The sequence below is a fragment of the Holdemania sp. 1001302B_160321_E10 genome (assembly GCF_015552275.1).
Taxonomy (GTDB): Bacteria; Bacillota_I; Bacilli_A; order Erysipelotrichales; family Erysipelotrichaceae; genus Holdemania.
In genome coordinates this window covers 1-50,832 of record NZ_JADNEM010000025.1, presented here as the reverse complement: position 1 = coordinate 50,832, position 50,832 = coordinate 1, and the positions used below count along the sequence as shown (strand labels likewise).

Genomic DNA, 50,832 nt, shown 5'->3' with positions numbered 1-50,832 from the left:
AAACAGGCTGCATCAGATCGAATCCATTAAGCCGATGATGACGAAAGAACGCATTGAATTTTGGCTTATGAAATATAAAAATGGATCCGTTACAGATCCAAAATGGCAAGAAGATATTGTGAATATGCTTATCCGAGAAATCCAGGTCAATGTCCACGAAGATGGCAAATTTGATATCAAGGTAGCCTACAACCTTCAGGCTACCAACATTGACACAAAACAAAAACCGCTATTCAGCGGTTCGGATAACTTTACTATGGTGGAGCTGATCGGGCTCGAACCGACTACCTCTACACTGCCAGTGTAGCGCTCTCCCAGGTGAGCTACAACCCCATTGCTTATAAATATTAACAAATTGACAAAAAGATTTCAAGCCCTAATCTTAAAAAGGTTGCATTCAGCGCTTGATTTATTTCTTTTTCCGCCTGCTTTCCAACGATTTTATAAACTCTCGTGTCCCACCTTCATCCCTCAAAATGATGTTCCTTCTTAAACAGCTCCGCCCGCAGAACAGGCGCCTGTTCTGCACGCCTCTCTTGCCGCGCTGAACTCACAGCGCCAGCCAAGAGACAGTACAGATCAGAAACGTCCGATTTTCTTCTGCTCGCCTGCTGTTTTCCGGCAATCTTCACAATTTCGCGGCTGCGGATTGCCCGGTGCATTTCTCGTTCACCAGCCGCGCGGCCTCAGGAAATGCTTTTCCATATATTCCGCAAACCCGTCCTCATCGTTTGTTTTTTCCGTTATCTCATCCGCAATCGCCTTGGTATCCGCGCCGCCGTTAGCCATACATACGCCCCAGCCGCTGCATTCCAGCATTTCGTTATCATTGCTCATATCTCCAAATGCGATCACTTTGCTTAACGGTAACTGATTCATTTCGCAATAATGTTCCAGCGCTACCGCTTTGGAAACCCGCTGATCAGTAAATTCCAGCATTGTCGTCTGCGTCTTAAACGCCTTGAAGTGCGATGAAGGATGCTTACCGACATAGTCGACGACCTCCGCCATCAGTTCCTCCGGCATCCGAAACATGATCTTCGCATTTTCTTCCGCATAAAACTCGGAAATATCGTCCACAACGATCAGATCCGTACGGTTTTTCTTCGACGATCGCTCCGTCGCTTCATCGACCCGCAGACACATCATTTTATCTTTGACATACATAAATGGGTTTAAATCAAACGGAGCCATCAATTCCAGAATCTCTTTGATCCATTCCCTTTTCAATTTGTAATAATCATGCCGTTTCTGGTGAACTCCATCCCACAATTCAGAACCATTCATTCCGATCAACACTTCAAAATCGAAATCAAATCCCCAGTCCCGCGCCTGCTTATGCAGCTGCTGATCAATGGATCGTCCCGATGCAATGCCAAAATAAATGCCATGGGCATGCAGCCGATTGATGACGTCCTTTGCATGTTCTGTTAAAATTCGATCAGAAGTAATTAACGTGCTGTCGATATCGCAAATTACCAGACGAAAGTCTTCTATCATTGTAGTACTCCCCCTGCTCCCTGATTTCCTATTTTCTAAAAACAGCTTCTTTAACATTCTAGCAGAATTTCAGAAAAAGTGTGAAGGAAAGACCGGATTCAAAACGAATTCCAATCAACCTTTCTGAAAAACATTATTTTTGTTTCAAAACAGGATGATTTTCAAGCAATCCGCTTATCCAGCCTGCTTTGCTTCACGCGATAGCCCCAATCTTTACTCATTCTGATTCAGTCCGCGCAGGCTCATGATTTAACTCATGAACCTTTCGCTGGCTTGCCGGTCATTTTCATGTTGAGTTCCTTGCGAATTAACGCCTCCGCCAGAACCATCACGTCAATCTGCTTTTGCAGCCGGCGAAAAGTTGCGGAAGCTTCTTCGTGCTTCACCTGCGCCGCACGGCATTTATGAAGGATGGAACCGATTGGAGCCAATGCTTTTTCAAGCTCTTCCCAACTCAATACCACAGATGGACAGGTTATGGCAGTTAATTCTGAGGAGGTCTGCCTCGGCTGATCTGGTTGTTCCTTCTGTTGTTCCTGTTGAAGCAGCAGCTTGGCAATCCGCAGCGCCGCTATTCGATTTTCCAATAAACTGTACTGCGCGCTGCCCCTGGCAAATTGGGGCTGGATTTTCTCACACCGCCGCAGGATCGAATTGATCTCATTCAGCGCACTTTCCAGTGTTTTTTCTCCCATCTTATTTTAACCTCTTTTCCCCTTCCAGTGCGATCAGATCCGCGGGATCATAACGATGACTGCCGGCTTTGCTTTTCTTCCATTTCCAGCAGCAAATGGCTTCATTCAAGCTGCAGCCCGGATTCTCGGCGAAGAAGGCGCGGATATAGGTATTGTATTCGAACTGCGGATCAATCGGAGTTTGCTTTGTTTTTTTCTCAACAAGAATCTGGGCATAAGCTTGAATCGCGTCGCCATACGTTTTGCCCGCATTACTTTTCAGCCATTTCTGAAACGCGACGTTAAACGAAAATGACGGACCGATCTTCGCTTTGAAAAAAGCCCGGTGTTTTTCGGAACAGACAAACGGAGATTCGATTGACATTTCTTCCCTCAGTGTGCCGGCGGTCTTCGGCTTGATTTTCCTCACCTTCATGATCTCAACAGGTTTGCCTTCTAAAAAACAGGCAATTCTCTCCGTCAGTTCTGATTTTCCGCCCGCCGCTGGCAATCCCGATGCCCGGCAAAAACGGACTAATTCTTCTTTCAGATAATAATGATTCCTAAACGTCGCCGCGTCCAGCGATCGATTTAAAACAGGTCTTTCCATGCTTGTTCCCTCCTTTCCTGAAATACGGATATCGTATATTCAAACAGGCATCCGGAATGCTGTTCATCAACGTTATCCGAATGCCTGTTTGCGGCGTCAGCCTGATTTCTTTTTTAATAAGCGGTAAATCATGATTAATAAAACAATTTCTACAATGTCGAAGATATACTTCAAAAAAAATTGAACAACAATATTGACCGTCACCATAAACTCTGCCATCTGGATTATGCCCCAACTTTCTTTAGCGTCATGCTTTATCCTCATTATAGCGAACAAAAACAAGACCGGCAAGTGATTTCACGCTGACCCTGCCTGCTTGGAAAAAACGATTATTCCAATTTCTCACGATGGGCTGTGATCATGGTGTAACTGTGCGCATTGATTGTAATCCGGCAATCTCCCGTCAACACATACCAGTTTTTCCCCCTGCGCTGAATCACAGCCTGCGGCGACGCGATCAACTTGCGGCACCAGGCGACGACATCTTCCTCACTGATTTGCAAGTTTCTGCGGATCCGCTCGACGCCCATCACCGTCGTATGCAGCTGATCCAGATTTTGCAGAAGTAAGTTTTCCTGCTCCATAACTGCGGTTTGCTCCATTACGATATTCCCCACACTCTGCTTCATTGAGCCTTTCTTTCCACGCCTGCCCGCTTAAGCCTGAACGATCTGAAAAATATAAAATTTAAGATAAGAGGTCTCCTCCATCGTCCAGAGAATCGGGTGATCATGATTCTGCTGGGTAACAGAAACCTGCTTCAGCGTCACGCCGGCTTCCTGCGCCGCTTCCCGCAGCATCTTTTCAAAATTGTCGATTTCCATGAACCGCGAACAGCTGCAGGTGATCAGATAGCCGCCGTTTTGAAGCAGCTTCATCGCCTGATAATTGATCCGTTTATATCCGGCATACGCCTGATGGATCGTTTTCCGGGACTTGGTGAACGCCGGCGGATCCAGCACGATGATATCGTATTGCCCAATTTTACATTGATCCAGATATTCAAAAACGTCGGCTTTCACAAATTGAATCCGGTCTTCCAGATGATTCAGTTTAGCATTCGCCCGGCCCTGATCCAACGCCGTCTGGGAGACGTCGACCGCGACGACGCTTTGAGCCTTGCCATAGGCCGCGTTTAAGGCAAATCCGCCGGTATGGCTGAAACAGTCCAGCACCCGCTGATCATGCGCCATCTGCCGCAGCAGCATCCGATTTGACTTTTGATCCAGGAAGTAGCCGGTCTTCTGTCCGTTTTCAATATCCACATTTAATTTCAGGCCGTTTTCCTGGATCACCGTCGTCGTCGGCAGTGACACGCCGCCCCAGAAACCCTTTTCCATCGGTAAGCCTTCCTTGCTTCGAACCTGAATATCATTGCGTTCATAGATTCCCTGAATCGTCTGGCCCTCCTGACGCAGCGTCTCCAACAACAAGTCGTAGATCATCGGTTTAATCTTTTCCATACCGTAAGCGCTGATCTGCGTAACGAGTATGTCGTTATACCGATCCACCGTCAAACCCGGCAGCTGATCTGCCTCGCCGAAAATCAGGCGGCAGTTGGTAAGATTCGCCGCTTCCACCGTTTTTCGGAAAGCATAAGCAAACTGGATCCGCTGTCTGAAAAAATCCCGGTCGATCACTGCCTGCGGATTTTTCGTCAGAATCCGCACGACGATATGACTGGTTTCCGAGTAAAAACCAGTTCCCAGATAGCGGCCGCCTTCCGTTGCAATATCCACCGGCGCTCCGTTTTCCGGATGTCCCTCAATTCTGATCAGGTTATTGCGGTACATCCACATCTGTCCTTTATCCAGCCATTTTTCGCCCTCTTGCGAAATGATTACTTTTGCGTAATTTCGATCCATCATTCAACCTCGTCTTCTTCTCTTTCTGCCTTAGTATAGCATAAATTCAGCCGCTCTTTGGGATAAGTTGATGTTTCTTCGCCATTGGGAACTGATTAATGCGCTATTCCGCGCTCTTTGGCTATGGTTCAATTTTCATCAGTTCCGATTGATTCGCGGCTGCCTTTTGATCGCTGGAAAAACGTTTCAAATGCCAGGAAAAGCGCAAAATAAAAAATTGGAGAACCAGCCTCTTTCATTTCGGTTTCCCGTATGAATCAAGGTCAGCTCTCCAACTTGATTTTCGAATGGTGCGCCCAACAGGACTCGAACCTGCAACCTTTTGAATCGGAATCAAATGCGCTATCCAATTGCGCCATGGGCACGTAACGTTATTATTTTACAATGGGAAGCGCATTTCGTCAAGCGTTTAATCGGACGCTGAGACTGATTTCCCGCAGTTTTCCGATTTTCCAGCTTCCCCTTGCCCCTTTCATTCGCAGCGCTTGTCCCCACCGCATTCTTCTTAAAAGCAATCCCCGTTCAGAAACGGCAGGCATTTCAACAAAAGCTGCCTTCGTTTCTTTCCTTACGCTTATCCCCTTCAGCAGTTTTGCTTGTCAGCGCTCTCGCTTCGTTTTATGATAGACTTAAAGAAAACAAAAACCCGTTGCCGATCAGTCAGGAGGGACATGTTTATGAACGAATCGCCGATCAAAGAACAATATACGAGCTCAAAGTCACTCATTAATGATCTGATCCGGCTTACCCGCAGCGATCAGTATATCTTCCGCGGCGTCAGCCGGCGGATTGAATTAAATCCTTCGATCTGCCGCAAATACGACCGGGAAACACAGACCCTCGTCAATCTAAAAGATCAGGAATTCGCACTGCTTCATGCTTTCCGTCAGCAGGCCTCCAACCTGTTATCCGGCACGATGGAAACGCTCGATTATGTTGCCTGTGCCCAGCATTACGGCATCCCGACCCGGCTGATCGACTGGACCTGTAATCCCTTTACCGCGCTATACTTTGCGCTGGCGGAAAATAAGCAGCCCGACAACGGGGAGTATGAATTATTCGTGCTGCCGCTCAGGGAACAAATTATCATTCATCGCTGTTATTCGCCGATGAAGGAAGCAGATCCGGAGTTTATTGAGGAATATGCCGCATTCCTGAAGCTGCTTCGTGATAAAGCCCGGTTTCTTTCTTTAGTTCAGAAACGAAACGCCGCGTTAAACGCACTGAAGATCGCCGCTGACGATCCTCATCCCCAAGGCTTGATCATCTATAACGGCAGCTTTAGCAATGCCCGGCTGATCGCCCAGGCCGGGTTGTTCTCCATCCCCTCTTCCATTGAAGGTGATGAAGCCGCAGAAGAAATTCGCCGCCGCGCCCGCTGCATTTCGATCCAGCTGTCGGATAAAGAACGCCGGGAAACGCTTGGTTTCCTGGACAACATGGGTTATAACAAACAGCGGCTGTTCCCCGATCTTCAGAATCTCTGTGATTCCATCGTTACTCAGGCCTTGCAAAAGCAGGCTGGAATTGAGTGAAACTTTCCGTTTCCATAAAAAATACCAGGGTCTCCTTCCTGGATAAGGAAGAAGATCCTGGTATTTTTCTATTTGTGGATAATTTCAGGCTGTGGATTCCCTCACTCTTTCCGGCTCAAAGCAATGATCCCGATCATTGTTAACAAGATGCCGGAATCCTGACTCATTCTTTCCTATAATTCATCCTCGCCGGTTTCCGTATAAGCCTCCATCGCTTCCGGATCAAACAAGCCGACCTGCTGCCGGCCGATCTCGATCAGGCCTTCGCTCAGTTTGGCATCGCCTTGAAACATCCGGCGCGAAATCAGTTCCATCAACATTCCCAGATTTAAGCCATAATACAATTTCAGACCTGGCTTCTCAGCCACGGCTTCCATCGCCACGTTAAACGGCGTACCGCTGAACAGATCGGTCAGAATGATGATTTGATCCTGCTTTTCCAGTCTTTCCAACGCTGCACTCAGCCGCTTTTTCAAATCTTCCTTATCTGATTCTGCCGGAAAGTCAAGCGCTTCATAAGCCGGCTGAGAACCCATGATCAATTCCAGCGCCGAGGTGATGCCGGTCGCGAAATGACCATGTCCCATCACAATAATTCCTGTGCTCATTTTTTTCTCCCGGTTTATTCTTCAGGCAGATGCGCCAGCTCTTCTTTAAACGGATTTACATTCGTATCAATGTTGGTATCCTTCGCCCCCTTGGCGGCGACAAACTGGAAAGGAACTGTCAGCATGATCGGCGCCAGATATTTGTTTGCTTTGACGCTGAATACCAGATCCCGCTTATCCGACGGGGCCTCCTTGACCGTGATCAGATGCACGCGGTCGGTGTATTTGCGAAACGCTTCCCGGAACTGTAAACAACGGTTCCACTCTGCTTCATCCGACCCCAGCATCAGGATGGTCTGTTTCGGTGTGATCGCCATCGTCGGTCCATGCGAATATTCCTCAATTTCATAGCCGATCGTCGGCAGCCGCAGCATTTCGCCGATCTTCAGCATGCCCTCTAAAGCTGAACCATAGTCGATGCCATAGCCCAGCACGTAGATTCGGTCGCTGTTGACAATCGTCGTCGCGTTGCGGTCATACCAGGCTTCACTCTCTGTTATCACCTGATCAAACTGATTGACAAACGTTTCGGTTTCCGCCAGCGCCTGACTGATTTTCTGAGCGGTCAGCGTGCCGCGAACCTCGGCGGCGGCCAGTGCCCACAGATACAGCTGCAGCAGTGTAACCGTATATCCGCGGGTTTCCGGCGGCGTTTCTTCCTTGCCGCATAACAGATGGATGACATGATCGACATGCCGGGTGATCTCGCTGTCAAGGTTCTCCGTCAACGCCACGGTCGGATAGCCTTCGCGGCGGGCCTTGTCCATGACCTCAATCGTTGAAATCGAAGTCCCGGACTGGCTGATGCCGACAAACAGAATTTCTTCTTTTTTCAGCATGCCGCTCCAATCGGCTTGTTCATAATGGGCGAACACCGTCGGATAATGACCCTGCGCCTCCAGTTTGCACAGATGCTTAAATTCATAGGCGGCAATCTGCGAAGCGTTGTAGGAGGTCCCGGAACCGAAAAACAGCACTTTTTTGATCGGCAGCTGCGCAAACAACTGACGGAAGGGCTCCACAAACTCCGCGCGGTGCGCAAAGGCAGCTCTTAACGCCCGCGGCTGATCTTTCATATAACCTAATACCGTTGGTTTTTCCATAGTTTCTTCCCAGTTCCTTTCTACAGTTTACGAACGATTTCCGCCAGATCCTCCGGCACATCATCCGGCACCATCTGAACCAGCAGCTTAACGCCGTGATCCGCCAGCCGTTTGAAGTTGTCAATATCGGCGTCGGAGAGATACAACGTCTTTTTCACATGTTGATAACCCGGCTTGCCGGACAAATTGCCAACGGTGATCTGTTTGATCGCATAACCGTCCTCCACCATCTTTAACAACGGTTCCGGCCCCGCCGCCAGCAGCATTACCCGGCTGCCTTTGTCAAGATTGCGCTTCAGCTTGTCGGAAGCCGTCAGCGCGTCCAGAATCGACAGCTTCACTTTCGCCGGACAGCCGAATTTCAGCGCTGTCTTGCGCATTTCGTCCTTTGCGATTTTATCGTCGATCACGACGATTTTTTCCACGCTGTGATGCGGTACCCAGTAGCCGCAGACCTGCCCATGGATCAGCCGGTCGTCAATTCTTACTTCAACAATCGCCATGCAGTTTCCTCCTTATGCCAAAATGCCGAACACGCCGCAGATAAACGCCACGACGACGATGATCAGGATCAGCTTCATGATGCTGATTTTCTTTTTCAGCAGCCGGTAGATCAACAGCGTTGCGCCTAACGAAAGCAGCTGCGGACAGATTTCGTCGAGATATTGCTGAACGACAACTTCGCTGCCGGAGATCGTGAAGGCAATCGGGCATTCCAGACCAATCCAGGCGGCGATCATACAGCCGATCGCAGCGACGCCGACAATTCCGGCGCAATAGGTGAACAGCTGCATCTTGCCGGATTGCTGCAGGTTCTCAAGCAGCTTGCTGCCGTTGTTGTAGCCGATCTTCAGGCAGTAATACCGGGTCAGAAAGTTCGGAATGTTGAAGGCCAGAAGCAGAATGATCGGGCCGAGAATACTGCCCTGACTGGCGAAGCTGACGCCTAATGAACAGGCGATGACTTTGAAAATTCCCCAGAAGAATGTATCGCCGATCCCGGACAACGGTCCCATCAGGGAAACCTTGACGGCGTTGATCGATTCGACATCGAAGTTCTCGTTATCATGCGCCAGCTCTTCCATCGCGACCGCGATGCCCATGACAAACGGCGAAGGGGCAACCGTCATATTGAAAGCAGCGATATGACGATGAAGCGCGGCCTTGTAGCCTTCCGGATCATCCTTCCAGATCCGCTTCAAGCTCGGCATCATCGCGTACAGGAAGCCCAAGCCTTCCATGCGTTCGTAGTTGAAGGAGCCTAACAGCGTAAAGGAACGCCAGTAGATTTGATTGAATTCTTTTTTGGACAGCTTGCGCGGATTGTCCTGCATCGACGTTGTCATTTACAATTCCTCCTCTTCCGGTTCAGATGCTGAACTGAGCTGATCCCGTTTCAGCAGGTAGATAATCCAGGCCAGCGCGACGGAAACCGCGGCCACGCCGATCATCGACATGCCTAACCAGGCGGTCAGCGCGAAGCCGATAATCAGATAAGGAATCAGGTCCTGTTCCAATAACAGGTTCATCAACAAGGCGAAGCCCAGCGCCGGCAGAACTTTGGCAACCGCATTCAGACCGTTGGTCATCCAGGCCGGCAGATTGTTGACGATCACGTTGATCGCTTCATTGCCGAAGTATAAGGCCACGAATGTCAGACTAAGATAGATCAGGAAGGTCAGGATTCCGCATAACCAGTGAATCCAGATGATCTGCTTATCCTTGCCGCCCTCGTCGATCAGTTTATCGACGGTGTGCATCGGTCCGGAATACGCCGTATCCACCAACGTTTGTAAAAATTGCATCAGAATGGAAACTGGAACGCCGAAGGCCATCGCGACTTCGATGCCCGAGCCGGTTGACAGCGCAACTGCGGTGCCGATCGTCCCGCCGGTGCCGATGCTCAAACCGGCCGTCGGACCGATTGAAGCCGTCCCCATCCAGATCAGTTCCAGCTGAGCGCCGATGATCAGCCCTTCCTTCACATTCCCTAAAATCAAACCGACCAGAAAACCGGTGACCACCGGTTCGCGGAGTTTGCATTCTCCCAGCCATCCGCCTTCCAAAACGGACAAGGCTGCGACAACGCCGATCAAAGCAGCTTGCAATGCAGACATAATGATTTTTCCTCCTCCTTACAAGACTGTTGTAACTATACCAGTTTATTCATCTGGTATAGTTACTATACCACTTAATTATTTTATACACCTTCTATCCTCGGATTGCAATAAAAAAAGTGTGAAATTCACACTATTTCTTTGTTACATATTTAAACGACGTATATTCCGGCATATAATAGGCTTTCGTAAACTCAACTAAACGATGCTGTTCGTCAAATCCGAAATATTGGTAAGCGAAGACCTGCTTTTTCGGATCCGCCTCCATCACCTGCCGATAGGCGGCCGGGATTTCCTGGACTTCCATATCCGAGATGATGGTCTTGGGCATATGCCCCTGCAGCTCCATATAGGTATATAAGGAACCTTCTCCGAAGTTAAACCGCTCCGGCTGCTTAAACAGCGAGACGGGAAAGTAACAGATCTGCAGGGCATAGGGCTGATTGTCGATCCGGGAAAGCCGGATCAATTCATACAGCTGCGGACTGTCGGGAAAGTAATCACGGGTTGCTCCCTGGTTTTCAATTTGCTTAAACGACAGCACCGTCCGGGTGGACTGGAAACCGCTCTGCACCAGATTGCGGCTTAAGCTGACGTTTTCATTATCACCGAACGTTACTTTTTTTTCATTTTTTGGCAGCCGGCTGACAAAGGTGCCTTTGCCCTGGATCGAGACCAGCGTTCCTTCTTCCACCAGTTTTTTGATCGCGCTGCGCACCGTCAGGCGGTTGATTCCGTATTGCTGCGCCATCTGCCGTTCCGACATGATTTTCTCGCCCACGCGGTATTCGCCGGTGCGGATTTTCTCCAGAATGTTTTCCATCAGCTGCACATAGACTGCTTTTTCCATACTCATACCGTCGTCACGCTCCTGAACTTGAAAAAGCTGGGAATTGCGACAATCTGAAAATATTCCAGTGGTTTCATCGAATCCAGATAAGTCAGACCGGTGCTCATCAGAATCTCGGCGTCGTCTTCCACCTGCAGCAGCTGCGCTTCTTCCTCGCTGGCATGCACGATCCGGATTTCCTCTTCATTCCGGCAAATATCATAGCCGAATTGTTCGCGCAGGACACGGTACAGCGACCGGTTTTCCAGCGGCAGCGTTTCGATTCCGCGAACTTTTTCATATTCGATATAGACCTGTTCGACGGACCGCGGTTTGCCTTCCACGATCCGCAATTTTCGATAGCTGAAGATCCGGGTGGCGATCGGGATCTGAAGCTGTTCGCTGATCAGCTTATTTGCTTCGATCACCGACTGATCCAGAATCGGATAGACGTAATGAAAACCTCGGGCTTCCAAAGCCTGAGTAATTGATTCAAATTGATCCAGCTGGCGTGTGACATAGACTTCATCATTCATAATTTCACCGTTTTCCTAGTGGTTTAGTATAGTATACCACTTCTGAAAAATAAGCTCAAGCCGGCACCCTTCCCTCTTTGAGAACTGTGTTTCGCCGAAAAAACGCCGGTTTTAGAATTGTAGGGATAAAAATAAAAAACCGGGCGCATGCGCTCGGCTGTTCGACTTTTGGTGGAGCTGCGGGGAGTCGAACCCCGGTCCAGGAATAGTCCCCATTCAGACATCTACAGTTTATTCCGTTTGCTTATAAAACAGATATGTTAACGGACAAAACGATCTGAGTTTGTCTGTTGATTGTCGGGAAATCCGTCCAGACGCCGAATCTCCTTATCCTTCATTTCTGATACTGTCCGGCAACCTGAAGAAAGAATCACCGGCAGCAGCTGCAATCTCTATGCCGAGATATTAAGCAGCGAAAGCAACCTGACGGTTTCCACCAAACAGATTAGCTAAAAAAGATTTTCCAGTTATTTTTTGTTGGCTGTTAGGCAGCCGCCCCACTGCAGTCTGAATCCAACTTAGACCTGTCGAAACCATGACAACCCCAGTTGTTATGCTATAACAGTATATAGCATAAACCGCATTCCGTCAAATTATTCGCCATTGTTGGAAATTCGGTAGCCGCTCTGACGGTCAACCCGGTATTTCAGCGGCTGTCTGTCCAGATACCGCTGCAAATTTTCCAGTGCCATCGCGATCACCGTGTCGTAGGTGCTCTGTTGGTTGTAGTTACCTGAGACATGCGGCGTCAGAATCACGCGGTCATAACCCCATAACGGATTATTCATCGGCAGCGGCTCCGGATCCACGACGTCCAGAACCAGCCCGCCGAAGTGTCCCTGATCCAGCAGCGCGCACAACGCCGGCGTATCCACCGTAACGCCTCGGCCAACGTTGACGAGAACACAATCCCGACGCGTCAGCGCCAGCCGCCGCTGATCGAAGAAGTGCCGGGTTTCCGGCGTGCTTGGCAGACACAGCGCGACGATATCTGCTTGCGGCAGTTCTTCCTCGATCTGATCCATCAGCACAAGCCGGTCAACATAATCCGGACAACCGCCCGGGGTTCGCTTCACGCCCGTTACAGTACAGCCTAACGCCTTCATCCGCCAGCCAAATTCCCGGCCGATGTCGCCCAAACCGACGATCAGCACTGACGATCCTTTCAGCGAACGAACCTTTCCTTCATTTTTCCACACCCGCAGCTTCTGATTTTCCCGGTAGAGATTTAATTTTTTATAGATCGACAGCACTCCTGCCAGCATGTGCTCCGCAATCGCCGGTCCGTAAGCACCGGTCGAATTGGTCAGCAGGACATCCTGGGCCAATCCTTCTTCCTTTACATATTGCTCAGCGCCGGCGCTTTCCAGATGCAGCCAGCGCAGCGCCTTCGCCTGAGTCAGCCAGCGGTTGGGAAGATTTCCGATCACAACTTCAGCTTCCGCAAGCCGCGCTTCATCCAGCTCGTTGCGTTCGCAGAAATCAATCTCCGCCTGCGGACAAGCCGCCTGAATTGTCTCTTGCAGCGAAGCCTCGGTCGGAATGATCCAGCAAACTTTTACTTTTTCCATTGCCCAAACCTTCTTTCTGGCTTCATTGTACCTGAGCGGTTGACGCACGTCAATCATCCAGCTCGCCGATGCCGTGCTTTTCCGCATTCAGTCCCAAGACAAGCGCCGCCCTGCCGCAAACCCGCAAACGATCCGGACAGCTTCTTCTTTAATGTTTCTCTGCCGCTTCCATGCCGGTTGATTCAATCGCGCAGCGGGCGATATTGCACGTATGATCCGCCATTCGCTCCAGGTTGCCCAGAATATCGCAGAACACGGAACCCGCGACAGCCGAACTGCACTCCTGGCGGCTCATCCGGTCGAAGTGATTCTGCCGGGCCTTGTATTCCAGCAAGTCCATGTAATTCTCATCTTCCAGCAGCGCGGAATACAGCGTGTAATCCTGCGATTCATAAACTCTTACGGACTGGGCGAGCATGTGATCAAACAAGTCGAACATTTGCAGCACCTCGTCCTTCGCACCGGCGGAGAACGAAGACTGATCTTCGCTGACCATTTCGAAGAACTCGACGAGATTCACGGTCAGATCGCCGATCCGTTCCAGATTTTTGATCACCTGCAGATTGAGATTCAGGTCCGCCATTTCCTTATCCGACAGATTTTCCTTGGAGATCTGCATCAGATACTGCGTGATCTTCGCATCGAAACTGTTGATCAGTGCCTCCGACTGCAGGATCATCTCGCGGTCCTCCTCGTCGGTGCCCTTGACGAAATAACTTTTTGCTTCCTGCACCGTCTTGCTTACGACGTCGACCATTTTAAAGATCGACTTGTGGACAAGCTCCAGCGCCGAGGCCGGCAGCTCGTGAATAATCTTCTCGTCCAGATCGTCGATTTTGATATCCAGCCGCTCCGGTTCCTGCCCCGGAATCAGTTTCTTGACCAGCTGACACATCTGCTTTAAAAATGGGAAAAACAGGATCGTTGCCCCGACGTTAAACAGGATATGCGCAAAAGCGATCTGCATCATCGGCGCGATGTTCAGCATCGCCGACAGCTTTTGGATCAGCAGGATGTACGGCTGAAGCAGAAGCATGCCGATCAGGGTGCCGATCACATTGAACAACGTATGTAAGCCTGCCGTCCGTTTGGCCGCCAGACTGCCGCCGATCGCCGCGAAGACGCCGGTGATGGTCGTGCCGATATTGGAGCCGAACACAAACGGCAGCGCTGCCGACATCGACATCGCCCCCGCTTCCACTAACTTCTGCACCACGCCGATGGTCGCCGCCGAGCCCTGAATCAGCGCGGTCAGCACGGTGCCTGCCAACAATGCCAGAAGCGGCTGCCGGCCCATCATTTCCGCAAAGGCGATGAATTCCGGCATGTCCTTAAGCATCGACAAAGAATCGCCCATAATCCGCAACCCATAAAACAACAAGCCGAAGCCCATCACAATCTCGCCAACCGTGCGGCTCTTTTTCCGCTTGGCAAACGAAATCACCACGCCGCCCGCAAACACGAAGAACAAGGCGAACTGTTCAACCTTCAGGCCGATCAGAAACGCCGTCACCGTCGTACCGATGTTGGCGCCCATGACGATCCCCGCCGCCTGTTCCAGCCGCATTAATCCGGCCCGCACCAACCCGATTGTAATCGCCGTCGTCGCTGAGCTGGACTGGATCATAATCGTGACCAGGGCCCCGATCACAATCGCCATCAGCGGTTTCGACGTATATTTATCAATGTAATCCCGCAGCTTATCCCCGGCTAAGCTCTTTAAACCGTCCCCCATAAATTTGATGCCGAATAAGAACAGCCCGAAGCCGCCTAAAATCATATCCCACTGAATATCCTGTAACGTCATCCTTCCACTCCTCTCAAAGGTAAAGATACCAAGAAAAAAAGAAAATGACTGTTAAGTTTCTGTTAATTTTCCGTTAATCTGCCTTCATTCGCTGCTTTTTTACGATTTCCGTCAGAATGACTGCCTTTTTCAGGAATCGGCTTCCTGATCCGGTCTTTGAAATCCGACCGGCTGAACCGCGCCGCGCTTAGTTTTCCTCGCGCCGCCGGCTTCATTCACAGAAATCATCAATCTCTCCCACTTCTTTCAGAATTCTTAAAACGCGGGCAGGGATAGAATGTTGCGGCGCAAGCTATGCTATAATAAGACCAAGTCCTCATAGGACGGCAGAGGAGGAATATACGCATGATGTGGATTATTTTACTGGTCGTGCTCGCGGTGCTGGTCATCTGGTTTATCGCAGCCTACAACGGGTTTGTATCGTTAAAAAATAAAGTTGAGGAAGCGTTCTCCACGATGGACGTGTATCTGGTTAAGCGTTACGACCTGATCCCGAACTTAGTCGAAACGGTCAAGGGTTATGCAGCGCATGAAAAGGAAACACTGGAAAAAGTCGTATCCGCCCGCAGTCTGGCCATGAACGCGCATTCGATGGACGAGAAGATCGCTCAGGAACAGAATCTGTCCGGCTTGTTGGGCCGACTGATGGCGATCTCGGAAAGTTATCCGGATTTAAAAGCGAATGCCAACTTCATTGACCTGCAGCGTCAGCTGAAAGACATGGAAGGGGAAATCGCCAACGCCCGCAAGTATTACAACGGCGTGGTCAAGGCTTTCAACACCCGTACGGAAACGATTCCGAGCAATCTGGTCGCGATGATCTTCGGCTTCAAAAAAATGCCGCTGTTTGTCGTTAAGGATGAAGCGCAGCGCGAAAACGTCAAAGTTTCTTTCTGAATATCGCTTCCCGCGATATTTTTTAAACCTTGGCGCGATGCCGGAACCCAGTTGGGAATGCCGGCATTCGGACAGTAAGGAGTGGAATTTATGAAAAAACGAATTTTATTCAGCGTTCTGACGCTGTTTCTGCTTTTCCTCGGGCTGCAGCCGATTCACGCTCAGGAAGGCTTCACGATCGACCATTACGACATTCAGATTGAGGTCAGCGAAGATGGGGTGTATACCGTTACGGAAACGCTCGACGTTCAGTTTCAGCAGCGCCTGCACGGCTTAAATCTGACGCTGCCCAAACGTTACCGCAATGTATCATGGCGGATTGGCGATACCGTGATAAACCGCAGCTACGTCTTTCCGATCGACCACATCGAAGTGCTCTCAGGTCATGAAGCCAAGCTCAGCGATGAGGATGATTACTACAACCTCCGCCTGGGCAGCGCCGATACCTACGCCCAATCTGAAGAAACCTATCAGATCCGCTATCAGGTGCATACCCGCGATTTGAGATTGGGCGACATCCAGAGTTTTTACTGGAATCTGATTTCTGTTCACTGGGATACAACGATTGAGAAGGTCACCTTCCGGGTCACGATGCCAAAAAGCTTCGATGCCAGCCAGCTGTACTTCTATTCTGATCTGCCGCAGGATCAATTCCGCTTTGAGCAGGAAGGGACGACCTTCAGCGGCGAAACCTTATCCGCGCTGGCTCCGTTTGAGGGGATCACGGTTAAGCTGGACTTGCCTGATCAGTATTTCATCTATCCGAAACAAGCTGATTATTCCCTGCCCCTCGCCATTCTCGGCGGTTTTATCACGCTGCTCAGCATTTTCTGTCTGATGCGGTGGGGTCGTGATGAAACGTTGATCATTCCGGTCGAATTTACCGCGCCGGAGGGGATCTCCAGCACCGAGGTCGGTATGATTCTAAACGGTTCCGTGCAAAACCGGGAAGTCTTGTCGCTGATTCTGGACTGGGCGAATCGCGGCTACCTGACGATTGAGGATCAAACGAAGACCTTGAAGCTGAATAAGCTGCAAGCTTTGCCGGAGAATACGCCGGTCGCGGAGCTGCGGTTGTTCAACGCGCTGTTTAAGAACCGCGACAGCGTGACGACAAAGCAGCTGGAAGAAAAGTTTTACACCCATCTCAATCAGGCGATTCAGGATTATTCCGCTTATTACCGGCTGCCGGAAAAGCGGTTGTTCACCAAGCTCTCTTCAACCTTACAGGTAATTTTAACCTTGTTAGCGCCGCTGCCGATTGCGATTCTGGCGGCCTTGCAGTTCTATGCCGTTGAATTCAGCTTCGCGGCAATCGTATTCCTGATCATTCCGTATTTCGTGATGATCATCGTCATCATCATGGGCTGCAGTCTGCAGCAGCGTTGGCACAGTGCCGGCGGCGGCTTTCGATTCGGTATGCTTCTCGGTATGGTCCTGCTTACGGGTCTGTGGGCGCTGTTATTGGCGATTGCCTTTCTGACAGCACGCCAGAGCTGGCTCTGCCCGGTTTTCTTAAGCATCTGCACGCTGATCAGCGCTCTCTGCGCGGTTTTCATGAAGAAGCGGACCGAGCGGGGACAGCGGTTAACCGGGAAAGTCTTAGGTCTGCGGAACTTCATTCTGTACGCGGAAAAGGACCGTCTGGCCATGTTGGTAAAAGATGATCCAACTTACTTCTACTCGATTCTGCCCTATGCCTACGCGCTGGGCTTATCGGATATCTGGGCGGAACATTTCCGGGGTCTGACCTTGGAACCGCCAACCTGGTACTATGGCCCGGATGGCTGGACAACGTGGTATATGATCAGCCGGCTGGACCGCAATATGAATTCGTTCCAGCGAGCCATGACCTCCGCACCGGTTTCCTCAAGCTCGGGTCCGCATGGCGGCAGCTTCGGCGGAGGCGGGGGCGGCGGTTTTACCGGCGGCGGCTTCGGCGGCACCTCTGGCAGCGGCTGGTAAGCAGCTCAATCCGCATCCTGATTTCAATATCCGCCAATCGCAATGAACACGAAAGCTGCAGGTTATTAGAACTTGCGGCTTTTCTTCTGCCGATCATTCAGCCAAGCAGCGCCTATTTCTTTAAGAGCCGAGCTTCGTTCCGCCAGCATTGCCGTTTTATTGTGCGTAGTACTTTCATTTTGTTCTTTGTTTCAGGCTGATGTACTGTCATTCGCTCAAAAATAAAGGCTTTTCTACTTTCGTTACTATACAAAAAAAACACGGCTTACCACCGTGCTTTCATCGCTTTTTCCATCTCCCGCTTCGCATCCTTCAGCTTCGCGTCCTCACGCTTGTCGTATAACGCTTTACCCTTGGCCAGCGCGATCTCCATCTTGGCCCGGCCGTTTTTTAGATACAGCTTAACCGGAACGACGGTATACCCCTTCAGCTTGACCTTCTGCTGGAGCTTGACGATTTCCAGCTTGTGCAGCAATAGCTTCCGTTGGCGGGTTTCGTCATGATTGAACTGGTTGCCATGATCATAGGCTGCGATGTGCATCTCCTTGATCCAGGCTTCACCGCTGATGAAGCTGACGTAGGCATCCTTGAACTGCGCCTTGCCCTGACGTATCGATTTAATTTCAGTTCCAGTCAGGACCAGTCCGGCTTCAAAGCGCTCCTCCAACGAATAGTCATGGGACGCCTTGCGGTTGACGGCAATGATTTTTTCACCGCTCATCGTGATTCCTCCTTATGCTTGGGTGGGTTTCGGTTTCCGCCGGCGGGTGCGCCGACGTTTGCTTTTGACCGGAGCCGGTTCCGCAGGCCGGTTCGGTTCCTTACGGGGACCGGCTTTTTTCTTCGCTGCGGGAATAGGCTCGCGTTTTTCCCTGCGCGGCCGGACGAGATCGAAGTCAATCTCCTGATGGAGCTTGCTGGCGCCGGTTACTTTAATCTTGACGCGCTGCCCCAGCCGGTATATCTTCTTTGTCCGCTCACCCTTCAGGCTCAGCGTATCCGGATCGTAATGATAGTAATCGTCCGTCAGCTTCTGTACGTGAACCAGACCTTCGACAGTATTTTCCAGTTCGACAAAGAAACCGAACTTCGTGACGCCGCTGATGACGCCTTCGGCAATCTTACCGATTTGATCCTCCATGTATTCGGCTTTCTTCATATCTTCAACTTCCCGTTCCGCTTCGATCGCAGCCCGTTCCCGCTCCGAGGTCAGCTTGCCATATTCCTCCATTTTGAGTTCGTCCTGCTTCATCATTTCCGGATCCAGTGCGGTTCCGAAGCCGTATTTGTGAAGCATCCGGTGAACGATCAAATCCGGATATCGGCGGATTGGCGAGGTGAAGTGGGTGTATTCTTCCAGCGCCAGTCCGAAATGGCCCAGACAGCGCGGGTCATATTTCGCCTTCTGCATGCTTCGCAGCATCATCGTCGAGATGACCGGATAGGCCGGATCGTCTTTGAACGAATCCAAAAGCTGCTGCAGCTGCAGCGGACGGATTTGTTCAACGCTGCCTTTGAAACGCTTGCCCATCAACAGGACGATCTTCGCGAAATCCCGCAGCTTTTTCGGCTCCGGCGCTTCATGTACCCGGTACAAGGCCGGAATCTCAAGCCATTTCATGTGTCGGGCCACGCATTCGTTGGCCGTGACCATGAAATCCTCGATGATCATTTCCGCTTCCTTGCGCTCGCGCACCTGAATTTCCTGAATTTTATTTTGTTCGTTTAAAATGATTTTCGCTTCCGGCGTTTCAAAGTCGATCGCTCCGGCCTCATGACGGCGCTTGCGGATCGCCCGCGAACAATCCCGCATCAAACCGATCATCTCCGTCAGCTTCTTGTATTTCCGGCAGACTTCTTCCTCGCCTTCCAGAATTGCGTTCACCGCGGTATAGGTCATCCGCTCCGTTGTCTTAATATAGGATGGGAAGATCTCATAATTGAGGATTTCCCCAGCTTCGTTGATCTCCATTTCACACGACAGCGTTAACCGCAGCACTTTCGGATTCAAGGAACAGATGCCGTTGGATAACAGGTGCGGAAGCATCGGTACCACACGGTCGACGACATAGGTGGACGTGCCGCGTTTGAGCGCTTCCTGATCGAGCGGGCTGTTCTCTGGAACATAGTGGGAAACGTCCGCGATATGAACGCCCAGCCGGTATCCGCCGGCGATCTTCTCGACGCAGACCGCGTCGTCCAGATCCTTGGAATCCTCGCCGTCAATCGTGATAATCATTTTCCCAGTGCAGTCGCGGCGGCCTTCTTTTTCTTTCGGCGATACGCGCGACGGCGTCCGCTGCGCCTGTTCCATGACTTCCTGCGGGAACTGCGGGTCGATATCGTATTCCAGCAGCACCGACAGAATATCCACGCCCGGATCGTCGATATGGCCTAACAGCTGGACAATTTCCAGCTCCATCGGATCACCGTAGCGCAAGACCTTCAATAACACCTTCGTGCCGCTGACCATTTTAAAGGCCTGCCAGTTTTTGACGATCAGCCGGGCTTTAATCCGCTCGTCGTCCAGCCGCAGCTGCAGACCTTTGCCTGGCGATGAGAAAAACGTCCCGACCAGCGTGTTTGTTTTGTGCTGCAGAACGCGGATGACCTCGCCCTCGTCGCTGCCGTAGAAAGACGGCAGTTTCTTGACGATTGCCACATCGCCGTTCATCGCCCCATGCAGATTGGCTTCCGTGATGTGGATGCTGTTCTCTCCTTCCAAATCCAGAAAGCCGAAACCTTTGCGGTTTACGGATAACGCTCCCTGATAGTAACCGCCCATTCTGGCCGGCATCAGATTGCCTTTCTGGCTGAAAACAATCACATATTGTTCAGCCAGTTCGTTGACCGCTTTATTCATCGCCACGAATTCTTCTGTTGTTGTTAAGCCTAACGTTTCCTGCAGCTGAGCCAGACTCAACGGTCGATAATGCTCGTCGGCAATCATCGTTTCAATTTGTTGTTTTATGTCTATTTGTTCCATAACCTCACCTCGAATTTCTTTTAATAATATGAAAAAAGGCCGCTGTTGACGGCCGTTAGTTCAGTACCCTAATCACAATGACCAGCACGAAGAACAAAATTCCGACAACCAGTGTGGCATTGGAAATAATCTTCTCCGGTCCTCTCTCTTTTACATTGGCAAACAGATTTAATCCGCCGCTCCCAGTAAAAGCACCGCTGATCCCGTCTGATTTTCCACTTTGTAACAGAGAAAGAAGTATTAAAATCACGGACACCACCATCAATAAGATATCAAGCATCTTAATCCTCCTTTCAGATTTATCGCTTTTCTATTATAACAAAGGCGTAGTCAAATTGCAAACAGTTCTGCTGATGAGATCACAGAAAAACAGTAGAAAAGCGATTTTTCATGATAAAGCGAAGTATCCTGGCTTAGAGGATTACAAAACTACTTTGTCAGGAGTATTCATGGAATGGATTGACGAAGTTTTTAAAAGTCTGAAACATAAAACTTTTGAGATGCCAACTTGAATATGATGAATTCAACTTAATTTTATTATTGCCAGAATTTCACGCTTTTAAACCAGGAACAAGTCATCACCCAAATTAAACAAAGTTAAGAAACAGCGCCTTGTAAAAAGTCATGCTTTACGGATATCATTGAATTTCGATCAGCATTTTTCGCTCCTTCTCCGGGTGTTTATCCTCGCTCCTTTTGTCATTCGCTGAATATTTTGTTCAGCCAATAAAAAATGCGAAACTCTTAAACGTAGAATTCCGCATTCTTGTAAAATTTTAGTATTTTATTTCTTCCCTTGAAACTGACATCCTTATCTATTCTGACAAAATTGCTTGACCGCTTGTTCTTTATTCTTAAAAACAGCGCGTCCCATCACAGCCGCAGTCAAGGAACTGTCTGCCAGCTTGGAATAAATTTCAGCCGTCACGCCGCCGTCAATCCAAACTTTCTTTCCTTCAGCGGCCAACTTCAGCGCGAGTTTTTCCATCTCATTCTGATAACATTGTTCGGGGTCGTCGGGATAGGCAGTTGCCACCAGAATCTCATCGGCCAGAGTCAGCAGCGCATAAAAGTCAGGACGGGATTGATCAAGCACATTGATGCTGATGCCTGTGGGAATTCCTGCTTGTTGATAAATTTGAATTACCTGCTGAGCTTCAGAAAGATGTGCAGTTTGAATAAAGACATGATTCGCATTACATTTTCGGACTTCTTCCAGATAATCTAACGGCCGCCACACTTCCAGATGAATCGATTTTTCAGCGGCCGTTGAAGCATCGCAAATCAGCTGGCACATTTTAGTGCCGAACGTAATCCCCGAGACTGCGACCCCATCTTCAATATCCAGATGCAGGCTGTTGAAGAAACGGTCGGCAAAGGCCACCTCCTCCTCAATTCGAAGCAGATTGCCGGAAGCGATCGAAGGACTAATGTCCATTATAAATTACCCCGAGCCTCTTTTGCATTTTTCATCAGTTCGGCAACCCGCCGGGAATCAACCGGATTATAAAACTTTCCCTCCTGTTTCATCCACGTACCAACGACACAGCCATCAGCCGTGGATAAAATCGAAGCGACTGTTTCTGCTTTTACCCCATTACTCGCGAAAATTGGAATGTCCGTTGCTTTTTTTGCCCGGGTTACCAACGAAGTATCAATGGAAGATCCTGCCGTTGCCCCATAAACAAGCAGAGCGCTCGGCGCCAGAGAAAAGGTTACAGTTTTCGCAACTTCTTCAATCGGACGTTCGGCAATCTGACGGGCGCCTTCAGGTACTAAAGTCGCCAGCGTCTTTATATTCCGGCAGCCCACTTCGATTCGATGCCGCTCAATTTCGCCCATCTTTACATCGGCAATTCCGTCATTTCCGGCATAAGCACCGCTTAACGTCTCACGGATGAAATCAGCTTCGACAGCCGCAGCCAAATCATACGTTTTCATCGCATCTGAAGCTACATCCACTCCGAAAGGGACCCGAATCTCAGATCGCAGTTCGCCGATAATCCGCGCCATGCAGGCAATGGTCACAGGGCGCACATCCTCAAGATAAGGAATTGAATATTCATTACAGAATAAAATTCCGTCAATCCCGCCTTCCTGAATCGCATGCAAATCGGCGCGGGCGCGCTTCAATACTTTCTGGATCCCTCCTTCCGGATCATATTTAGGATCTGTCGGCAAAGCCATTAAATGCATCATCCCGATAACCGGTTTATCCGTTCCAAATAGTTCTTTCATCCACATTTTTATTCATCTCCTTCATCATGTAAGAATTTTGTTTCCAGAAACTGTGCCAGCTGTACCTGAGGCAAAGCGTCCATACTTTCAAGAAAATGTTGGTCTTTCAGATTTTTTATAATTCGGGAAATGACCCGGACATGTTCCTGATCATCCAATAAGGCCAAATTGAGCACATACCGCACCGGAATTTCCTGATCGACATTCTCCATGCTGCGAAAGAATACTGGTTCTTTCAATCGAAGCACGCAAACGGCTTGCTTCAGCACATAATCTTTTGTTGTATGAGGCATCGCTACAGGACAGCTCTCAGTCAGTCCTGTAGGATAGCTCAGCTCGCGACTGACACAACTTTCATAAAAATCATCACGGACACAACCTTTTTCCAACAACTTATCCGCAGTTAGCTTCAGAGCTTCCTGCCAGGTATCGGCTGCGCCTTCTATCATAAATAATTGACTCATTTTCCACGCTCACAATTTTCTACGTTTTTGTTAAATAAACTTGGTTTTTCAATATATTCGATCTGAATTTTCCGGCGGCGCCGGTGTATTGTCCGCAAAATTTCGGCTGTTTCCTCTGCACTGAAGACATTTGGAATTTTGATCACGGTATCCTTACGCTGCAGAACGATCCGAATTCTGATTTGCGGATTGTATTCAATCCTGACTATTTTATCCAGCGGAATATGTTTTACATCCATAAGTCCGTTATAAAAATAGATTTCATCGGCCTCAATTCTCAGCCGGCAGGTCCAGGCCTGCATCAGATGCAGTCCGGCCATGAATACACACATACCATAAAACACTAAATTCAACGTTGACGAACGAAAGACCGTCGGTTGAACTATCAAGATCAGCATCAGCAAGCTCACGCTGCCAATCCCAACCCGCAGATATACTTTTTTTACATTCTCTCTGACAGTATACGTTTTCATGAGCTTTCTCCTATGATCTGTTCCGGTGAAGAAACAGCCGCCTCAGTTTGCGCTTCATTCTGTTAATGAGATAACGTTTACCAGACTCCAAACAGCTTGCTGACCAAAGCGATAATCAGACAATGGAATTCTTCGACGCTGGATCCGGTAACCATCCCTGCCGCATTGGTAATATAGCCTGTATTCACTGCCAATTTGGTCACTAACGGCGCCATCCAGCTTAAAACCTGATAGGAATAAATACAGTTGACGGTTGAAGCGATCACTGTTTTCAGAATATCACCCCGGGCAAAAAGCGAGCACATACAGGTTGTGTAGACCATTGAACCCAGACTGGCAATCGGAAAGAAATTGACGCCTGGTAAAAAGGCTACAGCCAAACCAATCGGAATCATGATTGCGGCACATTGAATTCCACTTTCATCCCCCAGGCATAAGGCTTCATCCATACCGATATAAATATCGTATTCATCGCCAAGTTTCTGCTTGAAGATTTTACGTGCTGCGTTTGAAATCGGATTCAATCCTTCCATAAGCAAACTGACCATTCGCGGAAGAATGACGATTGCCGCTGAAAGCGTGACGCTCATTGTCAGCATCGTTGCAAGATCCTGGCGGGTAATGATGGAAATCAGAATGCCGACAAAGAAGGTCAAGACCGAAGTTTCGCCTAAGGAACCAAATTTGTCGCTGAACCATTTTGCGTTTAAATTAATCTTGTTGATGACCGGGATGCGATCCATGATCCAGCATACAACATAATCAATCGCCCAGATTTGGAAGGCGTCGTTATTACAGCAGGTCGTCCCCGGCAGATTGTAATGTTTCTGCCAGTACGGAGCTATCCAGTCTGCCATTTTCAGAATGATAACGAAAGTTCCCACGGCAACCAGCATGGCGGCAATCACGGCTGAACTCGCGCTCAATCCAGCCAACTGTGCTACATAATAGGCCATTGCTGCGCCAAGAATAACATGGAAGTAATTCCAAACGTCGACATCCATTGTTTTTGTAAACCGTAATCGGATCAGGAAATAATTCAGAATCAGACAAATCGGCACAATGATCAGGGCAAATGGCGTCGACCAGGCAATCGCAGCGATGCCTTCCCATCCGATATCAATCACGGTGAAGCCGCTGCCCATTCCGGAATAAAACTCAACTGCAGGATTCAGACAGCTGCACAGCATTTCAAGAATCACTGTAATTCCCAGAAATCCAGCGCCGATACGCAAACCATTTCGGAAAGAATCGAAAAATTTGATTTTGAAAAACAAGCCTAAAATCGTAATCATGAAAGGAAGGAAAATCGCTCCGCCCAAGTCCATGATAAACTGAATGATCGAATTAATTATCTGCATTTTATCCTCCAAGGGTTCAGTTATTGACTGAATTCTTTATCAGCGGCCAGGCGCAGGGCCTTACGAATTTCAGCAATCGTTTCCTCTTCCCCGATACCGGTGATCAATCCGTTAACCCGTACCAGCGGACAGTCGATCGCTTGGGCATAACCAGAAGTTACAAAGCATACGTCAAAATCTTTTGCCATAGCGGGAACATCGACGATTCGAGATTTCACGATTTGCACATCTACGCTGCACTCCCTGGCAATTCTGGAAATTTCTTCAGCTGCAAACGTTGAAGTTGCAATTCCTCCCCCGCACGCAATCAATGCTTTAACTTTCAAAACAGTTCACCTCCTAATGTGAATTTATGAGACCAAGCTTAGTTCATACTTCTATCATAAAGGCGCAATTTCAATTTGAACAGTCCAATTTCCTTCTTATTTCCAGCTTTAAATCAAAAGCCTTCTTATAGCATTGAAGCCTTTTGTATCCGTCTTTGTAAGCTTTTATGTTATAATTTATTCAACAGTAAATAAGAGATATTTATGAACAAGCAAACAGTAGACTTATTAAAGAAAATCATTACAGAAGAAAGCGGAACGTTAAAGTTGGATTCACTTCCGGCATCGTTTAACGTTTCGCGAAGAACCTTTTATAATTATTGGGAAGAAATTAATGATTACCTGGACAGCCTCCATTGTACCCACGCGGTTTGTTTTGACGGCCGAAAATTTCAATTTACCGGAACTGCAGCCCAGCGTGATTATCTCGCTGCCTCTGTGAATTCGATGACTTTTTATGAATACCGGCTTTCTGCCACGGAAAGACAGATAATCATCGCAGCCACGTTAATCACCTCGGATACGCCGGTTAAAAACGATTATTTTAAAGAAATCTTTTATGTCAGCCGTAATACAATTATCAATGATCTGCAAAGCCTCAGGTTTATCTCCAAGATGGATCCAGAATGTTTCCAAGCCACTCATGACGGGTTGGTTTTCGCTTGTCCTGAATTACAGAAACGAAATTTACTGCTTCAGCTGCTGGGGACCGAAATCGACTTCAACGATTATTTCATGAATCAGCCGACCAATCCCTGTATCGCTTATTTAGCTCAGCATTTGAAATTTGACCGGTATCGAAGACTCGCAGAAATCAGCATAAAAAAAGCAGAAGGCTTGTTAGAACTTAAGTTATCCGATTCGGATTTTTATCGGCTGCTAACACTTCTGATCTTTCAAATTACTCGCATAGAATCGGGCCACATGATTCAAGGATATTCTACACGTTCTCACAGCTTCAATTCCTGGGAACAGTTTTCCACGACCATTTTCGATCAGCTGAAAGATGAAATTGCGGTCAATCCGTTGGAGATTGAATTTTTCACAAAAACAGTACAGGGGATGGATCTGGCATTAAAGCTTGGTAACAGTCCTCATGATTCGGTATTCTTTTCCCTGACAATCAGAGAATTTCTGCAGAAAATATCCTTCTATTATAAAATTGATTTACTCAGCGACAGTTTATTATTTGAATATTTATGCGCGCATATTACAGCTTGTTATCATCGCCTTAAAAGTGGCAGGAAACTGGATAATCCTTACCTGAATGAAACACAGAGGCAATATTCCAGAGATTTTGAAATCATCAAACGGAATATTTATATCCTTGAAAATGGTCTGAATCTTGCTTTAAATGACAGTGAGACTGCCTACATTCTCATGCATATCCTCGCTTCGATAGAACGCGGAAAGTTTAATCACTATGTCCCGAACATTCTGGTTACCTGCAGTGCAGGAATGGCTACAGGAAACTTTCTGGCCATGCAGATTCATCGTCATTTCCGCGTTAATCTCATTGATGTTTGTTCTGTGCATAAAATGGATGAAATGCTCGCCAGCCGGAACGTTGATTTGATCATCTCCACAGTCCCGATTGAATCTTCCATTGTCCCTGCCTTAACGGTCAACGTGATTCTGTCCGAATCGGATTTGACCCGCATCCGATCATGCTTATCTGAATTAGAAAGCTCCCGGATTCCGGTACTGACCAACTCTCACAGCGAATCCATGGCTGACCTGCATCGCTTTTCCGCCAATGAAAAAACAGCGTTTCTCAATCTGCTCAGCGCTGATCGCATCGTTTTAGATAAAGATATTATTGATTGGAAAGAAGGGATCATTGCAGCCGGTGAATTACTTCTGTGGCAGAAAAAAATCACAGTCAACTATCTTCATCAGATGATTGATCTTGTGATTAAATATGGTCCTTATATTGTAATTGCCCCCGGTGTCGCGCTCGCCCATGCGTCGCCGTTAGACGGCGTATTAGAACCAGCGCTTTCGCTTGTTCGGCTCAAGACGCCAGTCTGCTTTGGCGATCATCAATACAATCCGGTACTGACGATCTTGGCCTGTGCAGTTTATGATACACCTGAATATGCTAACATCCTGATTCTGCTTATGACGCTTTTACGACGGCCTGATTTTATTCAGACAATTCAGAAGGCCAGGAATCCGCAGACAATTTTATCCTATTTTCAAACGCAGCTTCCTTTTCCATCAGAATAAATCTAGTTTCATCAGTTCCAGATAGCTCTTGACCTCTAAATCCGCCGCTGATGTATTTTGAACAATTCTGGACCCTTTAAAGCCGATCGTTTTGAGGCCGGCTTTTTTTGCGGCCGCAATCCCGTTGGCAGAGTCTTCAATCACCGCAAGTTCTTCGGCAGGAAGTGCCATTAATTCAACCGCTTTTAAATAGATTTCAGGATCCGGCTTTCCATTTTCTACCTGATCGCCCGCAATAACCGTATAAAAACGATCTTCGATATCAAATAATTGCAACAGCCGGCGAATATAAGGCGTACTTGAAGAAGTTGCAACGCCCAACCGAATTTTTCTTTCAGTTAAGTAATTGAGAAATTCCATCAGACCCGGCATTGGCTGCATATACTCATCTTGAAAGTAATATTCATAACAGGCAAGTTCATCTTGTATAAACTGGTCCAGACTCACGCTCTTTATCCCATACCTGGCCATAACTTCTTCACAGGACCGGCGCAAGGTCATCCCACAGAACTCGTCCAGATCGGCTGGATCCGCGTTGATTCCGAAAGTGTGAAGATGATCGAGCATTCCCTGAGTAAATTTAGGCTCAGTATCGCTCAGAACCCCATCGCAATCAAAGATCAATCCTTTTAGCATCATATCTTCCTTCTTTCTTTCCCCTGTTATTTAACCTTATATAAGGCGTATTGGTCAAGCAGAAGAAGGAAGGAAACCAAAAAAGCGTGTTCAATTCTACGTGCATCCTTTTGTACAGAGGAATTCGGGTAACTGTTAACGTAAAAAAGACAGCCTGTGAAAGACTGTCTTTTCAAATGAAGATGTATTCTGCTTATTTCTTAACGTTGTAGAAGCAGTTCATGCCCTGGTATTCAGCGATTGGGCCCAGTTCGTCTTCGATCCGGATCAGCTGGTTGTACTTCGCGATACGGTCAGTACGGCTCATCGAACCGGTCTTGATCTGGCCTGCATTCAGACCGACGGCGATATCCGCGATGGTCGTATCTTCTGTTTCACCTGAACGGTGGGAAACGACGCAGGTATAGCCAGCCTTCTTCGCCATTTCGATAGCGTCGAAGGTTTCTGTCAGCGAACCGATCTGGTTGACCTTGATCAGGATCGAGTTGGCGATGCCCTTTTCAATGCCTTCCTTCAGGATTGCCGGGTTCGTAACGAACAGATCGTCGCCGACCAGCTGAATCTTGCTTCCCAGCTTGTCTGTCAGTTTCTTCCAGCCGTCCCAGTCTCTTTCGCCTAAGCCGTCTTCGATCGAAACGATCGGGTACTTTTCAACCCATTCTTCATACATGGCGATCATTTCATCCGTGGTCTTTGTGCCCTGTCCGGATTTTTCCAGATCGTAGTTGCCGGTTTCTTCATTATAGAATTCAGAAGCCGCAACGTCCATGGCGATGCAGATATCCTTGCCCGGAACATAGCCCGCAGCTTTGATCGCTTCAACGATCAGCTTCAGCGGTTCTTCATTGCCTTCAACGCAGGAAGGAGCGAAGCCGCCTTCATCACCGACGTTTGTGTTGTAGCCTTTGCCCTTTAAGACTTTGCGCAGGTTGTGGAATGTTTCAGCGCCCATTCTGACAGCTTCCTTCAGGGAAGTTGCGCCAACCGGCATGATCATGAATTCCTGGAAATCAACCGTGGAATCCGCATGGCTGCCGCCGTTTAAGACGTTCATCATCGGAACTGGCAGCGTCTTGCCGTTGAATCCGCCGAAATATTTATACAGCGGCATATCATAGTAATCTGCAGCGGCCCGTGCGCAAGCCATGGAAACGCCCAGGATCGCGTTCGCGCCCAGTTTGGACTTATCGTTGGTGCCATCCAGTTCGATCATGACTTTGTCGATCGCGTTCTGATCGGTAACGTCCATGCCTAAGACAGCGTCGGCAATGATATCGTTAACGTTGGCAACCGCCTTCGTTACGCCCTTGCCCATGAAACGGCTCTTATCGCCATCACGCAGTTCCAGTGCTTCTCTTTCGCCTGTGGATGCGCCGGATGGAACGATCGCGCGTCCGAAAGCGCCGGATTCTGTCGTTACTTCGACTTCAACAGTTGGGTTGCCGCGGGAGTCCAGGACTTCGCGTGCGTAAACATCAATAATACTAGGCATCTTCAATTTCCTCCTTGTGATTACCTGTTCTATTTTCCTTCTCCCTTTTACATTCGGGGAAAAGTCAAATGCTAACGGTGTGTTTTCTTTGTTTTTCTGCCGTCGTTCTGCAGCGCCAGCCCCAGAACGATCAGCAATACCGGCCAGTAGCTGACCAGCATCGTTTCCATACCGGCCATCAGCTGTTGGACGTCCAGAGTCGGATTCAGCAACAAGATGGCGCCGGAAACAATCAGAATCCCGCCGATCCTCTTTTTCATAACGACGCCTCCTTTTGGCTTCATTATAGACAGAGGATCGATGGGAATTTTGTCATTTTACCTTATTTTGTCGCGTTGATGATTTCTTCAAAGGAATCCGTTTTCAACGAAGCTCCGCCGATCAGAGCGCCGTCGATATCTTCCATGGCCATGTATTCCTTAATATTGTTTGGCTTGACCGATCCGCCGTACTGGATGCGGACGCCTTCCGCCGCTTCATCGCCAAACATCACGCGAACCTGGTCACGGACGATGTGGCAGCAGTTCTGCGCGATTTCCTTGGTTGCGCTCTTGCCGGTGCCGATCGCCCAGATCGGTTCATATGCAAGAACCATCTTGGCGACGCACTTCGGGCACAGCCCTTCCAGGCCGCCCTTCAGCTGCGCGCGGATGACTTCTTCAGTCTGACCGGCGTCAAACTGAGCTTCAGTTTCACCGATGCACAGGATCGGCGTGATCCCCGCTTCGATTAAACGCTTGGCCTTTTTGTTGACCGTTTCGTCTGTTTCATTGAACATCTGACGGCGTTCGGAATGGCCGATGATGCACCATTTAACACCGATTTCTTCCAGCATCGGAACGCTGACTTCACCAGTGAACGCGCCGTTGTCTTCAAAGTGGCAGTTTTCCGCCGCGACGATCAGACCCTTCGCCGTGTTGACGCAGTCCTTCAGCGCTGTGAACGGAGCTGCGATGCCGTAATCTGCGCCGTCGTGCAGCTTCGGTTCAATTTCATTGATGAAGCTGACCGCTTCCGCGCAGGTCTTATTCATTTTCCAGTTTCCGACAATAATTGGTTTTCTCATTGATTTATTTCTCCTGAATGATTGCGATGCCCGGCAGTTCCTTGCCTTCCATGTATTCCAGGGAAGCGCCGCCGCCGGTGGAAATGTGCGTGAATTTGTCTTTGAAGCCCAGCTGGATCGCCGCTGCCGCGGAATCGCCGCCGCCGATCACCGTCATCGCGTCAGGCAGCTCGGAGATTGCCTTGCAGACTTCGATCGTGCCGTTGGCGTAAGCCGGGTTCTCGAAGACGCCCATCGGTCCGTTCCAGACGACCGTCTTGGCGCCCTGCAGTTCTTTCTTGAACAGCTCGACAGACTTCGGTCCGATATCCAGGCCCATAAAGCCCGCTGGAATTTCGTCATTGCTGACCGTCTTGACTTCCGTTGCGTTTTCAAACGCGTTGGCAACGACAGAGTCGACCGGCAGGATCAGCTTGTCGCCGCCCTTGGCCAAAAATTCCTTCGCCATTTCGATCCGGTCTTCTTCTAACAGGGATGTACCGATTTCTTTCCCCTGAGCTTTTAAGAAGGTGTACGCCATGCCGCCGCCGACAATGACCTTGTCCGCGATGTTCAGCAGGTTTTCAATGACAGCGATCTTATCGGAAACTTTCGCACCGCCTAAGATAGCGACTAACGGACGCTTCGGATTGTCGATCGCCGCGCTCAGGTTCTCGATTTCTTTCTGAACCAGGAAGCCGCAGGCGCTTGGCAGATGCGTCGCAATGCCGACGGTGGAAGCATGCGCTCTGTGAACCGAGCCGAACGCATCGGAAACGAACAAATCGCCTAAGCCTGCCCAATACGCAGCCAGATCCGGATCATTCTTGGATTCGCCCTTTTCATAACGGGTGTTCTGCATCAGGACGATATCGCCTTCGTTCATCGCCGCGATCGCATTTTCCAGTTCTTCGCCGCGGGTTACCGGAACGAAGGTAACTTTGCCGGAAACCAGCTCCTGCAGCCGTGCGGCAACCGGAGCCATGTTGTTCTTTTTCCTGCCTGCTTCGCACTTTTCAGGATCTTTATGATCGATCTTGCCCAGATGCGACATCAGGATAACCTTTGCGCCATGCTCCGTCAGATAGTTAATCGTCGGCAGAGCGGAAACGATCCGGTTATCATTGGTAATTTTTCCATCTTTGATAGGTACGTTAAAGTCGACGCGAACCAGGACGCGTTTTCCTTTAACATCAAGGTCACGAACAGTTTGTTTTGCCATGTTAAGAATTCCTCCTTTTACATTTCAAATTATAACACCCGAAAGAAGTGAAGTAAACTAGGAAAAAGCCGCTTGTGATCATCTTATCAAGGTGATAGCGCTTTCTTTTGACAACCCTGCCGGATTGTTGTTTTTTGCCTTCGCCAAGCCGTTTTCTCCAACGTTTCCCCCACCTCCCTGTCGACGCGGACAGCTCAAAAGGAAAGGAGCGTTTCCGCTCCTTATTCCATCTCGTTGTAAAGCTTGGTATATTGATCCGCCGACAGATTCCAGCTCACGTCGGTGCCCATTGCCTGCTGGACCAGCTGATCCCAATCCGCCCGGTTGAGGTAGTAAGCATCAGCCGCGCAGCGCAGCGTGTAAAGCATGTCATGGCTGTTGAATGCCGTAAAGCTGAACCCGTTGCCTTCCTTGGTGTACTGGTTGTACGGATGAACCGTATCGCGCAGGCCGCCGGTTTCCCGGACTAACGGCAGCGAACCGTAGTGCATCGCGATCAGCTGTCCGATTCCGCATGGTTCAAATAACGACGGCATTAAGAACAGGTCGCAGCCGGCATAAATCCGATGCGCCAGTTCATCGTTGTAACCGCAGTAATACACGGCACGGCGGCGATACTTGTCTTCCATCATCTTAAACTGGTTTTCGATGTGCGTTTCACCGGTGCCCAAAACAACAAACTGAACGTCCAGGCCCATGATATCCGCCATTTTTTCAATGATCAGATAGACGCCCTTCTGCCAGGTCAGTCGCGAAACGATGCCGATCATCATCACATCGTCCGCCACCCGCAGCCCCAGCTCTTTCTGAACAGCGGCTTTGTTCGCCCGCTTGCCTTCCAATACGGTTTCCGCATTGTAATGCGCCGGCAGCGCCGGGTCGGTCATCGGATCCCACATCTTGGTGTCGATGCCGTTGACGATGCCGTACAGATCGCTCTGTCTGAAACGCAGCACTTCGTCCATCTGTTCGCCATACTGCGCCGTCAGAATTTCCTGAGAATAGGATGGCGACACCGTCGTGATCTTATCCGAGAAAATAATGCCGGTCTTCATGAAGCTGATGCCGTTGTGGAAACGCATCGAGCCGTCGTCGAAATACCGCCGGTCGATTCCCAGACAGTCCGTCAGCACATCGGCTGGGAAATTGCCCTGGAACGCCAGGTTATGAATCGTATACATATGTTTGATCTGCTGATAACGCTGATCGTCCGGATACTGAATGTGGCACATCGCCGCGATCATGCCGGTATGCCAGTCGTGGCAATGCATGATATCCGGGAAGAAATCAATCGCCCACAGCATTTCCAGCACTGCTTTCTGATAGAAGGCGAAACGTTCGCCATCGTCCGGATACCCATATAATCCGTCTCTTTCAAAATAGCCGGCATGCTCGATGAAATAATAGGTAACGCTTTCCCACTGCGACTGGTAAATCGTCGCAACCGTGTCGATGACGCCGATATGAATCGGAATCGTTTTCAGCTTCGTGAACTCGCCGCGGTATTTTTCAGCAATTCGTTTATACAGCGGCAGTACGACGCGGGCATCCATGCCCTTTTCGTTTAAGATCTTCGGCAGCGAGCCGATCACGTCCGCCAGTCCGCCGGTCTTGATATACGGCAAACCTTCCGCCGCGACAAACAATACTGATTTCATAAGACCCCTCCTTTAAATCCGATCTCTGCGTTTAACATAGATCGGGGAATCATCGGTCCCCACTAACTTTTTAATATGGTTGACGATCGCCGCCTTATCGACGATGACATGATCCAGCTTCGCGCCCTCGCCAATATAGGCTCCCGGCAGGATGACGCTGTTTTTAACGACCGCGCCGCTCTTGATAATGACGTTTCGCCCGATGACGCAGTTTTCAACATTTCCTTCGATATGGCAGCCGTTGGCAATCGAGCAGCCGCGGATTTTCGCCTCCGGCATGTATTGCGACGGCGCAGAATCGTTAGTGCGGGTGTGAATCGGCCAGTCTTCTTTAAACAACTCACGCGCTTTAGCGTGCGTGCGCAGTTCGATATTCGCCTTGAAGTAGCTGCGCAGGCTGTTGATGCAGTAAACGGTGCCCTTAAACGCATAACCGTTGATCCGCAGATCGTCGCAGCTGTCAGCCAAGATATCCTTGAACCAATACAGCGAGCTGGTGTTGGCCGCTTTGCGGACCAATTCCAAAAACAGCTTCTTGGTCATAACATACGCTTCCAGCGATACGTTGCGGGTCTTGTATTTGCCGCGGTTCTTCTCAAACGTCACGATCCGCTTGTCCTTGTCCATCGACAACGTATCGCAGCCGATGAATTCTTCCTTCGCGTTATCCGTTGATTTGTAGATGACGGTAACGTCGGAATTCTTCTCCGCATGATATTTGAGAACTTCGTTGAAATCGATCTGATAAATCATATAGCTCGGCGCGATGATGACATACGGTTTGTTCACTTCTTCAATATACTGAATATTGTCCATAAAGTTGGCGATGTCGTGGTTATAAACATCCGACATAATCCGGTTTTCGCCATACAGGATGCTCAGACGCCCGCGCTTGGAGTTGATGTTGTATTGCCGGCCGTTGCCCAGATGCTCGATCAGGGAACGCGGTTTGTCCTTGATGAACACTTCGATTTGGGAAATTCCGGAATTGGTCATGTTGGAAAGCATGAAGTCGATCAAACGGTAACGACCCAGAAAGGAGATCGCAGAGGCCGGGCGGTAATCCATCAGACCTGTGATATCGACACAGGCGTCTTCAAAGTTAATAATTCCTAATGCGTCACACATACTTCCGTCCCCCTTATTTCACTCTCTTTTTTGCGATCAGTTCGATATGCTCGCTGTCCTTGTGTCCCACGACAGCGCCCGGACTGATTTCCACATTGTCCGCGACGATGCAGCGGGTTACCTTCGCGCCCTCGCCGATCACGGCGTTCGGCATGATGACAGAGTCGATAACCTGCGCGCCGCTGCCGATTTCGACATTGGTGAACAGGACGGAGTTTTTCACGCTGCCGTTGACGATGCAGCCCTGATTGATATAGCAGTTTTCAACAACCGCTTCCTCGCCGATAAACTGCGGCGGCGTCGGTACGTCCTCGGTATAAATTTTCCATTGGGAATCGCCCAGATCCAGTTCGTTGTCCGGATTCAGCAGGTCCATGTTGGCTTCCCACAAGCTGTCGATCGTTCCAACGTCTTTCCAATAGCCCTTGAAGCGGTAAGCGGTCAGAATCTTGTTGTCGCGTAAGAAGGCCGGGATGATATCTTTGCCGAAGTCATGGCTGGAATTCGGATCCTTTTCATCGGCGGTCAGATACTTGCGCAGCGTCTTGTAGTTGAAAATATAGATGCCCATCGAAGCCAGATTGCTCTTCGGCTTCGCCGGTTTTTCCTCAAATTCAATAATCCGGTCGGTTTCATCCGTATTCATGATGCCGAAACGGCTCGCTTCCTTTAACGGAACGGCCAGCACGGCGATCGTCGCGTCGGCGTTGTTGGCTTTGTGGTGCGCCAGCATCTTGGCATAGTCCATCTTGTAGATGTGGTCGCCGGACAGAATCAGCACGTATTCCGCTTCCATCTGATCCAGAAAGTCGATGTTCTGCGTGATCGCATCTGCCGTGCCGCGATATAATCCCAAGCCGGTCTTATCCTTTTCCCGCGGCGGCAGAACGAAGACGCCGCTGTCGCGCGCGTCCAGTCCCCAATGGTGATCCCGTGCGACGTAAGAGTTCAGCAATACGGATTCATACTGCGTTAAAACGCCGACAACGGAAATTCCCGAGTTGGCACAGTTGCTTAAAGGAAAGTCGATAATACGATACTTTCCGCCGAAGTAGACTGCCGGTTTAGCGACTTTTTTTGTAAGATCAAGAAGACGGCTTCCGCGTCCTCCCGCTAAAATCATGGCAACCATATTATTTTGTTTCATACCTTTAGCCCCCATAGTTTCTTTATGATTTTATTATAGCGTGTTCCTGTCTGTTTTTCAAAGATTAAAAATCATAATTTCCATGTTCTTCAAAATTGAAAAACGTACATTTTCAGTTGATAATCAAAATTATTTGCGAAACGGCAGGGAAAATCCGGTTTAGAAGCAATTTCACCGTTTTTTTAAACCATTTTCGCGGAAAATTTTGCTAAAAAACGACATGAGTTCAAATTTATTAAAAAAGTAACCGGTTTCAATTCGACTTTTCCGCATTTCTAATTTTTTCACATTCCATCCCGGAAAATCAATTTGCTCTCAATCAATTCAATTTTTGACTAAAATGATTACCTGTGCCGTAACCGCTTCCAATTTAAGACTGATAAAAAATAAAATAACGGTCAAAATCCCGTTATTTCTGCATCATTTCCTGATTTAAGATCATTTCTGCGGAGGCTTTGATCAACGCTGCGCAGCGTGTCCCGTCAGCGTCTTTTGATAAATCCCACTTTCCTGTCATCGCCGCGGCATGGACCGGGTGTTTTTCACGCACGGCAAGGATCAAACGATCGTTCTGTACGCGAACTAACAGCTCATCCAAGCCAAACCCGCAGTCCTGCAGCGTCTGCTTGCCGAACTCCCTCAGAACCTGACCTTCCTTTGGCTCTAACACTTCCGCAAAGGAAGGCAGAGACTGCCCGCAGGGATACCAGCAGCCGCCGCGCAGATGCCGCCAGCCATCCCCGCTGTTTCCGCAGCGCTTCAGCTGAATCCACAATCCGTTTTTGATCACCGGCTGTTTCTCGCTTTCCCGCCGCAGCGTAAAGCGCCCGACTTGAAAGGGGATGTCCTGCGCTTCACCCTGAACCGCCCAATCCCACTCGCAGCGATAGCGGGCAGGATCCAGCCCCAGCTGTCTGTCCCAGCCGATATCCAGCGCGGAAGGCTCCACCGCGCTCACATTCGCAAACTGCCGGTTCAGCTCTGCCTGAAAGCCAGCCTGATGGCATACATCCACAAACCGCTGCCGGGTCGGTTTGATCACAAACCACCACGCAAACGCAAACAAGAAACCACCGGCGAGGGTGCCGCGGTGACTGCGGATACCCAGCCTGTTCTCAACAATAAAATCCGCCGCCAGAACGCTGACGAGTAAAATCACTCCCAGCCAGTACAGAAGCTGCCAGCGCCGCGCGGTTCTCACAAACCGGCGTTCATCAGCCACGCGCGAACCTCGGAAATAAAATACAGCGAACCGGTGATCACTACCGTGCCCTCAGCCCCGGCCTTGTCGCGGGCTGTGCGGACCGCGGTTTTCCAGTCTTCGATCAATTCACTGCCTTCGATCACCAGCTGCGCACCGCTCTGGGCACGGAAATAGTCGAATTGCGTGATGATCAGGCTGTCGCTGATCTGTTTCAGCTGTCTGGCCATGACCTCGGTTTCCTTATCCTTTAACGCGGTAAACACGATGACGCGCGGATGGGGCAGATCTTGAACGGACGTGCACAGCGCTTGAATTCCCGGCGCATTGTGCGCCCCGTCGATGATCGTCAGCGGATGCTCCTGAAGAACTTCAAACCGGCCGGCCCAGACTGCTTTCCGCAGTCCTTCGCGCAGCGCTTCCTCACTGAGAGTCAACTCTCCCTGCTGCTTCAAGGTCCGCAGACACGTCAGGGCCACCGCCGCGTTGCGGGCTTGATATTGAGCACGGGTATGCAGCGTATAGGTCTGATCTTCCATCGTAAAGTGAACCTCAGATCCCGGCTGAACCGTAACGGGAGCCACCGAAATCAGCCGCGCCTGCTTTTTTGCGCAGACCGTTTCGATCACCGCCTGGCATTCCGGCTGCGTCACGCCGCTGACGACCAGCCCGTTATGTTTGATGATCCCTGCTTTCTGCAAGGCGATCGCTTCCTCCGTGCTGCCTAGGCGTTCCATGTGATCCAGGCCGATTGACACAATCACGCTGCACAGAGGATGACGCAGCGTATTCGTCGAGTCCAGAAGACCGCCCAACCCCACCTCGATCACCGCGATGTCAACCTTCTGTTCGATAAACCACAGGCAGGCGAAAAAGAAATCGATCTCAAACATCGCCAGATCCCATTGTTCCAGTAAATCCCGGTAGGTATCGACATAGCGGACAAACGTGGCGTCGTCGATCCAGCGCTCCTGAATCCGGATCCGGTCCTGATGGGCGACCAGATGCGGCGAGGTGAACGTGCCGACGGTATAGCCGGCTTCGCGCAGGACGCTGGCGAGATAACTGACGGTGCTGCCCTTGCCGTTGGTGCCGGCGACATGAATCGCACGCAGCTGGTCCTGCGGATCACCCTGGCTGGCCATAAACCGCTGGAAGTGATCGAAGCCATGGTGAAAATTATGCCGGGCTGTAATCCAATCGACGGCCTCCTGAATTGTCGTCATCTTAATCCTCAATCTGCCAGTCGATCGGCGCGCGGCCATGATCGATCAGAAATTGATTGGCCTTGGAGAATGGATGCGTGCCGAAAAAGCCGTAGCTGGCCGACAGCGGCGAAGGATGCGGCGATTTCAGGATCAAATGCTTCGGATTGGTGATCCAGCGGCCCTTATCCTGCGCGTTGCGGCCCCACAGGATAAAGACCAGCGGATCAGGATGGTCGTTCAGCCTGCGCATGACCTCGTCGGTGAATTCTTCCCACCCCTTGCCGCGGTGCGACAGCGGTTTGGAATCTTCGACCGTCAGCACAGTGTTCATCAGAAACACGCCCTGCTGAGCCCATTTCATCAGATAGCCGTGATGGGGAATCGTACAGCCCAGATCGTCATGCAGTTCCTTATAAATATTAACGAGACTTGGCGGTACCTTGACGCCCTTGCGCACTGAGAAACACATTCCATGCGCCTGATTGGGCTGATGATAAGGATCCTGCCCCAGGATGACGACCTTCACGTCGGAATAGTTGGTAAATTCAAACGCCGAGAACACCTGCAGACGAGGCGGATACACCTTCGTCGTCGCATACTGCTGGCGCAGAAAAGCGGATAACTGCTGGAAATAAGGCTTTTGAAATTCCTCTTTCAAAAACGGGGTCCATTCATTCTGAAACATTGTGCTCCTCCTTAGGGTCTTCCTGACAAAATAAAAACCGGATTTTTTCCGGTTTCATTATAGCACTGTTCGTCCTATTTCACCAATCCCTGCGCTTTGAGCTGATCGCGCCGGCGATGATAGATCGTCGCGTAAACAGCCATCGCGATCGGAAAGAGGGAACAGAAGATCACGGCGACGGGCAAATAGAGTGTTTCCGGGAAAATCCAGGAGCACAGCACAATCGCCGCCATCCCCAGGCAGCGGCCGATCGACTGGTAGGTTTCCCGCACGATCACCCGGCCGACGATATTTTCCTGCGCGGCGTAATCGGCGATCGCGTTCATTACGATGATCTGATACGGATTGGCGTACATCGGCGTCGACAGCGCGTTGACCACGCCGTAATAGACGGCCCCGCCCAATGTAGGACAGAGCACCAGCACGACGGCGCTGGAAGCGATCAGTACGGCACCGATCCGGTAGAACCTCATGCGGTTGCGGCGGTGCATGGCGCGCGAAACCAACGCGAACGCCGCAATCGAGATCAGCGCGAAGAACGCCAGCAGCTTGCCATACGTACTGCCGCTGCCCTGGGTTGCGTTATACACCAGCAATCCGGCCAATGTCAGCGACAGCGAGTTGTGCATGCCGTAGAAGAACGTCGTGATCATGCAGTAGCGCCATTGCGGATCGTCCAGCTTCATCCGTCTCAGCACGGAGAACGGCTGCGGCGCGCTGCGGGCCTTGACGCGCAGCGAGATCAACGCGATCCCGGCGTAAATCACTAAGACGATCTTGAAGATTTCCACATAGCCCGCGGTATCCGAAGCTGCCAGATCAATGATCATCGTCGAGATCAGCGGCGCAGCGATTGCGGCGATGTTGTTGCAGATGCCGACGCTGGAAAGAAAGCGGGAGCGGGACTGGGGCGAGGACACGATCTGATTCAAACTGTTCAGGCTTAACCAGAACAAGCCTTCGCCGATTCCCGTCAGCGCCGCCACGCCGTAGACCAGCTCCGGATGCACGGCAAACTGATCCTGCGCCGCCAGCACGAACAACAGGCTGAGCATGATGAAGACCAGGCCTGTGGCCAACGGTCCGGCAAAGCTGTGCTTCTGCGCCCACTTGCCGCCGAGGGTGAAGAAAAAGGGAAACAAGCCGATCCGCACGATCGTGTAGATCGACATGACGATTAACGAGCCGGTATAGGCGTACAAATAGACGTTCATAAACACCGCCGACATCGCGTTGGCCAGATTGAACAGACAGGCGATGAGGATCGTCGTCGTTTCATCACGCGTGAATTTCTGCTTAAGCATGCTTAACCAACCCCTACTTTACAAGGCCCAGCTGCTTCTGCCGGTCGCGTTCACGATGATAAACCGTCGCATACAGCGTCAGAATGACCGGGAACAGCGAACACATCACAACCGCTGTCGGCAGATACAGCGTTTCCGGCAAAAGGAGGGAACACAGCACGATCAGCACCATGCCCAGGCAGCGGCCGATCGACAGATAGGCTTCCTTGGCGATCACGCGGCCGACGATATTCTCCTGCGCGGCGTAGTCCTGGATCGCATTCATCATGATGATCGTATACGGATTGGCATACATCGGCGTGGCGATCGCGTTGACCACCCCGTAATAGATGGCTCCCGCCAGCGACGGCCAGAGCACCAGCACGATCGTGCTGGATGCGATTAACAGCGAACCGATCTGATAATAGCGCATCCGGTTGCTGCGGCGCATCGTCCGCGATACCCAGGCATAGGCCAGAATCGTCAGCACCGCGAAGACCGCCAGCAGCTTGCCATAAGCGCTGCCGCTGCCGTTGGTCGCGTTATACACTAACAGACCGGCCAGCGTTAAGATCAGCGAATCACGCATCCCATAAAGAAAAGTTGAGATCATGCAGTAACGCCACTGCGGATCGTCCAGCCGCATGCGCCGGAGCACGGAGAAGCTGTGGCTGGCGCTGCGGGCGCTGACGCGTGTGGAAAGCAGTGCGATCAGACCGTAGATCACTAAGACAATCTTGAAGATTTCGACATACCCCGCCGTATCTGTACCGGCCAGTTCAATAATAAAAGTCGAGATCAACGGCGCAATGATCGCCGACAGGTTGTTGAAAATGCCAATGTCGGAAATAAACAGCGAGCGGGTTTTCGCCGTTGAAACAATCTGGTTCAGACTGTTGATGCTCAGCCAGTACAGTCCTTCGCCCATGCCGACTAACGCCGCCACGACGTACACCAGCTGCGGAATGCGTTCAAATGCATCGCTGGCGCCCAGCACAAACAACAGGCTGAACATGATGAGGATCAATCCGGTCGTCAGCGTCTGCGAGAAGCGGTGCTTCTGCGCCCACTTGCCGCCGATGGTAAAGAAGAACGGATACAGGCCGATGCGCACGATCGTGTAGATCGACATCACCACCAGCGATCCGGTATAAGCATACAGATAAACATTCATGAAGACCGCCGACATCGCGTTGGCGAGGTTGAAAAAACAGTTGATCAGGATTAACAGACGTTCGTTGGAGCTCAGCGCTTTCATAAAACAATCCCCCTGGAAAATGATTTCCTTTTTGGTCTTGAGTATCATAGCACAACCATTCACGTTGTCAATCCGGAAAATGAATAAAAAAACCGGAATTCAGTCTTTTGCAGAAGACAGTCTTTTCCGGTTCTCTTTGAATTATCTTAGGCAGTGGGAAAACTGCTTATCAAGCCTGACGAACCCCCTTGCAGTACACTGCTTTCAGCTGAATGTTTTCATCGCAGACGACCAGATCCGCATCCTTTCCCGTCTCCAGTGAGCCTTTACGGTCATCGACCCCCAAATAGCGCGAAGGATTGATCGTCGCCGCATGAATCGCCGTTACCAGCGGCAGCCGGGCTTTGCGATGCAGGTTATCCACGCCCTGATTCACATATAAGGCAGACCCGAATAAAGTTCCGTCAGGCAGCCGGAACGCGCCTTCCCGGCTGTACTGCGCAGCCGCCGGATCATCCTTGCATTCAGCGGAATCGGTGACCAGGATCAGTTTATCTGCGCCTTTCATCGTTCCGATCAGATGCGCCGTTTCAAAATGCACATGAATTCCGTCGCCGATCACCTCCGCGTAGAGTTCGTCCAGATTCAAGGCTGCGCCGAAAATCCCCGGATTGCGATGATGGAAGGGCCGCATCCCATTGCCGCAGTGTGTAATGCCGGTAGCTCCGGCGGCGACGGCGTCCTTGACCTGATCAAAGCTGGCGCCGCTGTGACCGCAGGAAACGCGGATATGATGCGCGGCGGCCGTTTTAACGAACGCATAATCCTCATCAAACTCAACGGCGCAGGTCACCGTCATGATATGCCCGCCGGCTAAATCCTGATAGTGAAGCAGTACCTCCGGATCAGGTTTAACGATCGTGTAAAGATCCTGCGCACCATGAAACTGATGCGAAATGAAATTGCCTTCCATATTGATGCCCAGGATTTCCGCCCCTTCCCCCGGGGCTTCGATCGCTTCTCTAAGAACCGGCAGGGCTTGTTCGTTCTGGCGCTGGCTCTGCGTCGCGGTGGTCGCAAGAAACGCGGTCACGCCTTCTTCCGGCATGTGCTTCTGCCAGCGGCGCATGGCTTCCAGCGTCGGTTTGCCTGCCTCGCAGCGGTTCCAGCCGTGCGTGTGAATATCAATGAATCCCGGAAGAATCCACAGATCCTGATAATCGTGATCCGGCTGCTTTTCCCCATAGGGCAAAACCGCTTGAATGAGACCGTTGGCAATTTCCAGCTGAGCGGGCTGAAGACAATCATGAATCCAGACGTGAGTGCTTTGAATGATCATATTGTACCTCCACTTTTTCTTTAGTTTCAGTATATCACCTCTTTCAGGCTTGTCCACTGAACCCAAAAAAAGACACGGCGCAACCGTGCTTTTCACCGCAGACAATAATTGAAAAAAGCTTCGTATTCCGTCTGGGAAATCGTCGTCGGCGTGGCCGGGTCGAATTCGTATTTCCCCCGTTGTTTCAGCGTATCCGGCTCGATCAGAAAAAAGTCGTACATCACCCGGCCGGGCTGATCCGGCACCGGATCGTCAAACGTCGCGTCGAGGTAACGCATTTCCCCATCCAGACTGACCAGATTCCAGGCGTGATCCATCGTATTGCTGAAAACGCGGATGGAGCCGATCCCGGCGGCCTCCAGAAGCAGATCCATCGCTTCCATATAACCTGAACAGGTCGCCTTCCCCCGCTCAAAGACGCCGGAGGCGCGGAAAGCCAGACTCTGACGGCGTTCTTCTTCATTCAAGGCGACGGCTTCCTCGTCGTATTGGGTATGCAGCACCAGCCAGTCGTGGAGCACGCGGATCGTTTCCGTCTGATCCATTTCCGCACTCACGTTTTCTTCCACGATGCGGCGGGCCTGAACGCGGTTTCGCTGCAGCTGCTGCTCATCCTCCATCGTGACTGTGAAGATCGTGCGGCGCGTGCCGTTCATCATCCGCCGCTGCGTGTACTGAGCTTCAAAGGTTGAAGGCGACAGCGCTAAGGCATAGATGAAAATTTTATCCAGATCCAGATCCTCATCCGCGACGATCGCAGCTTCCCGCTGGCCGCTGCGGACAAGATTGCCGATCAGCAGTCCTGCTTCCATCTCGCTGTCCACGGCATAACATCCCTCACGGACGTCGCAGCTGATCTTTTCAAATTCCTGATCAGGGCGATAAAGCGAATCGCTGAACGTCACTGTTTCCCGCTTGCCGCCCAGAACCTCAGGCAGCGCAAGCGACTTTCCGGAACAGGCTGTCAACATAAAACACAAACCCAAAAGCCATTTCCATTTCTTTTTCATACCGCCTGTCCCCTTTCACGGTTTCAGTATACCACGTCCCGCGGATTTCTTTCTTTCGTTTCCCTTTCAATTTTTGTATAATAAGAACGCAAAGGAGGCGCAACTCATGCTTCAAAGAACCATGTCCTTAAAAGAAATGATGGATTACCGCCCGGCCGCGGCGGATTTCGCCCAATGTCCCGAAGCGGTGACGGGTTTGATGCGGCTGTGCGTCGTCGCGCCGGATAAGGAAAAGGCGTATGATTTCCTGCGCCACATGATGAACCCGCCGTATCGGCAATTAGCGCTGCGCAGCTTCGACGACTGCCTGAACACTGTGCATTATGACTTCGATGGATCGCAGGCATCCAAGCCGACGTTTATCTTAATGGCGGAATACCGGGTGATCACGGACAAACCGTCGCTGCAGGCACTCATGGAAACGGTGATCGAAACCCGGACCGATGCGGAAACCGATGTGATCGCCGACTGCTTTATGAAAAGCGACGAGGGCGGCAGCTGCCTGCGGATTTATTCCCACGAAGGCCAGGTCCACGCGGCGATGCTGGGATGACCGCGTGGGTTAAAGTCACAGAGTGATCGTCAGCTTAAGCCAGGACATCATAAAAGAGAACAGATCGGAATTTCCAGATGGAAAACCGGCCGTTCTCTTTTTTATTTTTTGAATTCGAGAGTTAAGCTTCCGGATTGACCGGCGGCTGCGGCTCGCGCTTCTGAATGTGCAGCAGCGTCAGCACCGCCTGATCGGTAATGTTGGCCATCATGTTTGTGAACCGCTCAAAGCCTTCCTGACGGTAGGCGTCCTCAGGTTTAATCTGCGCGTAGGAACGCAGATAGATGCCCTCGCGCAGCCGGTTCATCGAATCGACGTGGTCGTTCCACTGATGGTCGATCACGGAAAGCAGAATCATCTTTTCCAGCTGGGCGATCTGTTCGGGCGCTTCATCCTTTTTCAGCTGATGCTGACGATGGAATTCCTGCTTCAGGATGGCCTGAAGGGTCTTCTCGTCCTTCGCCTGATCGAGCTCCTTATCGATTTCGCTGAGCAGCCAGGTCTTGCCTGTTTCCTGCAGCACTGCTTCCCATTGCGCAGGATTGGCGCGTTTGGCGTTCAACAGGGACGCGGCCAGACTGGCGGCCGCCTGATCCATCAGGGAACTCACCAGTTCGCTTAAGTCGTCCTGCATGAGAATCTGATCGCGCTGGCCGAAGATAATCCGGCGTTGTTCCATCAGAACATCGTCATATTCCAGCACGCGCTTCCGGGAATCGTAATGCAGATCCTCGGCGCGCTTCTGAATCAGATCGATTGTTTTGCGCAGCTTTTCCGCCGGCAGTTTATCCTCGCAGAACTTCGCAATGCTTTCCTTCTGCAAGTCAGAAGCGTACTGAATGATGAAATCATCCTGCATCGATACATAGAAGCGGGAAAAGCCCGGATCGCCCTGACGGCCCGCACGGCCACGCAGCTGGTTGTCGATACGCTTGGATTCATGCCGTTCCGTGCCTAAGACGGCCAGTCCGCCCAGCTCGACGACGCCTTCGCCCAGCTTGATATCGGTGCCGCGGCCGGCCATGTTCGTCGCGATCGTGACCGCGCCCTTCTGCCCGGCCCGGGCGATGATCTCGGCTTCCTGCGCATGGTTCTTCGCATTCAGTACGGGATGCGGGATCTTTTTCTGCGTCAGGCGCCGGGAAAGGATTTCACTGATTTCCACCGAGGGGGTACCGACTAACACCGGCTGGCCCTGGGCGTGCAGCTGTGCGACTTCTTCCACGATCGCGTCGTATTTTTCGCCTTTGGTCTTATAAACCGCGTCCGGATAATCAATCCGGGCGATCGGCTTGTTTGTCGGCACAACGATCGTGCGCATATTGTAAATGCTTAAGAATTCCTGTTCTTCCGTCTTGGCCGTACCGGTCATTCCGGCCAGCTTGTCATACAGGCGGAAAAAATTCTGGTAGGTAATCGTCGCCAGCGTCTTGGTTTCCTGCTTGATCCCGACGCCTTCCTTGGCCTGGATCGCCTGATGCAGCCCATCCGAGAACTCACGGCCTTCCATTTTACGGCCGGTGAACTGATCGACGATGATCACCTCGCCGTCCTCGACGACATATTCGACATCGCGCATCATGACATAATTGGCTTTCAGCGCCTGCTGGATATAATGCACCAGATCGGCGTGGCTGTGATCGTAGAGATGGGCGACCTTGAAGAACCGCTCGGCGTGCACGATGCCTTTTTCCGTCAGATAAACCTGACGTTCCTGATGATCGACTTCAACCTCATCCTTGCGCAGCGCCTTGACGAACTGATCGGCCATCAGATATTGCTTGTCCAGCATTTCCCCGGCGCCGGAAATAATCAGCGGCGTGCGGGCTTCGTCAACCAGCACGGAGTCGACTTCATCGACCAGCGCGAAATGGAGTCCGCGCAGCACGCGGCTTTCGAGATTCATGACCATGTTGTCACGCAGATAATCAAAACCCAGCTCGGAGTTGGTCGTATAGGTGATGTCGCAGGCAAACGCCGCGCGTTTCTGCGCTGAAGTCAGAGTGCGATCGTTGCAGCCGACGCTCAGCCCCAGAAACTGATAAATTTGTCCCATCCACTGGGCGTCGCGGTGAGCCAGATAAGGGTTGACGGTCACGACGTGCACGCCTTGGCCTTCCAGCGCGTTGAGGTAGACGGGCAGAATTGAGGTCAGCGTCTTCCCTTCGCCGGTTTTCATCTCCGCGATATCGCCCTGATGAAGCAGGACGCCGCCCATCAGCTGGACGGGATAGGGCCGCTCGCCGATCACCCGTTCAGCCGCTTCGCGCGCAGTGGCGAAGGCTTCCGGAAGCAGCTCGTCCAGGCTTTCGCCCTGGCTTAAGCGCTGGCGGAACTGACTGGTTTTTGCCTGAAGCTCAGCGTCGCTCAGGGCTTTGTATTCCCCGCTCAGCGCTTCAATTTTCTTCGCCAGCTTCTCAGCTTTGGCTAACTGGCGGCCGTCGGGACTTAGTGATTGTAAAAGATTCATGATTTTCCTCCTGTTTGTTTCCTTTTTTTAAATGATCCAAACAGGAAAGGGCGGGGCCAGCCGGCCAACCGGCACGGCCAGAATCTTCGGTCTTGCCACCTGCGCTGCCCGCTCGATCACCGGCACGGCGTTCCACAAGCTGTCCGGCATCAAAGCCAAGACCGGCTGAACACCGCCGGTCGCTAACGGCGTCGAAGGCCCCGTGGTTTTCTTCTTATTCAGCGTTTCCGCGCTTTGCAGCTGCGCTTCCTTCTCGCCGGCCGCCTCCGTCTGAATTGTCAGGGCCGGCTGCGGCAGCAGGGTCTGCGGTACGTCAAGCAAACCCCAGGATAAAAGCAGGCAGAAGCTCAGCGACAGCCATCGTAAAAAAGCAGGGATCATTGGCTTCCGCCTCCTTTCGCTTTCCGCTTCAAATTGATATCCGTTTAATCATACACTGTTTCAGCAACTTTGGCAATCACGCCGCAAAGTCAGTTCCATCCCACGAAACAGCGTCGTTTCACTGGATTCGCTTCCTGTTTAAAACGTCAGTTTGGGTGTCACTGTGATTCCCCAGTCCACTGCCAGCTGTTCGGCCTGACGCACCGCGCCGTCGACCAGATTGCGCGGATCATGAGCGTCCGAACTGATGATCGTCGTCAGTTTGTAGCGCTTGCTGAGCTGCCAGATCTTGGCGTTGGGATAGCCAACCGAGCGGCGCAGGCCATTCGCGTTGATTTCCACCGCCACGTTCCGTTTTTCACATTCCGCAAAGATCCGATCCATGCACTCCAGCAGAAGCGGCGTCGGCTGCTCGTAATTCACCATGATCACGTCAGGATGGGCGAGCAGCTGAAAAAATCCGGTGTTCAGTGCGGCGATCACATCTTCGGTATATTGCATCGTTTCCCGATCCCGGTCCTGCATCGCAAAATAATCGTAACGATGATCGGCGCTTTCATGCTGCCCCAGAATCCACAGCTTCACGTTCTGATGATCGCGCAGCTGGGCAAACCGATTCATTTCTTCCGGGAAATATTCGCATTCCAAAGCTTTGAAAAGAGAGATCTGATCGCCATAGCGGCCAATAACTTCATCGGCTTCCGCCAGAAATGCCGGCATTTCGCCCCAGGTCATCCGCGGACCCATCGGCTCTTCGCTGGCCACATGCTCGCACACCGCCATTTCTTCCAGGCCGCAGCGCAGCCCCTCCTTCACATACTCTTCCAGCGTTCCCCGGCCATGCCGGCACCAGCGGGAATGGGAATGAACATTTGAAATCATCGTTATCCTCCTTACGAAGCCGCCGCTTCGCCTCTCTTTATGAAAATCTCAGCATCTTCGCTCTCCTTGTTTCTGATCCGTCTGGAAAGCAGTTTTGACCGGCTGATTGTCAAAAACGAAAAAGCGCGGCTGCCCGCGCCTTGAGATTATTTGACGACGACCACCATCGTGATCGGATTGACCGCCAGATTGCGGACCATGACCGGCGTCGTCAGCAGGCCGGCTTCATTGAAGATCTGTTGATAGTCTTCCTCCAGCTCGACATACTGGACGGCCGGCGAAGGGTTGAAGAACACCTTGATCGTCTGATAGCCGCCATAGGCTTCCACATCATTGAGCTGATACAGCAGCATCTGGCTTTCCGTCACTTCAAAATGAACATGGCTTTCAATTTCTTCGGCGCTGGCGAAGCGGAACGCACGGATCAGCTTGCGCAGCCGCAGACAGTCGCGGGTATATTCCACGACCTCCTCGTGCCGGTTCTTGCGTTCCCAATCGATCTGGTTCACGTTGTCCGGCGCATTGTAGGTATTGTGATAGCCGTATTTCGTCCGGCAGAATTCCTGACCGCTCTGCAAAAACGGCACGCCCTGGGCGACCAGCGTCACGGCGATCATCAGCTTCTGACGCTTGACGCGGATCTCCCGCACCTCATCCTTGCAGCAGTCCTTCATCTTATCCCAGCTCGTCGCGTTGTCATGACATTCGACATAGTTGATGCTCTGGGAGGGCTGTTGGTAAATCTTATACATTTCCTTGTTCAGCGTATTGGCGCACAGGGCGGACGGCATATCGTGAGCCTGATATAAATTGCCCGTCGCATAGCCCTTGGCCTGTACGTCGAAATCGGAAGTCTTGCCCTTGACGACGTCGCGGAAATAATCGTTGAAATGCGCGACCTGCGGCATTTTCGCGTTGTTGCGCTGGCACGCCTTGAGATCGTCGTTGAGCGCCGTCGGCAGATCCCAGCCCTCGCCATAGACCATTAACTCCGGCTTCAGCTTGCGGCCGGCCGCCACGACAGCGTTCATCGTGTCGACGTCATGAATGCCCATCAAGTCAAAACGGAAGCCGTCGACGTCGTAAACCTCGATCCAGCGGCACACAATATCGACGATATACTTGCGCATCATCCGCATCAGAGAATCCGTATCGTTGCCGCAGAAGGAACCGTTGGACAGAAAGTCCGACGGCGTAGTGCGGAAATAGTAATAGGGCACGCACTGGCCGAATGCGGAGAACTGGATATCGTAGTGATGATTGAACACGACATCCAGATTCACGCGCAGTCCGCGCGCATGCAGCGTCGCGACCAGCTGCTTCAGTTCGCGCACCCGGCAGCGCGGATCGTTGGGATCGCTGGCATAGCTGCCTTCCGGACAGCCATACTGCAGCGGATCGTAGCCCCAGTTGTAAAACAGATCCGGATGTTCCTCGTCGACCGTCGCAAAATCAGCGACCGGCATCAGCTGCACGTGCGTCACGCCTAAGGAAGCCAGATAATCCAGTCCCGTCGGCTTGCCCTGCAGCGTCGTCCCCACTTCGCACAGCGAGCGGTACTGACTGTGGGTGCGGGTGCCGCATTGGGCCTGATGAGTAAAATCGCGCACACTCAATTCATAAATCACGGCGTCGGTATAGCTGGTAAAGGGCGGCAGTGCGGAATTGGGCATCTGCGCCATCCGTTTCCAGTTGACCAAACCGCTGCGAAGGCCGTTGGCAGTCGAAGAGAGGGCGTAGGGATCCGGACTGAGATGAAGCTCGCCGTTCACCTTGACCTGATACAGATAGGTTCCCCCATCCCAATCCCCCTCTACCGTCAAACGCCAGACACCTTTTTCCCCCCGCGTCATCGCGACCAGCACCTGCTTACCGGCCAAACGCAGATCCAGCTGCACCTCGCAAGCCGTCGGCGCCCACAGCGCGAACCGTGTCTGAGTTTCCTCACAGAACGCCCCCAGTTCACCCTCATACGCAAAATCCTGATCAAACCGGGCGGTCTGGACGATCCGGCGGTATTGCAGCACCGCGCGGTGTCCGTGTTCCTCCACAATTTCCAACGATTCGCCAATCTGGACTTCGGCCGGGCCGGTCAGCGTGTACCGCGTATAGCTCTCATGCGATTCCAGCTCCCGGATCTGACACGCCGTCGCTTCCCCCTGCGGCCGCTCCAGATAAAACCGGTCGCTTTTCCCGTTATAAAACCGTTGTGACAAATAGACTACAATTTTCCCATAATCGTCCAGAAAAGCTTCCATGCTTGTATTCTCTTTCATACGTTCCCTCTTTTCTGATGTCGTCTTTTTTACTTTTTCAAATCGCCTGTTCTTCTATTATAATGGACAAGACCGCTGCACAACAAGCATTTCCCTCCGACTTTTTTGCGAAAGCCAAAAGAAAATCCCGCGTTTTTAGGGTTCTATAAATTTTGGTGTTGGTAGAAACCAACGCCTTTTTTTCTTGAGCATAAAAAAAAGAGACATAGGTAAGAATTTCCGTTACAATAAAGTTACCACACAATATAGAAAGGAAATCTCACTATGTCCATTACTCATTCTATCGCATCTGTTCTCAATTTAAAAGACCCTCATCTTCATTTC

The 50,832-nt window shown here is 50.8% G+C and carries 47 protein-coding genes, 2 tRNA genes and 1 other RNA gene; 5 read left to right on the top strand and 45 right to left on the bottom strand.

What is annotated here, in order from left to right; translation table 11 throughout:
* Positions 1 to 257: 257 nt before the first annotated feature.
* The 7 genes from I2D94_RS13965 to I2D94_RS13935 all read right to left on the bottom strand — a co-directional run bounded on the left by I2D94_RS13965 (position 258) and on the right by I2D94_RS13935 (position 5,014).
* A tRNA-Ala gene (locus I2D94_RS13965) sits at positions 258 to 333 on the bottom strand.
* 336 nt (positions 334 to 669) lie between these two features.
* The gene (locus I2D94_RS13960; protein ID WP_195397349.1) at positions 670 to 1,500 is read right to left on the bottom strand and encodes an HAD family hydrolase; all 831 of its coding nucleotides are present in this window, start codon (positions 1,498 to 1,500) and stop codon (positions 670 to 672) included.
* 254 nt (positions 1,501 to 1,754) lie between these two features.
* Complete coding sequence (locus tag I2D94_RS13955) at positions 1,755 to 2,195, bottom strand: hypothetical protein (RefSeq protein ID WP_195397348.1); 441 nt, start codon at positions 2,193 to 2,195, stop codon at positions 1,755 to 1,757.
* 1 nt (position 2,196) lies between these two features.
* Complete coding sequence (locus I2D94_RS13950) at positions 2,197 to 2,784, bottom strand: DUF6434 domain-containing protein (RefSeq protein ID WP_195397347.1); 588 nt, start codon at positions 2,782 to 2,784, stop codon at positions 2,197 to 2,199.
* A 329-nt stretch (positions 2,785 to 3,113) separates the two neighbouring features.
* A complete protein-coding gene (locus I2D94_RS13945; RefSeq protein WP_229056890.1) occupies positions 3,114 to 3,386 on the bottom strand; it encodes a DUF3781 domain-containing protein in 273 nt (90 codons plus the stop codon).
* A 54-nt stretch (positions 3,387 to 3,440) separates the two neighbouring features.
* On the bottom strand, positions 3,441 to 4,649 hold the full coding sequence (locus tag I2D94_RS13940; protein ID WP_072685701.1) for a class I SAM-dependent rRNA methyltransferase: 1,209 nt from the start codon (positions 4,647 to 4,649) through the stop codon (positions 3,441 to 3,443).
* A gap of 288 nt (positions 4,650 to 4,937) precedes the next feature.
* Positions 4,938 to 5,014 (bottom strand) — tRNA-Arg (locus I2D94_RS13935).
* A 312-nt stretch (positions 5,015 to 5,326) separates the two neighbouring features.
* Here I2D94_RS13935 and I2D94_RS13930 point away from each other — a divergent pair.
* Positions 5,327 to 6,184 (top strand): FRG domain-containing protein, encoded by an 858-nt coding sequence (locus I2D94_RS13930; protein WP_072685700.1) that lies wholly within the window; start codon positions 5,327 to 5,329, stop codon positions 6,182 to 6,184.
* 173 nt (positions 6,185 to 6,357) lie between these two features.
* Here I2D94_RS13930 and I2D94_RS13925 read toward each other — a convergent pair whose 3' ends face one another.
* The 10 genes from I2D94_RS13925 to I2D94_RS13880 all read right to left on the bottom strand — a co-directional run bounded on the left by I2D94_RS13925 (position 6,358) and on the right by I2D94_RS13880 (position 14,755).
* Positions 6,358 to 6,792: a PTS sugar transporter subunit IIA gene (locus I2D94_RS13925; RefSeq protein WP_072685699.1), complete on the bottom strand. Its 435-nt coding sequence runs from the start codon at positions 6,790 to 6,792 to the stop codon at positions 6,358 to 6,360.
* Positions 6,793 to 6,806: 14 nt separating this feature from the next.
* A complete protein-coding gene (locus tag I2D94_RS13920) occupies positions 6,807 to 7,895 on the bottom strand; it encodes an SIS domain-containing protein (RefSeq protein ID WP_195397346.1) in 1,089 nt (362 codons plus the stop codon).
* Between the two features lie 20 nt (positions 7,896 to 7,915).
* The gene (locus I2D94_RS13915; protein ID WP_072685697.1) at positions 7,916 to 8,398 is read right to left on the bottom strand and encodes a PTS sugar transporter subunit IIB; all 483 of its coding nucleotides are present in this window, start codon (positions 8,396 to 8,398) and stop codon (positions 7,916 to 7,918) included.
* 12 nt (positions 8,399 to 8,410) lie between these two features.
* Entirely contained in the window at positions 8,411 to 9,241 is an 831-nt protein-coding gene (locus I2D94_RS13910; protein WP_072685696.1) for a PTS system mannose/fructose/sorbose family transporter subunit IID, read from the bottom strand.
* On the bottom strand, positions 9,242 to 10,012 hold the full coding sequence (locus I2D94_RS13905) for a PTS sugar transporter subunit IIC (RefSeq protein ID WP_195397345.1): 771 nt from the start codon (positions 10,010 to 10,012) through the stop codon (positions 9,242 to 9,244).
* A gap of 133 nt (positions 10,013 to 10,145) precedes the next feature.
* A complete protein-coding gene (locus I2D94_RS13900; protein WP_072685694.1) occupies positions 10,146 to 10,868 on the bottom strand; it encodes a GntR family transcriptional regulator in 723 nt (240 codons plus the stop codon).
* Entirely contained in the window at positions 10,865 to 11,377 is a 513-nt protein-coding gene (locus tag I2D94_RS13895; RefSeq protein ID WP_072685693.1) for a GntR family transcriptional regulator, read from the bottom strand. The genes I2D94_RS13900 and I2D94_RS13895 overlap by 4 nt, the downstream gene beginning before the upstream one ends.
* Positions 11,378 to 11,546: 169 nt before the next feature.
* Positions 11,547 to 11,923: a transfer-messenger RNA gene (gene ssrA, locus I2D94_RS13890) on the bottom strand.
* A gap of 47 nt (positions 11,924 to 11,970) precedes the next feature.
* On the bottom strand, positions 11,971 to 12,948 hold the full coding sequence (locus tag I2D94_RS13885; RefSeq protein ID WP_195397344.1) for a D-2-hydroxyacid dehydrogenase: 978 nt from the start codon (positions 12,946 to 12,948) through the stop codon (positions 11,971 to 11,973).
* Positions 12,949 to 13,096: 148 nt separating this feature from the next.
* Positions 13,097 to 14,755: a Na/Pi cotransporter family protein gene (locus tag I2D94_RS13880; RefSeq protein WP_195397343.1), complete on the bottom strand. Its 1,659-nt coding sequence runs from the start codon at positions 14,753 to 14,755 to the stop codon at positions 13,097 to 13,099.
* Between the two features lie 345 nt (positions 14,756 to 15,100).
* On the opposite strand from I2D94_RS13880, the gene I2D94_RS13875 reads away from it, so the two are divergent.
* On the top strand, positions 15,101 to 15,652 hold the full coding sequence (locus I2D94_RS13875) for a LemA family protein (RefSeq protein ID WP_195397342.1): 552 nt from the start codon (positions 15,101 to 15,103) through the stop codon (positions 15,650 to 15,652).
* Positions 15,653 to 15,742: 90 nt separating this feature from the next.
* A complete protein-coding gene (locus tag I2D94_RS13870) occupies positions 15,743 to 17,617 on the top strand; it encodes a DUF2207 domain-containing protein (protein WP_195397341.1) in 1,875 nt (624 codons plus the stop codon).
* Positions 17,618 to 17,882: 265 nt separating this feature from the next.
* On the opposite strand, the gene smpB is transcribed toward I2D94_RS13870, so the two are convergent.
* The 9 genes from smpB to I2D94_RS13825 all read right to left on the bottom strand — a co-directional run bounded on the left by smpB (position 17,883) and on the right by I2D94_RS13825 (position 25,465).
* Positions 17,883 to 18,338, bottom strand: coding sequence for an SsrA-binding protein SmpB (gene smpB, locus I2D94_RS13865; protein ID WP_072685688.1), 456 nt, complete (start codon positions 18,336 to 18,338; stop codon positions 17,883 to 17,885).
* 12 nt (positions 18,339 to 18,350) lie between these two features.
* Complete coding sequence (gene rnr, locus I2D94_RS13860) at positions 18,351 to 20,603, bottom strand: ribonuclease R (protein WP_195397340.1); 2,253 nt, start codon at positions 20,601 to 20,603, stop codon at positions 18,351 to 18,353.
* A gap of 55 nt (positions 20,604 to 20,658) precedes the next feature.
* Complete coding sequence (secG, locus tag I2D94_RS13855) at positions 20,659 to 20,883, bottom strand: preprotein translocase subunit SecG (protein ID WP_006057619.1); 225 nt, start codon at positions 20,881 to 20,883, stop codon at positions 20,659 to 20,661.
* A 531-nt stretch (positions 20,884 to 21,414) separates the two neighbouring features.
* Positions 21,415 to 22,041: a hypothetical protein gene (locus I2D94_RS13850; RefSeq protein WP_195397339.1), complete on the bottom strand. Its 627-nt coding sequence runs from the start codon at positions 22,039 to 22,041 to the stop codon at positions 21,415 to 21,417.
* On the bottom strand, positions 22,041 to 22,847 hold the full coding sequence (locus tag I2D94_RS13845; RefSeq protein ID WP_195397338.1) for a BtpA/SgcQ family protein: 807 nt from the start codon (positions 22,845 to 22,847) through the stop codon (positions 22,041 to 22,043). Before I2D94_RS13845 ends, I2D94_RS13850 begins: the two co-directional genes overlap by 1 nt.
* A gap of 2 nt (positions 22,848 to 22,849) precedes the next feature.
* A complete protein-coding gene (locus tag I2D94_RS13840) occupies positions 22,850 to 23,305 on the bottom strand; it encodes a PTS sugar transporter subunit IIA (RefSeq protein WP_195397337.1) in 456 nt (151 codons plus the stop codon).
* Positions 23,302 to 23,778, bottom strand: coding sequence for a hypothetical protein (locus I2D94_RS13835; protein WP_195397336.1), 477 nt, complete (start codon positions 23,776 to 23,778; stop codon positions 23,302 to 23,304). Before I2D94_RS13835 ends, I2D94_RS13840 begins: the two co-directional genes overlap by 4 nt.
* A 77-nt stretch (positions 23,779 to 23,855) precedes the next feature.
* Entirely contained in the window at positions 23,856 to 25,139 is a 1,284-nt protein-coding gene (locus tag I2D94_RS13830) for a PTS transporter subunit IIC (protein WP_195397335.1), read from the bottom strand.
* Positions 25,140 to 25,159: 20 nt separating this feature from the next.
* Complete coding sequence (locus I2D94_RS13825) at positions 25,160 to 25,465, bottom strand: PTS sugar transporter subunit IIB (protein WP_195397334.1); 306 nt, start codon at positions 25,463 to 25,465, stop codon at positions 25,160 to 25,162.
* Positions 25,466 to 26,200: 735 nt separating this feature from the next.
* On the opposite strand from I2D94_RS13825, the gene I2D94_RS13820 reads away from it, so the two are divergent.
* Positions 26,201 to 27,694, top strand: coding sequence for a PRD domain-containing protein (locus I2D94_RS13820; protein WP_195397333.1), 1,494 nt, complete (start codon positions 26,201 to 26,203; stop codon positions 27,692 to 27,694).
* Here the strand turns inward: I2D94_RS13820 and I2D94_RS13815 are convergent.
* From I2D94_RS13815 to I2D94_RS13745, 15 genes are all read right to left on the bottom strand, one after another.
* Positions 27,686 to 28,333, bottom strand: a complete 648-nt coding sequence (locus tag I2D94_RS13815) for an HAD family phosphatase (protein WP_195397332.1) — start codon at positions 28,331 to 28,333, stop codon at positions 27,686 to 27,688. The genes I2D94_RS13820 and I2D94_RS13815 overlap by 9 nt on opposite strands.
* Before the next feature lie 190 nt (positions 28,334 to 28,523).
* On the bottom strand, positions 28,524 to 29,822 hold the full coding sequence (gene eno, locus I2D94_RS13810; RefSeq protein ID WP_072685686.1) for a phosphopyruvate hydratase: 1,299 nt from the start codon (positions 29,820 to 29,822) through the stop codon (positions 28,524 to 28,526).
* Between the two features lie 71 nt (positions 29,823 to 29,893).
* Positions 29,894 to 30,082: a hypothetical protein gene (locus I2D94_RS13805; RefSeq protein ID WP_039863675.1), complete on the bottom strand. Its 189-nt coding sequence runs from the start codon at positions 30,080 to 30,082 to the stop codon at positions 29,894 to 29,896.
* 62 nt (positions 30,083 to 30,144) lie between these two features.
* The gene (gene tpiA, locus I2D94_RS13800) at positions 30,145 to 30,888 is read right to left on the bottom strand and encodes a triose-phosphate isomerase (RefSeq protein WP_072685685.1); all 744 of its coding nucleotides are present in this window, start codon (positions 30,886 to 30,888) and stop codon (positions 30,145 to 30,147) included.
* Positions 30,889 to 30,892: 4 nt separating this feature from the next.
* The gene (pgk, locus tag I2D94_RS13795) at positions 30,893 to 32,089 is read right to left on the bottom strand and encodes a phosphoglycerate kinase (protein WP_195397331.1); all 1,197 of its coding nucleotides are present in this window, start codon (positions 32,087 to 32,089) and stop codon (positions 30,893 to 30,895) included.
* Positions 32,090 to 32,310: 221 nt separating this feature from the next.
* Positions 32,311 to 33,747: a glycogen synthase GlgA gene (gene glgA, locus I2D94_RS13790; RefSeq protein WP_072685683.1), complete on the bottom strand. Its 1,437-nt coding sequence runs from the start codon at positions 33,745 to 33,747 to the stop codon at positions 32,311 to 32,313.
* A gap of 12 nt (positions 33,748 to 33,759) precedes the next feature.
* A complete protein-coding gene (gene glgD, locus I2D94_RS13785) occupies positions 33,760 to 34,875 on the bottom strand; it encodes a glucose-1-phosphate adenylyltransferase subunit GlgD (protein WP_195397330.1) in 1,116 nt (371 codons plus the stop codon).
* 13 nt (positions 34,876 to 34,888) lie between these two features.
* On the bottom strand, positions 34,889 to 36,022 hold the full coding sequence (locus I2D94_RS13780) for a glucose-1-phosphate adenylyltransferase (protein WP_072685681.1): 1,134 nt from the start codon (positions 36,020 to 36,022) through the stop codon (positions 34,889 to 34,891).
* A gap of 409 nt (positions 36,023 to 36,431) precedes the next feature.
* Positions 36,432 to 37,244, bottom strand: a complete 813-nt coding sequence (locus I2D94_RS13775; RefSeq protein WP_195397329.1) for a hypothetical protein — start codon at positions 37,242 to 37,244, stop codon at positions 36,432 to 36,434.
* Positions 37,220 to 38,449: a folylpolyglutamate synthase/dihydrofolate synthase family protein gene (locus I2D94_RS13770; protein ID WP_195397328.1), complete on the bottom strand. Its 1,230-nt coding sequence runs from the start codon at positions 38,447 to 38,449 to the stop codon at positions 37,220 to 37,222. Before I2D94_RS13770 ends, I2D94_RS13775 begins: the two co-directional genes overlap by 25 nt.
* A 1-nt stretch (position 38,450) precedes the next feature.
* Positions 38,451 to 39,116: a uracil-DNA glycosylase gene (locus I2D94_RS13765; RefSeq protein WP_195397327.1), complete on the bottom strand. Its 666-nt coding sequence runs from the start codon at positions 39,114 to 39,116 to the stop codon at positions 38,451 to 38,453.
* Between the two features lie 74 nt (positions 39,117 to 39,190).
* The gene (locus I2D94_RS13760) at positions 39,191 to 40,420 is read right to left on the bottom strand and encodes an MFS transporter (protein WP_195397326.1); all 1,230 of its coding nucleotides are present in this window, start codon (positions 40,418 to 40,420) and stop codon (positions 39,191 to 39,193) included.
* 13 nt (positions 40,421 to 40,433) lie between these two features.
* Positions 40,434 to 41,657 (bottom strand): MFS transporter, encoded by a 1,224-nt coding sequence (locus I2D94_RS13755; RefSeq protein ID WP_229056889.1) that lies wholly within the window; start codon positions 41,655 to 41,657, stop codon positions 40,434 to 40,436.
* A 169-nt stretch (positions 41,658 to 41,826) separates the two neighbouring features.
* On the bottom strand, positions 41,827 to 42,936 hold the full coding sequence (nagA, locus tag I2D94_RS13750) for an N-acetylglucosamine-6-phosphate deacetylase (protein ID WP_195397324.1): 1,110 nt from the start codon (positions 42,934 to 42,936) through the stop codon (positions 41,827 to 41,829).
* Positions 42,937 to 43,028: 92 nt separating this feature from the next.
* Entirely contained in the window at positions 43,029 to 43,946 is a 918-nt protein-coding gene (locus I2D94_RS13745) for a transglutaminase domain-containing protein (RefSeq protein WP_006057602.1), read from the bottom strand.
* A gap of 106 nt (positions 43,947 to 44,052) precedes the next feature.
* Here I2D94_RS13745 and I2D94_RS13740 point away from each other — a divergent pair, with 106 nt between their 5' ends.
* Positions 44,053 to 44,499, top strand: a complete 447-nt coding sequence (locus tag I2D94_RS13740; protein ID WP_117893691.1) for a hypothetical protein — start codon at positions 44,053 to 44,055, stop codon at positions 44,497 to 44,499.
* Positions 44,500 to 44,620: 121 nt separating this feature from the next.
* Here I2D94_RS13740 and secA read toward each other — a convergent pair whose 3' ends face one another.
* The 4 genes from secA to pulA all read right to left on the bottom strand — a co-directional run bounded on the left by secA (position 44,621) and on the right by pulA (position 50,508).
* Positions 44,621 to 46,969 carry a preprotein translocase subunit SecA gene (gene secA / locus I2D94_RS13735; protein WP_195397323.1) on the bottom strand — a complete coding sequence of 783 codons (2,349 nt, stop codon included), beginning with the start codon at positions 46,967 to 46,969 and terminating at the stop codon, positions 44,621 to 44,623.
* Between the two features lie 27 nt (positions 46,970 to 46,996).
* Positions 46,997 to 47,350 (bottom strand): hypothetical protein, encoded by a 354-nt coding sequence (locus tag I2D94_RS13730; protein WP_195397322.1) that lies wholly within the window; start codon positions 47,348 to 47,350, stop codon positions 46,997 to 46,999.
* A 138-nt stretch (positions 47,351 to 47,488) separates the two neighbouring features.
* Complete coding sequence (locus tag I2D94_RS13725) at positions 47,489 to 48,232, bottom strand: PHP domain-containing protein (protein WP_195397321.1); 744 nt, start codon at positions 48,230 to 48,232, stop codon at positions 47,489 to 47,491.
* A gap of 146 nt (positions 48,233 to 48,378) precedes the next feature.
* The gene (pulA, locus tag I2D94_RS13720; RefSeq protein ID WP_195397320.1) at positions 48,379 to 50,508 is read right to left on the bottom strand and encodes a type I pullulanase; all 2,130 of its coding nucleotides are present in this window, start codon (positions 50,506 to 50,508) and stop codon (positions 48,379 to 48,381) included.
* Positions 50,509 to 50,832 lie beyond the last annotated feature (324 nt).

Excerpts from the sequence above, each read along its gene's own strand:
- I2D94_RS13960 (WP_195397349.1), bottom strand. The coding sequence starts at position 1,500 with ATGATAGAAGACTTTCGTCTGGTAATTTGCGATATCGACAGCACGTTA.
- I2D94_RS13955 (WP_195397348.1), bottom strand. The coding sequence starts at position 2,195 with ATGGGAGAAAAAACACTGGAAAGTGCGCTGAATGAGATCAATTCGATC.
- I2D94_RS13950 (WP_195397347.1), bottom strand. The coding sequence starts at position 2,784 with ATGGAAAGACCTGTTTTAAATCGATCGCTGGACGCGGCGACGTTTAGG.
- I2D94_RS13945 (WP_229056890.1), bottom strand. The coding sequence starts at position 3,386 with ATGGAGCAAACCGCAGTTATGGAGCAGGAAAACTTACTTCTGCAAAAT.
- I2D94_RS13940 (WP_072685701.1), bottom strand. The coding sequence starts at position 4,649 with ATGGATCGAAATTACGCAAAAGTAATCATTTCGCAAGAGGGCGAAAAA.
- I2D94_RS13930 (WP_072685700.1), top strand. The coding sequence starts at position 5,327 with ATGAACGAATCGCCGATCAAAGAACAATATACGAGCTCAAAGTCACTC.
- I2D94_RS13925 (WP_072685699.1), bottom strand. The coding sequence starts at position 6,792 with ATGAGCACAGGAATTATTGTGATGGGACATGGTCATTTCGCGACCGGC.
- I2D94_RS13920 (WP_195397346.1), bottom strand. The coding sequence starts at position 7,895 with ATGGAAAAACCAACGGTATTAGGTTATATGAAAGATCAGCCGCGGGCG.
- I2D94_RS13915 (WP_072685697.1), bottom strand. The coding sequence starts at position 8,398 with ATGGCGATTGTTGAAGTAAGAATTGACGACCGGCTGATCCATGGGCAG.
- I2D94_RS13910 (WP_072685696.1), bottom strand. The coding sequence starts at position 9,241 with ATGACAACGTCGATGCAGGACAATCCGCGCAAGCTGTCCAAAAAAGAA.
- I2D94_RS13905 (WP_195397345.1), bottom strand. The coding sequence starts at position 10,012 with ATGTCTGCATTGCAAGCTGCTTTGATCGGCGTTGTCGCAGCCTTGTCC.
- I2D94_RS13900 (WP_072685694.1), bottom strand. The coding sequence starts at position 10,868 with ATGAGTATGGAAAAAGCAGTCTATGTGCAGCTGATGGAAAACATTCTG.
- I2D94_RS13895 (WP_072685693.1), bottom strand. The coding sequence starts at position 11,377 with ATGAATGATGAAGTCTATGTCACACGCCAGCTGGATCAATTTGAATCA.
- I2D94_RS13885 (WP_195397344.1), bottom strand. The coding sequence starts at position 12,948 with ATGGAAAAAGTAAAAGTTTGCTGGATCATTCCGACCGAGGCTTCGCTG.
- I2D94_RS13880 (WP_195397343.1), bottom strand. The coding sequence starts at position 14,755 with ATGACGTTACAGGATATTCAGTGGGATATGATTTTAGGCGGCTTCGGG.
- I2D94_RS13875 (WP_195397342.1), top strand. The coding sequence starts at position 15,101 with ATGATGTGGATTATTTTACTGGTCGTGCTCGCGGTGCTGGTCATCTGG.
- I2D94_RS13870 (WP_195397341.1), top strand. The coding sequence starts at position 15,743 with ATGAAAAAACGAATTTTATTCAGCGTTCTGACGCTGTTTCTGCTTTTC.
- smpB (WP_072685688.1), bottom strand. The coding sequence starts at position 18,338 with ATGAGCGGTGAAAAAATCATTGCCGTCAACCGCAAGGCGTCCCATGAC.
- rnr (WP_195397340.1), bottom strand. The coding sequence starts at position 20,603 with ATGGAACAAATAGACATAAAACAACAAATTGAAACGATGATTGCCGAC.
- secG (WP_006057619.1), bottom strand. The coding sequence starts at position 20,883 with ATGCTTGATATCTTATTGATGGTGGTGTCCGTGATTTTAATACTTCTT.
- I2D94_RS13850 (WP_195397339.1), bottom strand. The coding sequence starts at position 22,041 with ATGGACATTAGTCCTTCGATCGCTTCCGGCAATCTGCTTCGAATTGAG.
- I2D94_RS13845 (WP_195397338.1), bottom strand. The coding sequence starts at position 22,847 with ATGTGGATGAAAGAACTATTTGGAACGGATAAACCGGTTATCGGGATG.
- I2D94_RS13840 (WP_195397337.1), bottom strand. The coding sequence starts at position 23,305 with ATGAGTCAATTATTTATGATAGAAGGCGCAGCCGATACCTGGCAGGAA.
- I2D94_RS13835 (WP_195397336.1), bottom strand. The coding sequence starts at position 23,778 with ATGAAAACGTATACTGTCAGAGAGAATGTAAAAAAAGTATATCTGCGG.
- I2D94_RS13830 (WP_195397335.1), bottom strand. The coding sequence starts at position 25,139 with ATGCAGATAATTAATTCGATCATTCAGTTTATCATGGACTTGGGCGGA.
- I2D94_RS13820 (WP_195397333.1), top strand. The coding sequence starts at position 26,201 with ATGAATCAGCCGACCAATCCCTGTATCGCTTATTTAGCTCAGCATTTG.
- I2D94_RS13815 (WP_195397332.1), bottom strand. The coding sequence starts at position 28,333 with ATGATGCTAAAAGGATTGATCTTTGATTGCGATGGGGTTCTGAGCGAT.
- eno (WP_072685686.1), bottom strand. The coding sequence starts at position 29,822 with ATGCCTAGTATTATTGATGTTTACGCACGCGAAGTCCTGGACTCCCGC.
- I2D94_RS13805 (WP_039863675.1), bottom strand. The coding sequence starts at position 30,082 with ATGAAAAAGAGGATCGGCGGGATTCTGATTGTTTCCGGCGCCATCTTG.
- tpiA (WP_072685685.1), bottom strand. The coding sequence starts at position 30,888 with ATGAGAAAACCAATTATTGTCGGAAACTGGAAAATGAATAAGACCTGC.
- pgk (WP_195397331.1), bottom strand. The coding sequence starts at position 32,089 with ATGGCAAAACAAACTGTTCGTGACCTTGATGTTAAAGGAAAACGCGTC.
- glgA (WP_072685683.1), bottom strand. The coding sequence starts at position 33,747 with ATGAAATCAGTATTGTTTGTCGCGGCGGAAGGTTTGCCGTATATCAAG.
- glgD (WP_195397330.1), bottom strand. The coding sequence starts at position 34,875 with ATGTGTGACGCATTAGGAATTATTAACTTTGAAGACGCCTGTGTCGAT.
- I2D94_RS13780 (WP_072685681.1), bottom strand. The coding sequence starts at position 36,022 with ATGAAACAAAATAATATGGTTGCCATGATTTTAGCGGGAGGACGCGGA.
- I2D94_RS13770 (WP_195397328.1), bottom strand. The coding sequence starts at position 38,449 with ATGACGACAATTCAGGAGGCCGTCGATTGGATTACAGCCCGGCATAAT.
- I2D94_RS13765 (WP_195397327.1), bottom strand. The coding sequence starts at position 39,116 with ATGTTTCAGAATGAATGGACCCCGTTTTTGAAAGAGGAATTTCAAAAG.
- I2D94_RS13760 (WP_195397326.1), bottom strand. The coding sequence starts at position 40,420 with ATGCTTAAGCAGAAATTCACGCGTGATGAAACGACGACGATCCTCATC.
- I2D94_RS13755 (WP_229056889.1), bottom strand. The coding sequence starts at position 41,657 with ATGAAAGCGCTGAGCTCCAACGAACGTCTGTTAATCCTGATCAACTGT.
- nagA (WP_195397324.1), bottom strand. The coding sequence starts at position 42,936 with ATGATCATTCAAAGCACTCACGTCTGGATTCATGATTGTCTTCAGCCC.
- I2D94_RS13745 (WP_006057602.1), bottom strand. The coding sequence starts at position 43,946 with ATGAAAAAGAAATGGAAATGGCTTTTGGGTTTGTGTTTTATGTTGACA.
- I2D94_RS13740 (WP_117893691.1), top strand. The coding sequence starts at position 44,053 with ATGCTTCAAAGAACCATGTCCTTAAAAGAAATGATGGATTACCGCCCG.
- secA (WP_195397323.1), bottom strand. The coding sequence starts at position 46,969 with ATGAATCTTTTACAATCACTAAGTCCCGACGGCCGCCAGTTAGCCAAA.
- I2D94_RS13730 (WP_195397322.1), bottom strand. The coding sequence starts at position 47,350 with ATGATCCCTGCTTTTTTACGATGGCTGTCGCTGAGCTTCTGCCTGCTT.
- I2D94_RS13725 (WP_195397321.1), bottom strand. The coding sequence starts at position 48,232 with ATGATTTCAAATGTTCATTCCCATTCCCGCTGGTGCCGGCATGGCCGG.
- pulA (WP_195397320.1), bottom strand. The coding sequence starts at position 50,508 with ATGAAAGAGAATACAAGCATGGAAGCTTTTCTGGACGATTATGGGAAA.